Annotated in this window: 50 protein-coding genes and 1 tRNA gene (2 of these 51 only partly in view); 11 read left to right on the top strand and 40 right to left on the bottom strand. The window is 69.5% G+C overall.

Going from position 1 to position 55825, the window contains the following annotated elements; genetic code table 11:
- A protein-coding gene (locus tag ASC67_RS12405) for a VanZ family protein (protein WP_056320647.1) crosses the window boundary here: on the bottom strand, positions 1-764 show its 5' portion. It extends 343 nt beyond the left edge of the window; 764 of the gene's 1107 nt are visible here — the first part of the coding sequence; its start codon is at positions 762-764; the stop codon falls past the left edge of the window.
- 14 nt (positions 765-778) lie between these two features.
- Positions 779-1207, bottom strand: coding sequence for a CopD family protein (locus ASC67_RS12400; RefSeq protein ID WP_011827908.1), 429 nt, complete (start codon positions 1205-1207; stop codon positions 779-781).
- A gap of 236 nt (positions 1208-1443) precedes the next feature.
- Between ASC67_RS12400 and hemB the strand changes: the two genes are divergently transcribed.
- Complete coding sequence (hemB, locus tag ASC67_RS12395) at positions 1444-2475, top strand: porphobilinogen synthase (RefSeq protein WP_056320644.1); 1032 nt, start codon at positions 1444-1446, stop codon at positions 2473-2475.
- A 7-nt stretch (positions 2476-2482) separates the two neighbouring features.
- Entirely contained in the window at positions 2483-3583 is a 1101-nt protein-coding gene (locus tag ASC67_RS12390) for a magnesium transporter CorA family protein (protein WP_056320640.1), read from the top strand.
- Positions 3584-3610: 27 nt separating this feature from the next.
- Here ASC67_RS12390 and ASC67_RS12385 read toward each other — a convergent pair whose 3' ends face one another.
- From ASC67_RS12385 to tsaB, 4 genes are all read right to left on the bottom strand, one after another.
- Entirely contained in the window at positions 3611-6031 is a 2421-nt protein-coding gene (locus tag ASC67_RS12385; RefSeq protein ID WP_082535983.1) for a bifunctional diguanylate cyclase/phosphodiesterase, read from the bottom strand.
- Positions 6032-6098: 67 nt separating this feature from the next.
- Entirely contained in the window at positions 6099-6884 is a 786-nt protein-coding gene (locus ASC67_RS12380; protein WP_056320637.1) for a uracil-DNA glycosylase family protein, read from the bottom strand.
- Positions 6871-7365 (bottom strand): ribosomal protein S18-alanine N-acetyltransferase, encoded by a 495-nt coding sequence (rimI, locus tag ASC67_RS12375; RefSeq protein ID WP_056320634.1) that lies wholly within the window; start codon positions 7363-7365, stop codon positions 6871-6873. The genes ASC67_RS12380 and rimI overlap by 14 nt, the downstream gene beginning before the upstream one ends.
- On the bottom strand, positions 7362-8093 hold the full coding sequence (tsaB, locus tag ASC67_RS12370) for a tRNA (adenosine(37)-N6)-threonylcarbamoyltransferase complex dimerization subunit type 1 TsaB (protein WP_056320631.1): 732 nt from the start codon (positions 8091-8093) through the stop codon (positions 7362-7364). Before tsaB ends, rimI begins: the two co-directional genes overlap by 4 nt.
- A gap of 224 nt (positions 8094-8317) precedes the next feature.
- Here tsaB and ASC67_RS12365 point away from each other — a divergent pair, with 224 nt between their 5' ends.
- The gene (locus ASC67_RS12365; RefSeq protein ID WP_056320626.1) at positions 8318-9853 is read left to right on the top strand and encodes a D-alanyl-D-alanine carboxypeptidase/D-alanyl-D-alanine-endopeptidase; all 1536 of its coding nucleotides are present in this window, start codon (positions 8318-8320) and stop codon (positions 9851-9853) included.
- 14 nt (positions 9854-9867) lie between these two features.
- Here the strand turns inward: ASC67_RS12365 and ASC67_RS12360 are convergent, their stop codons facing one another.
- The 5 genes from ASC67_RS12360 to purE all read right to left on the bottom strand — a co-directional run bounded on the left by ASC67_RS12360 (position 9868) and on the right by purE (position 14907).
- Positions 9868-10929: an SGNH/GDSL hydrolase family protein gene (locus ASC67_RS12360; protein ID WP_082535982.1), complete on the bottom strand. Its 1062-nt coding sequence runs from the start codon at positions 10927-10929 to the stop codon at positions 9868-9870.
- A 155-nt stretch (positions 10930-11084) separates the two neighbouring features.
- Entirely contained in the window at positions 11085-12134 is a 1050-nt protein-coding gene (locus ASC67_RS12355) for an SGNH/GDSL hydrolase family protein (protein ID WP_156466748.1), read from the bottom strand.
- Positions 12135-12177: 43 nt separating this feature from the next.
- A complete protein-coding gene (locus ASC67_RS12350; protein ID WP_056320615.1) occupies positions 12178-13185 on the bottom strand; it encodes an L-threonylcarbamoyladenylate synthase in 1008 nt (335 codons plus the stop codon).
- 5 nt (positions 13186-13190) lie between these two features.
- On the bottom strand, positions 13191-14384 hold the full coding sequence (locus ASC67_RS12345; protein WP_056320609.1) for a 5-(carboxyamino)imidazole ribonucleotide synthase: 1194 nt from the start codon (positions 14382-14384) through the stop codon (positions 13191-13193).
- 43 nt (positions 14385-14427) lie between these two features.
- A complete protein-coding gene (gene purE, locus ASC67_RS12340; protein WP_056320961.1) occupies positions 14428-14907 on the bottom strand; it encodes a 5-(carboxyamino)imidazole ribonucleotide mutase in 480 nt (159 codons plus the stop codon).
- Between the two features lie 107 nt (positions 14908-15014).
- Here purE and ASC67_RS12335 point away from each other — a divergent pair, with 107 nt between their 5' ends.
- Positions 15015-15959, top strand: a complete 945-nt coding sequence (locus ASC67_RS12335; protein ID WP_056320606.1) for a tetratricopeptide repeat protein — start codon at positions 15015-15017, stop codon at positions 15957-15959.
- 41 nt (positions 15960-16000) lie between these two features.
- Here the strand turns inward: ASC67_RS12335 and ASC67_RS12330 are convergent, their stop codons facing one another.
- The 11 genes from ASC67_RS12330 to def all read right to left on the bottom strand — a co-directional run bounded on the left by ASC67_RS12330 (position 16001) and on the right by def (position 26125).
- Positions 16001-17116 (bottom strand): hypothetical protein, encoded by a 1116-nt coding sequence (locus ASC67_RS12330; protein WP_056320602.1) that lies wholly within the window; start codon positions 17114-17116, stop codon positions 16001-16003.
- Between the two features lie 31 nt (positions 17117-17147).
- Positions 17148-18050, bottom strand: coding sequence for a phosphoribosylaminoimidazolesuccinocarboxamide synthase (locus ASC67_RS12325; protein ID WP_056320600.1), 903 nt, complete (start codon positions 18048-18050; stop codon positions 17148-17150).
- A gap of 45 nt (positions 18051-18095) precedes the next feature.
- Entirely contained in the window at positions 18096-19160 is a 1065-nt protein-coding gene (fba, locus tag ASC67_RS12320) for a class II fructose-bisphosphate aldolase (protein ID WP_056320597.1), read from the bottom strand.
- A gap of 111 nt (positions 19161-19271) precedes the next feature.
- A complete protein-coding gene (gene pyk, locus ASC67_RS12315) occupies positions 19272-20702 on the bottom strand; it encodes a pyruvate kinase (RefSeq protein WP_404932875.1) in 1431 nt (476 codons plus the stop codon).
- A 62-nt stretch (positions 20703-20764) separates the two neighbouring features.
- Positions 20765-21958 carry a phosphoglycerate kinase gene (locus ASC67_RS12310; protein WP_056320590.1) on the bottom strand — a complete coding sequence of 398 codons (1194 nt, stop codon included), beginning with the start codon at positions 21956-21958 and terminating at the stop codon, positions 20765-20767.
- A 68-nt stretch (positions 21959-22026) separates the two neighbouring features.
- Positions 22027-22359: an AzlD domain-containing protein gene (locus ASC67_RS12305; RefSeq protein ID WP_056320586.1), complete on the bottom strand. Its 333-nt coding sequence runs from the start codon at positions 22357-22359 to the stop codon at positions 22027-22029.
- A complete protein-coding gene (locus tag ASC67_RS12300; protein WP_056320582.1) occupies positions 22356-23159 on the bottom strand; it encodes an AzlC family ABC transporter permease in 804 nt (267 codons plus the stop codon). Before ASC67_RS12300 ends, ASC67_RS12305 begins: the two co-directional genes overlap by 4 nt.
- Before the next feature lie 82 nt (positions 23160-23241).
- Positions 23242-23616, bottom strand: a complete 375-nt coding sequence (locus ASC67_RS12295; protein WP_056320578.1) for a hypothetical protein — start codon at positions 23614-23616, stop codon at positions 23242-23244.
- A gap of 108 nt (positions 23617-23724) precedes the next feature.
- Positions 23725-24576 carry a zinc metalloprotease HtpX gene (gene htpX, locus ASC67_RS12290; RefSeq protein WP_056320575.1) on the bottom strand — a complete coding sequence of 284 codons (852 nt, stop codon included), beginning with the start codon at positions 24574-24576 and terminating at the stop codon, positions 23725-23727.
- A gap of 78 nt (positions 24577-24654) precedes the next feature.
- Positions 24655-25602, bottom strand: coding sequence for a methionyl-tRNA formyltransferase (gene fmt, locus ASC67_RS12285; protein ID WP_056320572.1), 948 nt, complete (start codon positions 25600-25602; stop codon positions 24655-24657).
- Positions 25603-25612: 10 nt separating this feature from the next.
- The gene (def, locus tag ASC67_RS12280; RefSeq protein ID WP_056320569.1) at positions 25613-26125 is read right to left on the bottom strand and encodes a peptide deformylase; all 513 of its coding nucleotides are present in this window, start codon (positions 26123-26125) and stop codon (positions 25613-25615) included.
- 236 nt (positions 26126-26361) lie between these two features.
- Between def and ASC67_RS12275 the strand changes: the two genes are divergently transcribed.
- The 3 genes from ASC67_RS12275 to ASC67_RS12265 all read left to right on the top strand — a co-directional run bounded on the left by ASC67_RS12275 (position 26362) and on the right by ASC67_RS12265 (position 29212).
- Complete coding sequence (locus ASC67_RS12275) at positions 26362-27525, top strand: LysM peptidoglycan-binding domain-containing protein (protein ID WP_056320566.1); 1164 nt, start codon at positions 26362-26364, stop codon at positions 27523-27525.
- Positions 27526-27580: 55 nt separating this feature from the next.
- Complete coding sequence (gene dprA / locus ASC67_RS12270; RefSeq protein ID WP_056320956.1) at positions 27581-28672, top strand: DNA-processing protein DprA; 1092 nt, start codon at positions 27581-27583, stop codon at positions 28670-28672.
- Positions 28673-28759: 87 nt separating this feature from the next.
- Positions 28760-29212 carry a DUF494 family protein gene (locus ASC67_RS12265; protein ID WP_056320563.1) on the top strand — a complete coding sequence of 151 codons (453 nt, stop codon included), beginning with the start codon at positions 28760-28762 and terminating at the stop codon, positions 29210-29212.
- Positions 29213-29255: 43 nt separating this feature from the next.
- Here the strand turns inward: ASC67_RS12265 and ASC67_RS12260 are convergent, their stop codons facing one another.
- The 13 genes from ASC67_RS12260 to ASC67_RS12200 form a co-directional block, all read right to left on the bottom strand.
- Complete coding sequence (locus ASC67_RS12260; RefSeq protein ID WP_056320560.1) at positions 29256-31577, bottom strand: DUF1631 family protein; 2322 nt, start codon at positions 31575-31577, stop codon at positions 29256-29258.
- A 42-nt stretch (positions 31578-31619) separates the two neighbouring features.
- Positions 31620-32654 carry a protein translocase subunit SecF gene (gene secF, locus ASC67_RS12255; RefSeq protein ID WP_056320556.1) on the bottom strand — a complete coding sequence of 345 codons (1035 nt, stop codon included), beginning with the start codon at positions 32652-32654 and terminating at the stop codon, positions 31620-31622.
- A gap of 18 nt (positions 32655-32672) precedes the next feature.
- The gene (gene secD / locus ASC67_RS12250) at positions 32673-34553 is read right to left on the bottom strand and encodes a protein translocase subunit SecD (RefSeq protein WP_056320553.1); all 1881 of its coding nucleotides are present in this window, start codon (positions 34551-34553) and stop codon (positions 32673-32675) included.
- Positions 34554-34687: 134 nt separating this feature from the next.
- Positions 34688-35014: a preprotein translocase subunit YajC gene (yajC, locus tag ASC67_RS12245; RefSeq protein WP_011827877.1), complete on the bottom strand. Its 327-nt coding sequence runs from the start codon at positions 35012-35014 to the stop codon at positions 34688-34690.
- A gap of 207 nt (positions 35015-35221) precedes the next feature.
- A tRNA-Phe gene (locus ASC67_RS12240) sits at positions 35222-35297 on the bottom strand.
- A gap of 33 nt (positions 35298-35330) precedes the next feature.
- Positions 35331-36020, bottom strand: a complete 690-nt coding sequence (locus tag ASC67_RS12235) for a response regulator (RefSeq protein ID WP_056320550.1) — start codon at positions 36018-36020, stop codon at positions 35331-35333.
- Positions 36021-36065: 45 nt separating this feature from the next.
- Positions 36066-38405, bottom strand: coding sequence for an ATP-binding protein (locus ASC67_RS12230; protein ID WP_056320548.1), 2340 nt, complete (start codon positions 38403-38405; stop codon positions 36066-36068).
- Between the two features lie 24 nt (positions 38406-38429).
- The gene (locus tag ASC67_RS12225) at positions 38430-39044 is read right to left on the bottom strand and encodes a DUF4390 domain-containing protein (RefSeq protein ID WP_082535981.1); all 615 of its coding nucleotides are present in this window, start codon (positions 39042-39044) and stop codon (positions 38430-38432) included.
- A gap of 45 nt (positions 39045-39089) precedes the next feature.
- Positions 39090-40439 carry a 16S rRNA (cytosine(967)-C(5))-methyltransferase RsmB gene (gene rsmB, locus ASC67_RS12220; protein WP_056320545.1) on the bottom strand — a complete coding sequence of 450 codons (1350 nt, stop codon included), beginning with the start codon at positions 40437-40439 and terminating at the stop codon, positions 39090-39092.
- Between the two features lie 259 nt (positions 40440-40698).
- Positions 40699-41340 carry a LemA family protein gene (locus tag ASC67_RS12215; RefSeq protein WP_056320542.1) on the bottom strand — a complete coding sequence of 214 codons (642 nt, stop codon included), beginning with the start codon at positions 41338-41340 and terminating at the stop codon, positions 40699-40701.
- 67 nt (positions 41341-41407) lie between these two features.
- On the bottom strand, positions 41408-42115 hold the full coding sequence (gene queC, locus ASC67_RS12210; protein ID WP_056320540.1) for a 7-cyano-7-deazaguanine synthase QueC: 708 nt from the start codon (positions 42113-42115) through the stop codon (positions 41408-41410).
- A gap of 7 nt (positions 42116-42122) precedes the next feature.
- The gene (locus ASC67_RS12205; RefSeq protein ID WP_056320537.1) at positions 42123-43412 is read right to left on the bottom strand and encodes a glutamate-5-semialdehyde dehydrogenase; all 1290 of its coding nucleotides are present in this window, start codon (positions 43410-43412) and stop codon (positions 42123-42125) included.
- Positions 43413-43471: 59 nt separating this feature from the next.
- A complete protein-coding gene (locus ASC67_RS12200) occupies positions 43472-44437 on the bottom strand; it encodes an AEC family transporter (RefSeq protein WP_056320534.1) in 966 nt (321 codons plus the stop codon).
- 85 nt (positions 44438-44522) lie between these two features.
- On the opposite strand from ASC67_RS12200, the gene ASC67_RS12195 reads away from it, so the two are divergent.
- A complete protein-coding gene (locus tag ASC67_RS12195) occupies positions 44523-44960 on the top strand; it encodes a universal stress protein (RefSeq protein ID WP_056320530.1) in 438 nt (145 codons plus the stop codon).
- Positions 44961-45089: 129 nt separating this feature from the next.
- Here the strand turns inward: ASC67_RS12195 and ASC67_RS12190 are convergent, their stop codons facing one another.
- Positions 45090-45605, bottom strand: coding sequence for a hypothetical protein (locus tag ASC67_RS12190; RefSeq protein ID WP_056320526.1), 516 nt, complete (start codon positions 45603-45605; stop codon positions 45090-45092).
- Positions 45606-45646: 41 nt separating this feature from the next.
- A complete protein-coding gene (locus tag ASC67_RS12185) occupies positions 45647-48238 on the bottom strand; it encodes a DNA topoisomerase III (protein ID WP_056320947.1) in 2592 nt (863 codons plus the stop codon).
- 134 nt (positions 48239-48372) lie between these two features.
- Between ASC67_RS12185 and ASC67_RS12180 the strand changes: the two genes are divergently transcribed.
- From ASC67_RS12180 to ASC67_RS12170, 3 genes are read left to right on the top strand one after another with little or no spacing between them, the layout of a single operon-like run.
- Complete coding sequence (locus ASC67_RS12180) at positions 48373-48894, top strand: SET domain-containing protein (RefSeq protein WP_200946912.1); 522 nt, start codon at positions 48373-48375, stop codon at positions 48892-48894.
- Between the two features lie 19 nt (positions 48895-48913).
- The gene (locus ASC67_RS12175) at positions 48914-49780 is read left to right on the top strand and encodes a biotin--[acetyl-CoA-carboxylase] ligase (RefSeq protein ID WP_235566300.1); all 867 of its coding nucleotides are present in this window, start codon (positions 48914-48916) and stop codon (positions 49778-49780) included.
- Positions 49774-50478 (top strand): hypothetical protein, encoded by a 705-nt coding sequence (locus ASC67_RS12170; protein ID WP_056320524.1) that lies wholly within the window; start codon positions 49774-49776, stop codon positions 50476-50478. The genes ASC67_RS12175 and ASC67_RS12170 overlap by 7 nt, the downstream gene beginning before the upstream one ends.
- 25 nt (positions 50479-50503) lie before the next feature.
- Here the strand turns inward: ASC67_RS12170 and ASC67_RS12165 are convergent, their stop codons facing one another.
- From ASC67_RS12165 to tkt, 3 genes are all read right to left on the bottom strand, one after another.
- Positions 50504-52507 carry a S8 family serine peptidase gene (locus ASC67_RS12165; RefSeq protein WP_162245631.1) on the bottom strand — a complete coding sequence of 668 codons (2004 nt, stop codon included), beginning with the start codon at positions 52505-52507 and terminating at the stop codon, positions 50504-50506.
- 183 nt (positions 52508-52690) lie between these two features.
- Positions 52691-53707 carry a type I glyceraldehyde-3-phosphate dehydrogenase gene (gap, locus tag ASC67_RS12155; RefSeq protein WP_056320514.1) on the bottom strand — a complete coding sequence of 339 codons (1017 nt, stop codon included), beginning with the start codon at positions 53705-53707 and terminating at the stop codon, positions 52691-52693.
- 149 nt (positions 53708-53856) lie between these two features.
- Positions 53857-55825 carry the 3' portion of a transketolase gene (tkt, locus tag ASC67_RS12150; RefSeq protein WP_082535977.1) on the bottom strand. The gene runs 74 nt beyond the window's last position, so the window shows 1969 of its 2043 coding nt (coding positions 75-2043); the start codon falls outside the window, past its right edge; the stop codon is at positions 53857-53859.

Below are 55825 nucleotides of genomic sequence, written 5' to 3'. Positions count from 1 at the left end.
ATGCCCAGCAGCAGCGCCCCGACCGGCAGCAGCAGGCGGCGCGGACCGGGCCGCGTCAGCGCGTAGGCGAGCAGGCAGGGCGCCAGCAGGCCGGCCGCCACGCCCAGCAACTCGAGCCCCGGCGCCAGCGGCTCGCTGACGGTGGTGGTGGCGCCGAGCCAGCCGTCCCAGGCCGTGTCTTCCAGTCCCTCGGCGAGCAGGTCGCGCGCGCGGTCCAGCACATGGCCGAGTCCGAAGGGCAGCGGCGGCGGGAACAGCAGGCCGAAAGGCCACAACAGCAGCAGCGTCAGGCCGGCACCGCGGTCGCGCAGCAGCCAGCGCTCGCGCCAGCGCTGCCAGTGCCCGAGCAGCCCGAGCGCGTGCAGCACCAGCATCAGCACCGCGCCGAGCGCCGCGCCGGCGGTGTTCAGGCTCCAGTCGATGATCGACGGCACCCGCCGAGGCAGCAGGTGCTGCAGGGTCTCGAGCGCATAGCTCAGGCCGCTGGACATCCCGACCGCGACAGCGAACCCCAGCCAGGCCCGGGCGCCGCCGCGCAGCAGACCGCCCGCCACGAGTGCGCCGAGCGGCACGTAGGCGAGCAGGTTGCTGACCAGATCGAACTGCCCCACGCCGCGCGGCTTGGGTACCGGCAGCAGCCACCAGCGGATGTCGGTCGCCGTCGGCCATTCCCAGCCGGTGAACGGGTGCAGGCTGGCGTAGACCATCAGGCAGGCGCAGGCCGCAGCCAGAGGCCAGGCCGAACTGCTGCGCTGCGCGGCCATGCGCCCGGCCGGCCTCAGAAGGGCTTGACCACGACCAGCACGACGATCGCGGCGAACACCAGCACCGCAGCCTCGTTGAAGACGCGGAACCAGCGGTGGCTGCGGCGGTTGGCATGCTGCTCGAAGTCGCGCAGCAGCCGCTTGCACACATGGTGGTAGCCGATGGCCGCGACCACCAGCAGCAGCTTGGCATGCAGCCAGCCGTTGCCCGGCCCGCGGCCGATGCCATAGCCCAGCCACAACCACAGGCCGAGCCCGAGCGCGGGGATCATCAGCAGCGAGCTGAAGCGGTGCAGCTTGTGCGCCATCAGCAGCAGGCGCTCGCGCTCGGCGTGGCTGTCGGCCGGCACCATGGCCAGGTTCACCAGCAGCCGCGGCAGGTAGAACAGGCCGGCGAACCAGCTGGCGGCGAAGACGATGTGGAAGGCCTTGATCCAGAGCATCGGAGGATTATCGCGAGCGAACGCCGGGCAGAAAAAAGCCCCGGCAGGGCCGGGGCTTGAAAGCCTGGCGCTGTCACACGGTCAGGCTCCTGCTCAGGGAGGTGAAGCAGGGAATGAACGCCTTGCGACGTATCATTCAACGACAATTTTAGCAGCGCCGGGCCGGCGTTTTCCTGTCAGATGCGCCCCCGCACACGGGTCGCCCGGAATCCACGCTTCGTCCCTCCATCCGCCTTGTGCTCCACCACCCGGTCACGCCCGTGAGCTCCTACCCCCAACGCTTCCCCGCCACACGCGCGCGCCGCCTGCGCCGCGACGACTTCACCCGCGCGCTGGTGCGCGAGCACGCCCTCACCGCGTCGGATCTGATCCTGCCGGTGTTCGTGCTCGACGGCAGCAACCAGGTGCACGAAGTGGCCTCGATGCCCGGGGTACAGCGCCTGAGCCTGGACCGGCTGCTGCCGGTGGCCGAGGCCTGCGTGCGCGAGCGCATTCCGGTGATGGCGCTGTTCCCGGTGATCGACGCCGCGAAGAAGACCGAGGACGGCCGCGAGGCGATGAACCCCGAGGGCCTGGTGCCCACCGTCGTGCGCGAGCTCAAGCGGCGCTTTCCGGAGCTGGGCGTGCTGACCGACGTGGCGCTCGACCCCTTCACCACGCACGGCCAGGACGGCCTGCTCGACGCCACCGGCTACATCCTCAACGACGAGACGGTAGCGGTGCTGACGCAGCAGGCGCTGGTGCAGGCCGAGGCCGGCGTCGACATCGTGGCACCGAGCGACATGATGGACGGCCGCATCGGCGCGATCCGCGACGCGCTGGAGGCCCGGCGCCTGATCCATACCCGCATCATGGCCTACAGCGCCAAGTACGCGAGCGCCTTCTACGGCCCGTTCCGCGACGCGGTCGGCTCGGCCGGCAACCTGGGCAAGAGCAACAAGAAGGTCTACCAGATGGACCCGGGCAACACCGACGAGGCGCTGCGCGAGGTGGCGATGGACCTGGCCGAAGGCGCCGACATGGTGATGGTCAAGCCCGGCATGCCGTACCTCGACATCGTGCGGCGCGTGAAGGACGAGTTCCGCGTGCCCACCTTCGCCTACCAGGTGAGCGGCGAGTACGCGATGCTGAAGGCGGCCGCCGCCAACGGCTGGCTCGACGGCGAGGCGGTGATGATCGAGTCGCTGCTGGCCTTCAAGCGGGCCGGCGCCGACGGCGTGCTGAGCTACTTCGCGCTCGATGCCGCACGGGCCCTGAACGCGCGGTGACGGGTCGATGCGGATCTTCCACGTCAGCACGGACCAGTTCACCGAGCTGAGCGAGCTGCCCGACGCGCTGCCGCCCGCGGGCTACCTCTGGATCGGCAGCGCGCGGCGGGAGTTCGAGGTCGGGGTCCCGGTTCTGCAGGGCGCGCTGCAGCGCTGGACCGGCGGCCAGCTGGTCGATCTGCACGTGGCCGACCTGCTCAACAACCAGTTGCCCTCGCACTTCGACTACACCTCGTGGTACGACGTGATGGTGTTCCGCCGCCTCGCGGCGGGCAGCGGCAGCAGTGGCCTGTTCCTCGACGAGCAGCAGGGCACGCTGGCCACCGCCAAGCGCGCGCTGGAGGCGATCGACACCAGCCCGGTGGGCTTCGCGATCTTCGACCGCGTGCTGATCAGCGTGCACCCGACCGACTGCCAGGTGCGCGACTTCTTCGCGAACCGCTTGTCGCTGGCCAGCCAGGGCAGCGAAGCCCGCGCGGCCGGCGCGCGCATGCCGGCCAGTCCCGCCGACCTGATGCTGCGCATGGTCAACCACATGGTCGACAGCTACCTCGAGCTGCGCCGGCTGCTGACGCGCCAGCTCGGCTACCTGCAGCAGGAGCTGTTCCGCCCGCGCAGCCACTTCAGCGACTGGCAGGTGCTGCTCGATTCGCGCAACGCGCTGCATGCACTGGAAGACACCTGCGAGGACCAGCGCAGCGCCATCTCCGAATGGATCGACGCGCTCGACGAGTGGCCCGACGAGACCGAGCCCGTGGCCCAGCGCGAGCGCGAGCTGCTGCGCGTGCGCTCGCGCGACGTGCTCGAGCACATCGAGCGCGTGCTCAGCCATGTTCGCAGACTGGAGAGCTCGGCCGAGAGCGCGGTGCAGATGCATTTCTCGGCGCAGAGCAACCGCACCAACGAGATCATGCGGACGCTGACCGTGCTGACGGCGGTGTTCATGCCGCTGAACCTGATCACCGGTTTCTTCGGCATGAACTTCGATTTCCTGCCGCTGGTGCACAGCAGCACCGGCATCTGGGTCACGACGGTGCTGATGGCCGCGCTGGCGGTCACGCTGGTCGTGTACTTCCGCCGCAAGCGCTACCTAGAGCGCGGACGCTGACGAGGGCGTTCGGCCACGGCGGTGCGGTCAACCGCTCGCCACGCGCCCGGCCCAGGCCTCGAAGGCCTGCAGCGACAGCGACGGGCTGATCGCCTCGCCCTGCAGCTCGTCGCACTGCTCGCGCGCGAGGAAGGCCCGCTGGGCCTCGGTCTCGACGCCTTCGGCGATGACGGTGATACCGAGGCTGCGGGCCATCTGGATGATGGCCCGCGCGATGGCCACCGAGCCGCGCGCCTCGGGCAGGTCGACGACGAAGGAGCGGTCGATCTTCATCTTGTCGATCGGCAGCGACTTCAGGTGGCCGAGCGAGGAGTAGCCGGTACCGAAGTCGTCGACGGACAGGCGGATGCCCAGTGCCTTGAGCTGGGCCAGTCGCCCGCCGACCTCGGGCAGCTCGTCCATCAGCATGCGCTCGGTCAGCTCCAGCTCGAGCAGGCGCCCGGGCAGGCCGGCCGCCTGCAGCACCTGCGCGACCGTCGCGACGAAATCGGGCGCCTGGAACTGCAGCGTCGACAGGTTCACGGCCACCGGCACCGCGCACAGGCCCTCGTCGTGCCAGCGCCGCGCTGCGCGCGCCGCCTCGTGCAGCACCCAGGCGCCGATCGGCAGCATCAGGCGCTGCTGCTCTGCGAGCGGGATGAACTGGTCGGGCAGCAGCAGCCCGCGCTCGGGGTGCTGCCAGCGGATCAGCGCCTCGGCGCCGACCAGCACGCCGTCGCCGGCCCGCACCTGCGGCTGGAAGTGCAGCACGAACTCGCCGCGCTCCAGCGCCTGCGCGAGCTCGCCCTCCAGCACCAGCGCCGCATAGGCGTTGCTGGCGAGCGCCGGATCGAAGAACTGGTAGGTGGCGCGGCCGCGCGCCTTGGCGCGGTACATCGCGGTGTCGGCGTGCTTGATCAGCTCGGCCGGCGTGACGCCGTCGCCAGGAAACATCGCGATGCCGATCGACGGCGTGACGGAGATCGAGCGCCCCGCCTCGGCGTCCAGCGGCACCTCGATCGCCGCCAGCAGCTTGCGGGCGACGTCGGCCACGTCCTCCAGGCGCGGCCCGCCGCCGATCAGCACCATGAACTCGTCGCCGCCGAAGCGCGCCACCACGTCGCTGGCGCGCAGCACGGCGCCGATGCGTTGGGCCACGGTCTTCAGCAGTTCATCGCCGGCCAGGTGGCCGAGCGAATCGTTGACGCGCTTGAAGTGGTCGAGGTCGATGAACAGCAGCGCCAGCGCCTCGCGCGACTCGGTGGCCCGTGCCATCAGCTGGTCGATCTCGGCCATGAAGGCCAGGCGGTTCGGCAGTCCGGTCAGGGCATCGTGGTGCGCGAGGTGATGGATGTGCGCCTGCGCGGCATGGCGGTCGCGGATGTCGCGCACGATGGTCATGCGCAGCCGCTCATCGCCGCGCATCATGGTGCGCACGATGAACTCCACCGGGATGCGCCGGCCCGACTTGTCGATCAGCGCGCTCTCGTAGGTCGTCTCCTGGCCCGAGCTCATCACGGCGGACACCTTGCCCACCTGGTCGGGCGCGACGAAGTCGAGCGTGCGGCGCCCCAGCAATTCGTCGAGCCCGTAGCCCACCAGCGCGCCGACCGGGGCATTGGCGTCGGTGATGACGCCGTCCTTGTGGAAGACGATGCCCTCGGCGCTGGCCTGCATGAACTTGCCCAGCCGCTCTTCCGATTCGCGCACCGCCTGCTCGGCGAGCCGGTGGCGGGAGATGTCGGAGATCAGGACGAAGAAGGCGATCAGCCGGCCATCGGCCGCCCGCTGCGGCAGCAGGTGCACCTCGACCCACTGCGTGCGGCCATCGGCGCGCTCCAGCTGGCGCTCGTAGACCACGGCACGCTGCTCGAGCAGCACGGTGTCGAGCTGCGGTCGGATCCGCTGCAGGGCCGCCTCGCCGATCACCTCGGCGATCGGCAGGCCCAGGATGGACTGCTCATCCCGCCCGAAGGTCAGCGCATACGGCCGGTTCGCGAACAGGCAGCGCTGCTCCTGCGCGTCGTAGCAGGCGATCAGCGCCGGCACGCTGTCGGCCAGCAGCCGCAGCTGCTCGGCCTGGGCGCTGGCCACCCGTTCGGCCTGCCGCGTCGCCGAGACGTCGTGCAGGACGCAAACCCAGCGCCCTCGCGACGGCTGCCATTGCGCGGCGCAATCGACCCAGGCCTCGCGCCGCGTCGCGTCGTCGCCCTCCGGACTGCACAGGTGCAGCGGCAGCGACAGGTGCTCGCCCTGCGCCAGCGCGCCGAGCAGCGTGGCACGGTCCGGGTCGGCCAGCAGCCGCTGCCAGCCCGCGCCCCGGGCCGCCTCGACGCTCAGGCCGGTGAGCCGGCAGAAGGCCGCGTTGGCGTGCGATGCCCGGCCGTCGCGCGCGAGCAGCAGCACCGCGCTCGGCAGGTCGTCCCAGGAGCACGGCTCCTCGGCGGGCAACGGCGCAGCGGCGTCCATGGCCGAGGGTAGGCGCGCCGATGCAGTCGGTCGATTCGGCCGAACCCTGCGGCGGCGTGCACCGGCGTCAGGAGCTCGCGTTGCGCATCACCTCGCGCGCCAGGCACAGGTCGTCCCAGGCCTTCGCCTTGTCGGCCGGATTGCGCAGCAGGTAGGCGGGGTGGTAGGTCACGATGGCAGGCACGCCCTGGTACTGGTGGACCCGGCCCCGCAGGCGGCCGATGGACTCACTGGTCTGCAGCAGCGACTGCACCGCGAAACGGCCCATCGCGAGGATCAGTCGCGGCTGCAGCAGCGCCACCTGGCGGGCCAGGTAGGGCTCGCACTGCGCTACTTCCTCGGGCTGCGGATTGCGGTTCATCGGCGGCCGGCACTTCAGCACGTTGGCGATGTACACCTGCTGTGCGGGCTGCAGCCCCTCGCCGTTGGCCTGGCGCGTCAGGCCCAGGGCGCGCAGCATGTTGTCGAGCAACTGCCCAGCCTTGCCGACGAAGGGCTCGCCCTGGCGGTCTTCCTGTTCGCCCGGCGCCTCGCCGACCACCATCCAGTGCGCCTGCGTGTGGCCGACGCCGAACACCGTGTTCGTGCGACCGCGGCACAGCCCGCAGGCGGTGCAGCCGGCGACGGCGGTGCGCAGGTCCGCCCAGTCCATCGCCTCGACACCGCCGGGCCAGGCCCCACGTTCGGCCGCGGCGGCCCGTGGCATCGTCGGCGCAGGCTCGGCCACGCCGGACGGTGCGCGCGGGGCGTCCGCATCGGCGACCGGCGTGGCCACCGCCGGTGCCGCAGGCGATCGCCACACGCGGATGCCCATCTCCGCCAGCATCGCGGCCTGCCGTTCATCCCAGACCATGCACGGCCTCCGGAATCTGCAGGCTCATCACCACCGCGTCCTCGCGCGCCCGTCCGCGCGCCGGGTAGTAGCCGCGGCGCAGGCCCACATTGCGAAAACCGTAGCGCTCGTAAAGCCCGCGGGCATTCAGGTTCGAGATGCGCACCTCGAGCCAGAGCTGCGAGGCGCGGTGGGCCCGTGCGATCGAGCGCAGCGCATCGAGCATGTAGCGTGCATGGCCGCGCCGCTGCAGCGCCGGCGCGACGCTGAGGTTGAGCAAGTGCACTTCGTCGACGCCGAACATCGCGACGAAGTAGCCGACCACGCCGTCCTGCGGCGTGCGCAACACCTCGGCGGGGTAGCCGGCGCGCAGCGAGTCGAGGAAGTTGCCGCGCGTCCAGGGGAAGTCGTAGATCGCCTGCTCGATCACCATCACCTCGTCGAAGTCGCTCTCGACCAGCGTGCTCAGGCTGCGCGGCGGCGGCTGCAGCACGGCATTCATGACGGCACTCCGCTGCCGGCGGCCTGTGCCGCTCGCTGCGCCGTCCGCTCGGCGGTGGTCTGCGCCACCTGGTCGCGCACGTAGAGCGGCAGCGCACCGGCGGCGTCGACCTGTTCGCCGCGCGCCCATGCCGCACGGGCCAGCGTCAGCAGGGCCGTCGCCCGCGGTGCGCTGTCGGGCCAGCCGGCGGCGCGCAGGCCCGACCAGGCCTGGGCATGCGCGTTCAGCGAGTTGCCGGCCACCTGCGCCGGCGACATCTCGCCGGCGATGCGCGCGGCCAGCGCGGCGGGCGCATGCAGGGCCGGCGCTTCGAGCACGGCCCAGCCCGCCGCCGTGCGACGGTAGCGCGCGGCATAGGCCTCGCCCATGCGGGCGTCGACCGCCACCCACAGCTCGTCGGCGGCGCCCTGGCGGTGGGCGTCTTCGGCCACCGCCATCAAGGTATCGAGCATCAACACCGGCCGGTCCGCGCCGAAGGCGAGCCCTTGCGTCACCGCACAGGCCGCGCGCACGCCGGTGAAGGCGCCCGGACCGCGTCCGCAGCCGATGGCGTCGAGCTCGCGCAGGCCCAGCCCGGCCTCGGCCAGCAGCGCCATCAGGGCCGGCAGCAGGCTGGCCGAGGCGAGCGCACCCCCGGGCAGTGCACGCACCCAGCTCTGCTCGCCCCGGCACAGGCCGATGTGCAGCGTTTCGGTGGCGGTGTCGAGCACCAGCAGGCGCGGCGTCATGAGCGGGCCCCTGTAGATCGATCGCGAGGAGGATGGGTCCGGCTGGCCGACGGGTAGGCCACGCGGTGCCATGACAACAGGGCGCACGGCACGGCCGCGCGGACCCGGTCGACTCCGGTGGCCCGCGGACCAGGCAGCGGGCCGGGTCGGGAGTCCATGCCTCAGTGTAGCGGCGGCCCCGCGGCCGACAACGTCGCTGGCAAGTCGCCCGCTACCATCGGCGCATGATCCGAAGCCCGAATCTCCTGCGGCGCGGCCTCGTGGGGATGGCGGCCCTGGTCGGCAGCGCGGCGATGGCTGCGCCGAACGCCCTGCCCGCGGGCGAACTGCCTGCCGCCGTGCGGACCGCGCTGAACCGGGCGCAGTTGCCCGCCGATGCGCTGGTGGCCTACATCACCGAGCTCGGCCCGCCGCGTGGCGTGCCGCGCCTGACGCACCGCGCCCAGCAGCCGGTCAACCCGGCGTCGCTGATGAAGCTGTACACGACCGGCGCGGCGCTGGAGCTGCTGGGGCCGGCCTGGACCTGGCCGACGCCGGTGCTGACCACCGGACAGCTGGTGGACGGCGTGCTACAGGGCGACCTGATCATCCAGGGTCGCGGCGACCCGACGCTGGTGATCGAGCGGCTGTGGCTGTTGCTGCGGGAAGTGCGGCAACGCGGCATCCACGAGGTCCGCGGCGACATCGTGCTCGACGGCAGCGCTTTCGTGCTGAACGGTGCCGACGCCGGCGATCCGGCCGATTTCGACGGTGAGCGTTTCCGGCCCTACAACGTGCGGCCCGATGCGCTGCTGCTGAACCACAAGTCGATCACGCTGCGCTTCGTTCCAGAACCGTCACGCGGCGTGGCCCGCGTCAGCACCGACGTCAACCTGGCGGGCGTGCAGATCGACACCGCGGTGCCGCTGGTATCCGGCGGCTGCGGCGACTGGCGCGGCAGTCTGAAGCCGGCCTTCGACGAGCCGGGGCGCATCCGGCTGACCGGCCTCTATCCCGTGAGCTGCGGCGAGAAGACCTGGCCGGTCGCCTACGCCGAGCCGAGCAGCTACAACGTGCGGCTGATCGCCGAGTCCTGGCACGAACTCGGCGGCCAGCTCGCCGGCAGCGTGCGCAACGGGCCGACGCCCCACGGCGCGCTGCCGCTGTTCGAGGCCACGTCGCCCCCATTGGCGGCCGTGGTGCGTGACATCAACAAGTTCAGCAACAACGTGATGGCGCAGCAGCTGTTCCTGAGCCTCGGGCTGATTCCCTCCGGCGCGCTGCCGATGCCGGCTGCGGCGGCCATCCCCACCGCCGGGGATACCTCGACGCCCCCAACGCCCGCAGGCAGCACGGCCGATGCCGCGCGCGAATTGCTGCGCGCGCAGGTGCGCACCCGTGCCGGCTGCCCCGACGCCGAGTTCTCGATCGACAACGGCTCGGGCCTGTCGCGCCAGTCCCGCAGCAGCGCGCGCTGCCTGGGCGTGTGGCTGCAGGCGCTGTGGGCCAGCCCGGTGATGCCGGAGCTGATGAGTTCGCTACCGCTGACGGGGATCGACGGCACCGCGCGCCGACCGGGCCGCGACTGGGGTGCCGCGCTCGGCCGCGCCCACCTGAAGACGGGTTCGCTGCGCGATTCGATGGGCCTGGCCGGCTATGTGCTCGGGCAGTCGGGACGGCGCTACGCCTTTGTCGCCATCGTCAACCATCCGAGTGCCGGCGCGGCGCGGCCGGTGCTCGACGCCCTGGTGCAATGGGCGGCGGACGACGCCGAGCGCTGAGGGGACGACGCGGGTCAGCGCCAGCCGACAGCGCTCATGCGGTCGAGCACGTAGTTCGCGAGAAGCTGGTGGCCGAACGGCGTGGGATGCACGCCGTCGGCGAACTGGAAGTGGGACACGTCGCCGGCGATCAGCGTGGTCTCGCTGCAGCCCAGCGAACCGAGCACGAAGCCGTTCAGTGCCGTCGCCGCCAGATCGCAGGCCGGCGTCGTGACGTTCGTGACGCCGAAGGTGCCCGGATTGGCAACCTGCTCGCGACCGCGTGAATAGGCATCGACCAGCAGCACGCCCGACGCGTCGTTCAGGCCGTTGGCGAGCGACACGTTGAAGGCGATCGACATCTGCGCGATCAGGCCCTGGGTCGGGGCGGCCAGCGAGTACGCGAACGGCGTCTGGCTCACGTCGGGCAGGTTGACCACCACCACGTGGCGCGCGCCGTTGCCGACCAGCTGCGTCCTGACGTAGGCCGCCAGTTCGCCGCCGGCCGTGGCCATCGCGACCACGGCATCGGTCGGCGTGATCTGCGCCGCGCCGACCGCCGCGAGGTTCATGAACACGTCGTTGCCACCGGCCAGCACCGTGACCAGTTCACCGCCGCTGAAACGGCCGCCGACCTTGGCGAGGTGGCGCGCCACCTGGGTAGCCACCGGCACGGTGAGCTGCCCGTACTGACCGTCCGGGCTGCCGAGCAACAGCAGGGCCTTGTTGTTCGGCCCGATCGGGTTGGTGACCCGCGCGCCGCCTTGCGCATAGCCGAAACACGCGTCCTGGAAGCTGCTGGCCTGGGCCAGGCTGGCGACCGCGCCGGAAGACTCCAGACCGATCTCCGCCGCGCACGGCGGCGTCAGGCCACGGTCCTTGGCGACCAGCTCCACCCAGATGTCGCCGTCGTTGACGGTGAACTTGCCGCCGCCGCGCGCCGCCATGCCGGCGGTGCGGTAAGTGCCGACATCGCTGAGGCTGTCGCCGAACGTGACCACGCTCGAATAGCTCGGCGCATCGTTGTCGCCGCCGCCACACGCCACGAGCAACAGCGGCAGCAGCAAGGCCCCCGCACGGATTCGCAAGCTTCTCATCACAGCCTCCCCGCGGACGCTGCGCGTCCGGCCATCAAAAATAGAACGACCGTTCTATTTGGTGGGCAGACTTTAAATGCAGGCCATGCACCGACCCAGCGGAGAAACCCGGTCGTGGCTGGCGCCCCACGCCGACCTCGACCGCGAGACGGGCATCAGAACGGGTTGTTGACCGCGCGATCGATCGCGAGGCTGCCGATGAGGGACTGGCCGTTGGCGCCCAGGTGGCGATCGTCGGCCCACAGGTAGTTGGCCACGGTGGCGCCGGTCACCAGCGTGCCGGGCACCGAGGGTACGGTGGTCGTGCCGGCCGTCGGCCCGGTGCAGGAGATCGCCGTCGGCGTACTGCAAGCCGCCGCCGAGACACTGACATAGCCGTAGTTGCTGGGGTTGCGCACCAGCACGTCGATCTGCGCATCGGCCTGAACCAGACCGATCACGCGGCCGTCATTGACCAGGGCGCTGCGCATGCCGGCGTTGAAGCGCTTGGTGATGTCGGTCAGCAACGCGGCGCGTTCGCCACTGATCAGGTTCTGCGCCGCGGCGAACGGCGTGCTGCCCTGGAAGGGCAGCGTGGTCACCAGCACCCGAGCACCTTCTCGCGCCAGCGCATTGACCTGCACGCCGAGCGCCTCCCCCGCGGCCTCGCCCAGCGCCACGACCTCGGCGGCTGTCTTCGTCGGGTATTGCGCGTAGGCGTCGAGGATGTCCTGCTGACCGATCATGACCGTCGTCAGGTCCGTCGACCGGAAACCACCCGCGTCGACACGGGCCCGAGCGATCTGCGCCGACAGATCGGCCACCGACGCACCGACCTGCGCGTAGATCTTGCCGCGCGGCGTGGCTTCCGAGAAGGTGTTGCACTCGGCAAAGCCGATGCCGTAGTGAAAGCCCAGCGCCTGCGCCCAGATCGGGTAGCTGTTGCAGTCGAGCGCGCCGGTCGCCGCCCCGGCCGAGTCCACGGCCTGGGCATTCACCAGGTACTTCGCACCCGCAGCCGCGGTGATGGTGCCGCCGTTGACGTCGGTCAGGTTGCCGCCGGCGATGACACTGGACGAATCACCGAACACGATCAGCCGCTGCGGCTTGAAGTCGCTGACGCGATCGCCCCCGCCGCACGCGGCCACCACGGCGGTCAGTCCGACCAGCATCGACACCCGCAGCGCACGCGACAGTCCGCGCACGCAAGCTATCCCAACAGTCATGCTCACTCCAAATCCACAGGCGAGGGGGAGAGGGTCGGCGCGCTCAGGGCGCGGCCGCGCGTTGCAGGCGGTCCCGGACGCCCTCCCAGGCGGGACCGCTGGGCGGTTCTTCGACCCAGATCAACTGCACGCCCTCGTCGTCGAGTTCGCGCAGAACGGAAAACAACTCGTGCGCCGCAGCGGCCGGATCATCCGGCATCCGCCGCGCCGTGAGGCGCAGCGGCGGCGACACGCTGCGCGAATATACCGCCAGCCTGCTGCCACCCCGCTTCGGCAGGGCATCGGTCGGCAGTACTTCGAGCGCCGTGCGCAGCACGGCGGCCGGCATCAGTCGCAGCGTGGCGCGCGGGGCGTAGTGCGAGGCCAGCGTGCCGGACGCGCGCGGCGCGCTGCCGGCAAGCGCGTCGGCCGCGTCGAGCAAGCGTTCGCCGGCCGCCGCCTCGATGCGCTCGCGCGGCAGCACACCGGGGCGCAACAGCACCGGATGGCCGCGCGAGCAGTCGACGATGGTCGATTCGATGCCGACCTCGCAATCGCCGCCATCGAGCACCGCGAGTTCCGCATCGAACTCGCCTTCCACATGCGCCGCCCGCGTGGCGCTGACGCGGCCGAAGCGGTTGGCGCTGGGCCCAGCGACACCCGGCACACCGAGCACCGCGGCCGAGCGCAGCAGCGCCTGGGCCACCGGGTGCGCCGGGCAGCGCAGGCCGATGCTGTCCTGCCCGCCAGCGGCGGCGGCGGCCACGCCGGCGCGGCGCGCCACGATCACGGTCAGCGGCCCCGGCCAGAAAGCAGCGATCAGGCGCTGCGCCAGCGGCGGCAGTTCGGCCGCAAAGGCGTGCGCCCCGGCCGCGTCGGCCACGTGCACGATCAGCGGATGGTCGGCCGGCCGGCCCTTGGCGGCAAAGATCTTCGCGACGGCTGTGTCGTCGTCGGCCCGCGCACCGAGGCCGTAGACGGTTTCGGTGGGAAAGGCGACGAGCTGTCCGGCCGCGAGCAGCCGGGCGGCTTCGGCGACCGCCTCGGGGGCATGACCGTCGAGCCGCGGCATGTTCTTCAGAACGCCGGCAGGCCGAGCCGCTCCGCCGCCCGCAGCGCGGTCGCGCGCGCCGCCTCGGGCGTGTCGGCGGTCAGCGTCAGGTGACCCATCTTGCGGCCGCGCTGGGCGCTGCTCTTGCCGTAGAGGTGCAGGTGCGCTCCGGGCAGCGCCACCACGGCGGCCCAGTCGGGCGTGCGCTCACGACCGTCGGCGTCGAACCACAGGTCGCCGAGCAGGTTGAGCATCACCGCCGGCGAGTGCAGGCGCGGAGCGACCAGCGGCAGCCCGGTCATGCAACGCACCTGCAGCTCGAACTGCGACACATCGCAGGCATCGATGCTGTAGTGGCCGGAGTTGTGCGGCCGCGGCGCCATCTCGTTGACCACCAGCGTGCCGTCCTGCAGCACGAAGAACTCGACGCACAGCACGCCGACGTAGCCCAGCCCGTCGGCGATGCGGCCGGCCGCATCACGCGCCGCTGCGGACAGCGCCGCGGAAACGTTCGGCGCCGGGACTTGCGTCACCGCCAGGATGCCGTCGCGGTGCAGGTTCTGCTGCACCGGCAAGGAGACGAGCTCGCCGTCGGCATTGCGCGCCAGGATCACGCTGATCTCGAAGGCCAGCGGCAGCAGCTTCTCGAGCACGCAGGGGGCGCGCTTGAGCTCGTCCCAGGCGAGTGCGAGCTCGGCGCGAGTCGCCACGCGGCGCTGGCCCTTGCCGTCGTAGCCGAGCCGGGCGGTCTTCAGGATGCCCGGCAACAACGCCGCGTCGACCTCGGCCAGCTGCTCCGGCGTCTCGATCAGCGCATGCGGCGCACACGGCACACCGCACGCCTCGAAGTGCCTTTTCTCTCGCGCGCGGTCCTGGCATACCGCCACCGCCTCGGCGCCCGGCGCCGCCGGCAGGTGCGCGCCCAACGTGTAGAGCGCGCCGGCCGGCACGTTCTCGAACTCGGTGGTGATCGCCGCGCAGCGCTGCAGCATCTGCGCCAGGCCCTGCTCGTCGAGGTAGTCGGTCTGCACGTGCACGTGCGACACGAGGCCGGCCGGGCTCGCCACGTCCGGATCGAGCACGGCGGTGAAGTAGCCCAGGCGCTGAGCGGCGTGGACGAACATGCGGCCGAGCTGGCCGCCGCCCATCACGCCGAGCGTGCTGGCCTGGGCGCCGGCGGCGACGGCCGCGGGCAGGATGGTCTTGAGGTGGCTCGGCATCGGATGTGGCAGCGGGGCCGGCCGGCGCACGCCGGCCGAGTCGTCAGGAAGGGGAGTGGTTCGACAAGGCCGCGCTTTGCGCACGCGCCGCCTCGGTCTGGCGCGTGCGCCAGGCGTCGAGCTGTTCACGCAGCCGTGGGTTGTCATGCGCCAGCAGGGCCACTGCGAACAGCGCCGCATTGGCCGCGCCGGCCACGCCGATCGCGAAGGTGGCGACCGGCACACCCTTGGGCATCTGCACGATCGAGTGCAACGAATCGACGCCCTGCAGGTGCTTGCTGGGCACCGGCACGCCGAGCACCGGCACCGGCGTCTTGGCCGCCAGCATGCCGGGCAGGTGGGCCGCACCGCCGGCGCCGGCGATGATGGCGCGCAGCCCGCGACCGCGCGCGGCCTCGGCGTACGCGAACATCTCGTCGGGCATGCGGTGCGCCGACACGACCTGCGCTTCGAAGGGCACACCGAACTCGGTCAGAATATCGGCCGCATGGTGCATGACGTCCCAGTCGCTGCTGGAGCCCATCACCACGCCGATCAGGGGAATCGCTGCGTTCACAGCCGCTCCGGTTCCGGAAACCCCAAATTGTAGGCGGCGCTTGGCTTTGCGGCCGGCGACCCCAGCTGACTCAGATGATCGACATCACCCTCCAGAACTTCGAAGCCGAGCTGATCCAAGCGTCGGTGCAGACCCCCGTGCTGCTCGACATCTGGGCACCTTGGTGCGGACCGTGCAAGTCGCTCGGCCCGGTGCTGGAGAAGCTGGAGGCGGATTACGGGGGTCGCTTCGCGCTGGCCAAGCTCAACAGCGACGACCAGCCCGACATCGCCGGCCAGCTGAGCCAGGCCTTCGGCGTGCGCTCGATCCCGTTCTGCGTGATGTTCGTCGGCGGCCAGCCGGTCGACGGCTTCGTCGGCGCGCTGCCGGAGGCTCAGATCCGCAGCTTCCTCGACAAGCATGTGCCGAGCGAGGACGCGCTGGCGGCGGAAGAGGAGGCGCTGGAGGCCGAGCAGTTGGCCGCCGAGGGCGACAGCGACGCCGCGCTCGCCAAGCTGTCCGACGCCCTGGCCATCGCCCCGGGCGACGACGCCATCCGAGCCGACTACGTGAAGCGCCTGCTGGAAGCCGGCCGCATCGCCGACGCGCGACGCGTGTACGAGCCGCTGGCGCCGAAGGCCATCGTCGATGCACGCGCCAGTGCGCTGGGCCTGTGGCTCGACGCCTGCGAAGCAGCCGAGCGGGCCCGTTCGCCGGCGGTGCTGGCCGCAGCGATCGGCGCCGACAAGCGCGACTTCGCGGCGCGCTTCGAGCTGGCGCAGACCCTGCTCGCCGCCCAGCGCCCCACCGAAGCGATGGACGAACTGCTCGAGATCCTGATGCGCGACAAGGCCTGGTCCGACGAGCGCGCACGCAAGCTGTACGTCGCCATCCTCGAGTTGCTGAGCAAGCCGCCACCGAAGGCTGCCTCGCCCGCCGAGGCCAAGGGCACGCTGGAGATCGCCGGCAAGGCCACCGCCGTGGCCAGCGACCCGGTGGTCGACGGCTACCGCCGCAAGCTCAGCATGGTGTTGTTCTGAACGGCTGAACCTAAGCGGCGCGACGCCGGCCGAGGGAGCGATCAGACGAAGCTCGTGGACGCCCCGAAGGTCGAGTCCAGCACGGTGATGATCTGCGCCTTCTCGGCGACGTGGCGCTGCCAGTGCTCCTGGGCAAGACGGGCATGCCGCTCGGCGGGCTCGGCCTCGCCGAGCAGTTCGTGGACCTGCGCCAAGCGCCCGTGCGTCAGGGCCACGTCGTCGATATCGCATTCGGGTCGCAGGGCGTCCACCGCGGCCTTGGCTTGCTCGCGTGCGTGCGTCGGCTGCGCCAGCTTGGCGCGGCACCAGGCGACGTCGGCGCGCAGGCTGGACTCGAGCCGGCCCAGGCCGGTGGCCAGCGCATCGCCGAAATGCGCCTCGAACAGCACCAGCGCCTCGGCGTAGCGCGACTGCGTCATCAGCGTCTGGGCGCGCAGGATCGGCCGCAGCACGGCCAGCGCGGTGCCTCCCATGCGATCGTCGAAGTGGCTGGAAGATTCGGCCGCCGTCATCGCCTGCAGCGCCACGTCGTTCTGCTTCGCGTCGTCGGAGAACACGGCGGCCATGCGGGCCTGGTCGCTGCGCAAGGCCGCCATGTTGTGCATCAGGGCGCTGATCGTCGCCGCATCACCTTCCGCGCTGGCGTGCTGGCGTGCCTTTGCATACCAGCCCTGCGCCCTGTCGATGCGGCCACCGTAGTGGTAGGCCATCGCGATCACCAGGCAGGCGCGCGAGCGGGCCGAGTGGTGGTCGGGCGCGGCAAGCCGCAGCGCCTGAGAGGCGTTGCGGGCGACGCCGTCGATGTCGGAGTGCACGTAGTCGAGATGCGCCATCCAGGCCAGGCACACGGCCTGCAGCGGCATGCGGTTGGCCGACAGGCTCAGCGCCCGCGCCTGTTGCAGCTTGACGCGCGCCTGACCGCCCAGATCGCTGAAGTAGTCGACCATCGCATCGGCCAGGCAGATGGCGGCCGCGGTGGCCGCATCGGGTCGCGACTGGTGCCGACGGTGCAGCGGCGTCAGGGCGTTGCGCGCCTCGTCGACGCGGCCTTCGCGCGCCAGCAAGCCGACCCGCTCGGCACGCAGCACGTCGGCTTCGACCGGATCGGCCGTCTGCGCGATCGCGGCGTCGAGCTTGGCGAGCAGGCGCGAGTTCATGCGGTGCTGGCTGCTCGGTGCGGTGGGCCGCTCAGGCCGTCAGGCGTTCGAGGGCTTCGCGGTACGTCGCTGCAGTACGCGCCACCACGTCGGCCGGCAACGCCGGGGCCGGCGCCTGCTTGTTCCACGGCCGGCCGTCGACCACCACCTGCTCCAGCCAGTCGCGCACGAACTGCTTGTCGTAGCTCGGCGGGTTGATGCCCTCGGCGTAACCTTCCACCGGCCAGAAGCGCGACGAATCGGGCGTCAGCACCTCGTCCATCAACGTCAAGGTGCCGGCCTCGTCGAGGCCGAACTCGAACTTCGTGTCGGCGATGATGATGCCCTTGCCGAGGGCGAAGGCCGCCGCGCTCTCGTAGAGCGCGATCGCCACGCGTCGCACCTGCTCGGCCAGCGGGGCGCCGATGATCTCGACCATGCGCTCGAAAGGGATGTTCTCGTCGTGCTCGCCCATCTCGGCCTTGGTGGCCGGCGTGAAGATGGGCGACGGCAGCTTGCTGGCGTTCTTCAGGCCGGGCGGCAACTTCACGCCACAGACCTGGCCGTTGTGCTGGTATTCCTTCCAGCCCGAGCCCGCCAGGTAGCCACGCACCACGGCTTCCACCGGCAGCGGCTTCAAGCGCTTGACGAGCATCGAGCGGCCCGTGACCTGGGCCCGCTCCGCTGCGCTGACCACGCTTTCCGGAGCTTCCCCGGTCAGGTGATTGGGCACGATGTGGCCGAGCCGGGCGAACCAGAACAGCGCCATGCGCGTGAGCAACTCGCCCTTGCCCGGAATGGGCTCGCCCATCACCACGTCGAAGGCACTGAGCCGGTCACTCGCGACCATCAGCAGGCGGTCGCTGCCGACCGCATAGTTGTCACGCACCTTGCCGCGCGCCAGCAGGGGCAGCGATTGCAGACGGCTTTCGAGCAGCGGAGTGGTGGCGGACATCGGAGGCAGGGCGCGGTGACGACGAAGCGACGAAGCGACGAAGACTTACTGAACGACCTGGGCGAGTTCTCCCTTGGCGTACTTGGCAGCCACTACGGAGAGCGTCTCGCCCTTGATCTTGGGCGCCTGGCCTTCGCAACCGAACTCGACGTAGCGCTGCTTGCAGATGGACTTGGCCGCGGCCGTTGCCGGCTTCAGGTACTCGCGCGGGTCGAATTTGCCCGGGTTCTCGGCGAAGAACTTGCGGATCGCCGCAGTCATCGCGAGACGGATGTCAGTGTCGATGTTGATCTTGCGCACACCGAACTTGATGGCTTCCTGGATCTCCGACACCGGTACGCCGTAGGTTTCCTTCATGTCGCCGCCGTACTTGCGGATCTCGGCCAGCAGATCCTGCGGCACGCTGGAGCTGCCGTGCATCACCAGGTGGGTGTTGGGGATCCGTGCATTGATCTCCTTGATGCGCTTGATCGCCAGGATGTCGCCGGTGGGCTTGCGGGTGAACTTGTAGGCGCCGTGGCTGGTGCCGATAGCGATGGCCAGTGCGTCGAGCTGCGTCCGCTTGACGAAGTCCGCCGCCTCTTCGGGATCGGTGAGCAACTGCTCCACGGTCATCGTGGCGTCGGTGCCGTGACCGTCTTCCTTGTCGCCCTTCATCGTCTCCAGCGAGCCGAGGCAACCGAGTTCGCCTTCGACCGTCACGCCGAGCTTGTGCGCCATGTCGACGACCTTGCGGGTCACGTCGACGTTGTAGTCGTAGCTGGCGATGGTCTTGCCGTCCGCCTGCAGCGAGCCGTCCATCATCACCGAGCTGAAGCCCAGGTCGATGGCGCCCTGGCAGACGTCGGGGCTCTGGCCGTGGTCCTGGTGCATCACCAGCGGGATGTGCGGCCAGGTCTCGATCGCCGCCTGGATCAGGTGCTTGATGAAGTTCTCGCCGGCGTACTTGCGCGCACCGGCGCTGGCCTGAAGGATCACCGGCGCGCCGACTTCGTGGGCGGCGCTCATCACCGCCTGCACCTGCTCGAGGTTGTTGACGTTGAAGGCCGGGATGCCATAGCCCTGCTCGGCGGCATGATCGAGCAGCTGGCGCATGGAAACGAGGGGCATGGGGATCTCCGAAAGTCGACAGCGAAAGGAGCGGCAGGCCGGACGGCGAGCCCGCGGAACCCTGATTTTAGGCGCCCGACCGCCGCCGGAGACGGTCCGCGACCCCCTTGCTCAGGCGACCCGACAAACCTTGAGCATGTTGGTGCCGCCCGGGTACCCCATCGGCTCGCCGCAGGTGATGGCGTAGGTGTCGCCCGGCTTGAGCACACCGCCGTCCACCAGCAGCGCTTCTGCCTTGGCGAGGGCCTCGTCGCGATCGGTGTACGACGGCATCAGCAGCGGACGCACGTTGCGATACAGCGTCATCTTGCGCTGGCTGGTCGGTTGCGAGGTCAGCGCGAAGATCGGCACGTGGATCTTGTGGCGGCTCATCCACAGCGCCGTCGAGCCCGACTCCGTCAGCGCGACGATCGCCTTGCAGCCCAGGTGGTGGGCGGTGAACAGCGCGCCCATCGCGATGCTCTGGTCGATGCGGCCGAAGCGCTTGTTGGTGAAGTCGGCGTCGAGCGCCACGTCCTCGGCCCGTTCGGCCGCCAGTGCGATGGCGGCCATCTGTTCGATGGTCTCGACCGGGTATTTGCCGGCCGCGGTCTCGGCGCTGAGCATCACCGCGTCGGTGCCGTCGAGCACGGCATTCGCGACGTCGCTCACCTCGGCGCGCGTCGGCACCGGGTTGACGATCATCGACTCCATCATCTGGGTCGCGGTGATCACCACCTTGTCGAGCTCTCGGGCCAGCTTGATCATCTTCTTCTGCAGCGCCGGCACCGCGGCGTTGCCGACCTCGACGGCAAGGTCACCGCGCGCCACCATGATGCCGTCGCTGGCCTTGAGGATCTGCTCGAGCACGGGGATGGCCTCGCTGCGCTCGATCTTCGCGATCAGCGCCGGCTTGTGGCGCCACGGCTCGCCGGCCACGTTGGCCAGCTGCCGGGCCATTTCCATGTCGGTCGCGTTCTTGGGGAAGCTGACCGCGAGGTATTCGCACTGGAAGCTCATCGCGGTCTTGATGTCCTCCATGTCCTTCGCGGTCAGCGCCGGCGCCGTGAGGCCGCCGCCCTGCTTGTTGATACCCTTGTTGTTGGACAGCTCGCCGCCGATCTTCACGACGGTGTGCACCGCCTCACCGAGCACCTTGTCGACGGTCAGCACGATCAGGCCATCGTTGAGCAGCAGCGTGTCGCCCGGCTTCACGTCGCGCGGCAGCGACTTGTAGTCCAGGCCGACCGCCTGCAGGTCGCCCGGCTCGCTGCGGGCGGCGTCCAGCACGAAGGCCGCGCCCGGCTCCAGCATCACCTTGCCCTGCGCGAACTTGCCGACACGGATCTTCGGCCCCTGCAGGTCGGCCATGATCGCGACCTCCTTGCCGGCGCGCTGGGCTACCTCGCGTACCAGAGCGGCGCGGGCGATGTGGTCCTGCGCGCTGCCGTGCGAGAAGTTCAGCCGGACCACATCGACGCCGGCCGTGATCATGCGTTCGAGCACGTCGGGCGTGGACGAGGCGGGGCCGAGGGTGGCAACGATCTTGGTGGCGCGGTGCATGGTCATGTGAAGAGGATTCCGATGAAGCGAGGGGCGCCGCAGCGCCCCGTATCGTCTGCCGCTCAGCCGGCGGCCCGTTGCTGGAGGATCTCGAAGGCCGGCAGGGTCCTGCCCTCCAGCACCTCGAGGAAGGCACCGCCCCCGGTGGAGATGTAACCGATGTCCTTCTCGATGCCGTACTTGGCGATCGCCGCCAGCGTGTCGCCGCCGCCGGCGATGCTGAAGGCGGGTGAATGGGCGATCGCTGCGGCCAGCGTGCGCGTGCCGCCGGCGAACTGGTCGTACTCGAACACGCCCATCGGCCCGTTCCAGACCACGGTGCCCGCACGCGCGATGATGCCGGCCAGCTCGGCCGCGGTGCGCGGGCCGATGTCGAGGATCAGGTCGTCGGGCCGCACCTCGGTGGCGGTCACCTTGTTGGCCCGTGCGATAGCCGAGAACTCGTCCGCCACCACCACGTCGATCGGGATCGGCACTGCGGCGCCGCGCGCCTTCATCATGTCGATGATGGCGCGCGCCTCGTCCACCAGATCGGGCTCGGCCAGCGACTTGCCGATCGACAGGCCGACTGCCAGCATGAAGGTGTTGGCGATGCCGCCGCCGACGATCAACTGATCGACGTTGGCCGCCAGCGACTTCAGGATCGACAGCTTGGTGCTGACCTTCGAGCCGGCAACGATGGCCACCAGCGGGCGCTTCGGGCTCTTCAGGGCCTTGGTGATGGCGTCGATCTCGGCGGCCAGCAGCGGGCCGGCACAGGCCACCTTGGCGAACTGCGCGATGCCATAGGTCGAAGCCTCGGCGCGGTGCGCGGTGCCGAAGGCGTCGTGCACGAAGATGTCGCACAGCGCGGCCATCTTCCTGGCCAGCGTTTCGTCGTTCTTCTTCTCGCCCTTGTTGACGCGGCAGTTCTCGAGCAGCACCAGTTCACCCGGCGCGACCTCGACGCCGTCGGTCCAGTCCCGCAGCAGCGGCACCTTGCGACCCAGCAACTCGGCCATCCGGCGCGCGACCGGCGCCAGGGAGTCTTCGGCCTTGAACTCGCCCTCGGTCGGTCGGCCCAGGTGCGAGGTCACCATCACGGCCGCACCGGCCGCCAGCGCCATTTCGATGCAGGGGATCGACGCGCGGATGCGGGTGTCCTCGGTGATGCGCCCGGCGTCGTCCTGCGGCACGTTCAAGTCGGCCCGGATGAACACGCGCTGACCGGCGACGCGGCCTTGCTGAATGAGATCGGAGAACCGCAGAACCTTCAAAGACTGACTCCTCGGACGATGGGGAAGCGAATGGAATGGCGAATGGCGCGCGTTCCGGTCGTCGTGGACTACCAGCCCAGCACCAGACGCAAGGGCAGCAGCACGGCCATGCCGGTGATGATGGTGCCCAGGATGCCTCGGCGCCAGAAGAAATATGCGGTCGCAGCCACGGCCGCATAGACCCGTGCGTCATGCCAGGGCTCGGCGATCAGCTGGCCCTGGCTCATGGCGATCTCCGGCACCACGACCGCGGCCAGTGCGGCGAGCGGCGCATAGCGCAGGCCGCGCTTGACCCAGTCGGGCAGCGCCAGTTCACGGTCGGACAGGAAGAAGAACGAGCGTGTGACCACGGTGATGACCGTCAGCCCGGCGATCGTCAGCAGGAACTCACCGGCGCTCATGCGGCGCACTCCTTGTCGCGCGCATGGGCGTCGAGCCGGCGCGTGCCGGGGCGCTCCAGCCAGGCGCGCAGACGGCGACCGGCGTCGTCACCACCATCGATCATCAGACCGATGCAGACGGCCGCGGCGATCGCCACGACGATGTAGAGCTTGAGGGGCAGCGCGAAGGCCGCCACGGCCGCCGCGCCCGCCACCACGGCCGCGAACAGCGTGGCACGATCGGACACCAGCGAGTACGTCAGGCCGAGCAGCGCCAGCGTACCGGCGAAACCCAGGCCCCACTGCGTGGGCACGACATCGGCGAGCAGGATGCCCAGCACCGAGGGAATCTGCCAGGCAAGGTAGTTCGCGCTGACCGAACCCCAGAAGTACTCGATCTGCCCCTCCGGCACGTCGCCCTCGGTCGGGGGTTCTGCGTAGCGCCGCATGAACAGTACATAGTTGAGATCGCCCGAGAAGTAGCCCAGCATCAGGCGCTGCCTCAAAGGAAAACGCATGAAATAGGGACGCCACTGGGCGCTGAAGATCACGAAACGCAGGTTGACGCAGAAGGCCGTGGCCCAGATCACCCAGACCGGAGCGCTCAGGGCGATCAGCGGGATGGTGGCGAGCTGCGCGCTGCCGGCGAACACCGTAAAGGTCATCAGCAGGGCGAGCGGTACCGACAGACCGCCCTTGACCATCGCGACGCCCGTCACCAGCCCCCAGGCCGCGATGCCCAGCGAGACACCGGCCATTTCGCCCAAGCCGGAGCGATAGGCCGGATGACGCAGCACGGAACGCATCGGGGGCATCGACATGGACACGATTGTCCCACCGGTCGGGCGGCCTCACCGCCCGTCATCGGCCACCACTCGCGTGACGTAAAGCGCCGATGACGCTTCAGGACGTATGCGACTTGCGTTTGTCCGCCTTGGGTTCAGCCGGGATCGGCGCCACCGCCTCGGTCTTTGCGACCTCGGATTCGACCGGCTTGCTGCCGGGCCGCTGTATCTGGGGCGCCACAGCCTCGAGCTTGTTCTCGCGCATGTACTCGTCCATCTCGCGCCAGCCGGCGAAGACGGCAGCCCGCTGGGCCTTGGCATTGAGCGCGTAGCAATCCTCGATGGCACGCCCGGCATGCCGGCAGGCGCTGCCGATCGCCTTGCCGTCGGCCTCCTTCAGCGCGGCCGTCTTTTCGGCGGCTTCGGTGCCGAGCAGATCGCAACCGGCGAGCAGCGCCAGAGCGATCAGAGGAAGGAGGCGGAGGGACGTCATGATGGATGCAGACAGGCTTCGCAGGCTTATCGGTCACGCCGACCGTCACTTGAGTCCACCAACGAAAAAGGCCCCGCCGCAGCGGGTCCCCTCACGCCAGCCCTGGCGTCAGACCCGCTGGGGGATCATGGCCATCAGCTTGGCGACGCGCTCCTCGGTCGCCGGGTGGGTGCTGAAAAGTCCGCGCAGCCCGCCGCCGGACAGCGGATTCATGATCATCATCTGCGCCGTCTCCGGATGACGCTCGGCCGCCTCCAGCGGGATCCCCTGGGCGTAGCGCTGGATCTTCTGCAGCGCGCTGGCCAGGGCCTGCGGATCGCCGGAGATCTCGGCGCCGCCCCGGTCGGCCTCGAACTCGCGGGCCCGGCTGATCGCCATCTGGATCAGGCTGGCAGCCAGCGGCGCCAGCAACATCACGAGGATGCCGGCGATCGGGTTGGCCGGCCGCCCGTCGCTGCTGCGGCCGCCGAAGAACATCGCGAAATTGGCCAGCATCGAGATGGCGCCAGCCATCGTCGCGCTGACGGTGCTGATCAGGATGTCGCGGTGCTTCACGTGCGCGAGCTCGTGTGCCATCACCCCGCGAAGCTCGCGCTCGGACAGCACGCGCAGGATGCCGGTGGTGGCGGCCACCGCAGCGTTCTGCGGGTTGCGGCCGGTCGCGAAGGCGTTCGGAGCGTCCTCGTTGATCAGGTACACCTTGGGCATCGGCAGCTCCGCCTTCGCGGCGAGCTCCCTCACCATGGTGTAGAACTGTGGCGCGGAGGACGCGTCGACCTCCTGCGCGTTGTACATCTTCAGCACCATCTTGTCGCTGAACCAGTAGCTGAAGAAGTTCATGCCGAGCGCGACCACCAGCGCGATCGCCATGCCTTGCTGGCCGCCCAGCACAGAGCCGATGGCCATGAACAGCGCCGTGATGGCGGCCATCAGCACGGCGGTCTTCATCAGATTGAACATGTTTCCAGCTCCTGCGCCGAGTTGGCGCTCACGCATAGATGCGGGACGACTCCGGGAGTTCAATCCCCGCGCGGTCCATCAAAGTGTTGTGCCTGCGCACAAAATCGGCCGGCCGGCCAGGAAGTCCCGCGCACCGATGCGCCGCCCGCCCGGGCGTTGCAGTTGTTGCAGGTCCAGCGCCGCGTCACCGCACGCGACCCGCAGCAGCCCCTCGGCGGCGATCAGTACAGTCCCTGGCGCAGCTTGTCCGGGGGCAACGGTGGCCCGCCACAGTTTCACCGTCTCGCCGGCGTGCTGGAAACTGGCGCCGGGGAAGGGGTCGAAGGCCCGCACGCGGCGCTCGATCTCTGCGGCCTGTCGAGACCAGTCGATCGAGGCCTCCACCTTCTCGATCTTGTGGGCGTACGTCACCCCTTCGGCCGGTTGCGGCAGCCGCACCAGGCCACCGCAGGCGGCGGCCTCGAGCGCTTCGACGATCAGTCGACCGCCGAGCGTCGCCAGGCGGTCGTGGAGCGTCGCCGTGCTGTCGTCGGACCGGATGGCCTCGCGCTCGGTGAGCAGCATGTCGCCGGTATCCAGGCCCTCGTCCATCTGCATGATGGTGATACCGGTCTCCGCATCTCCAGCCTCGATCGCCCGGTGGATCGGCGCCGCCCCACGCCAGCGCGGCAGCAAGGACGCATGGATGTTCAGGCAACCTCGCGCCGGCAGCTGCAGCACCCAGGGCGGCAGGATCAGACCGTAGGCGGCCACCACCATGGCGTCGAGCTGTGCCGCCGCGAGTGCGTCGCGCGCCGCGCGAGCGTCTTCCGGGTATTTGCCATCTAGGCGCAGGCTGCGCGGCTGCACGACCGCAAGGCCGCGTTCCACGGCCAGCGCCTTGACGGCCGAGGCCTGCAGCTTCAGCCCCCGCCCCGCAGGACGATCAGGCTGCGTCAGCACCAGCGGAACGTCGAACCCGGCATCCAGCAGCAGCTTCAGCGCAACACGCGCGAACTCGGGCGTGCCGGCAAATGCGATGCGCACGCAGTCCGCCTCAGTCTCGCGCCTCGTCGCGCGTCTTCTTGAGCATTTTGCTCTTGATGCGGTTGCGCTTGAGCGGAGAAAGGTACTCGACGAAGACCTTGCCCATCAGGTGATCCATCTCGTGCTGGACACACACCGACAGCAGTTCCTCGGCATCGAACTGGTAGGCCTGCCCGTCCCGCCCCAACGCCCGGACCGTCACGTTCGCATGGCGAGGCACCTTGTCGTAGATCTGCGGCACCGAAAGGCAGCCTTCGTCCCCCACGACCATCTCGTCGCTGACCCGCAGCAACTCCGGGTTGATCAGTATCCGGGGCTCGTTGCGATCGTCGGAGACGTCGATGACGATCACGCGCTCGTGCACGTCGACCTGCGTTGCGGCCAGGCCGACCCCCTGGGCCTCGTACATGGTCTCCAGCATGTCGTCGACGAGCTGGCGGATGCGCTCGTCGACTTCCGTCACCGGTTTGGCCACGGTGTGAAGACGGGGATCGGGATAACGCAGGATGTCGAGCAGCGGCATGGCGGAGTAACGAAATGCTTCGGGACGGTGTGGACCACAAGCAACGAGCGGGCGTGAAGGGCTACCGATGGCTGGGCCCGCGCGCCAGGAGGTTTCATTGCGGCATCAAGGGTTTATGGGCAGAATCTTCGAAACGAAGTGAGGATTTTCGCCCAACCGGCAAGGTCGGGCTCAAGCCTCGCAAAGACCACAGGGCGCCGGGGAGCTTGGAGCCGGCCGTCCACGGAGAGAGCTCGATGACACGAATTGCCCCCGCTGCACGCCGACCCCTCGGTGTGGTTGCCACTGCTCTCTTGACCGCCTTGGCGGCCGGCGCCTCGATGACCGCCGCCGCCGCGGAGCCCAATTTCCCCATCACCGCCCAACAGCGGAGCACGGCCCAGCAGGTAGCCCAGGCCGGCGTGCCGCTCTCTGAACTGGCGCCCAACGCGCCGGACACCTACACCGTCAAGCGCGGCGACACGTTGTGGGACATCTCCGGTGTGTTCCTGAAGCGGCAATGGCGCTGGCCCGAGCTGTGGGGCATGAATCTCGACCAGATCCGCAACCCGCACCTGATCTATCCCGGGCAGCAACTGCTTCTCGAGAAGGACGGCGACCGTGCCCGTCTGCGTGTGGCGGGTGGCCCCAACGGCACGCTGAAGCTGTCGCCGAGGGTCCGCGACGCCGGGGCCTCAGACGGCCCGATTGCCTCCGTCCCGCTGAAGTTCATCGAGGGTTTCCTCAATGACGCGGTGATCTTCGACAGCGACGAACTCGATCGTGCGCCGCGCATCGTCGCGGCGCAGGAAGGACGTGTGCTGCTCGGCAAGGGGGATGCCGCCTACGTCCGGGGCGACCTGACCAATGTGCGCGAATGGCGCGTGTTCCAGCAGCCCAGGGAACTGCGCGACCCCGACACCAACGCCATCCTTGGCTATGAAGGCACCTACGTCGCCACGGCCGAGTACGAGAAGGAAGGCGGCACGAACAGCCAGGGTGAGATCGTCCCTGCCACGTTCCGCATCACGTCCGCCAAGCTGGAGGCCAACGTGGCGAACCGCCTGGCTCCGGCGCAGGTCAAGGATTACACGCCCTACGTGCCGCGGCCGCCCGCAGCGCCCATCAGCGGGCGCATCGTGTCGGTCTACGGCGAAGCTCTGAACGCGGGCCAGAACCAGATCGTCTCGCTGAACAAGGGTGCGCGTGACGGCGTGGAGCGCGGCCACGTCCTGGCGCTGTGGCGCGCCGGGGCCCTGGAGCGCGATCTCACGCAGGCCGGCCCGGCCCAGAAGATCCGCCTACCCGACGAACGCCACGGTCTGCTGTTCGTGTTCCGCGTGTTCGATCGCATGTCCTATGCGCTCATCCTGAACGTCAACGACCCGGTCACCCGCGGTGATCGCTTCACCGAGCCCTGAAGTTCGCCGTCCGGGCCCAGGCGCTCGCTGAGAGCCGTCGCGCCCGCCGGCCATGATCGAACGCGACGACCTCGCGGCATGGCTGCGGCTGCTCGAAACGCCCTCGATCGGACGTGAAACGGCGCGCCGCCTGCTCGCGGCTTTCGGCGCACCCCAGGCCGTCTTCGACGCCCCGGCCGCAGCCCTGCGAGAACTACTGACGGCGGAGCAGGCCGCGGCGTTGGGCTCATCGCCCCCCGCGCTCGACGCGCTGATCGAAACCACGTGGCAGTGGATCGGTGCCGAGGATCAGCGCCACGTGGTGGCCCTCGGCGACCCGGCCTACCCCCGTTCCCTGCTAGAAACCGCCGACCCGCCGCTGGTGATCCATGCGGTCGGCCGCATCGAGTTGCTGAATGCTGCCAGCGTGGCGGTGGTCGGCAGCCGCAATCCGACGCCGCAGGGGGCCGAGAACGCGCGCGCCTTTGCGACCGCCCTGAGCCACGCCAGCCTGACCGTCGTGTCCGGGTTGGCCCTCGGGATCGACGGCGCAGCGCACGAAGGCGCACTGGCAGGCCCAGGGTCGACGATCGCGGTGATCGGCACCGGGCTCGATCGCGTCTATCCGAAACGGCACCTGAAACTGGCCCACCGCATTGCCCGGGAAGGCTTGATGGTGAGCGAGTACACGCTGGGAACCCCACCGATTGCTGCGCACTTCCCGTTGCGCAACCGCCTGATTGCCGGCCTGACCCGCGGCACGCTGGTGGTCGAAGCCGCATTGCAGTCGGGCTCGCTGATCACCGCGAGGCTTGCACTCGAGGCCGGCCGGGACGTCTTTGCGATCCCCGGGTCGATCCACGCGCCCCAGTCACGCGGCTGCCATGCACTGATCAAGCAAGGCGCCAAACTGGTTGACAGTGCCGCGGACATTCTCGAGGAACTGCGACTCGAAACGCTCGACACCCCCTCGCCAGCCGTGTCAACCCAGGCCGCGGACGACCCGGTGCTGACCGCCCTCGGCCACGATCCGGTCACTCTCGACGCGTTGAGCGCCCGGATCGGTTGGTCTCCTGCCGAATTGAGCGCTCGCTTACTGGCGCTCGAATTGAACGGCAAGGTGGTTCGCCTGCCGGGTCACCTATTCCAGCGCCTCGTACAGGTCTGAGGCGCAGGCGCGTTGAACGCCTCTTGCCGCACGCCGGCGAATGCCCGCAGCGACTTTCGTTCGACGACCCCTGTGGTATCTTGTCGCATGTTCGACGTGCTCGTGTATCTCTACGAAAACTACTGGCAGCCCGACGCGTGCCCCGACCACCGGCAACTGTCTCGCAAGCTCTCTGCGGTGGGCTTCGAGAACGAGGAGATCGAGGACGCGCTGAGCTGGCTGGCAGGGTTGGCGACAGCAGCCGAGTCACACAGCGGCGAGCAGAGCGCCCACGCATTGCGCGTCTATTCGCCGGTCGAGCAGGAGCACCTGGGCGAGGCCTCGATCGGCTTTGTCAGCTTTCTCGAATCAGCCGGCGTGCTGCGTGCGCCGATGCGGGAGATGGTCATTGACCGCGCGATGGCCATTCCGGCCGGCCCGCTGGCCGTCGAAGACCTGAAGATCATCGTGCTGATGGTGTTCTGGAGCTTGGGCGAAGAGCCCGACGCGCTGATCCTCGACGAATTGTTCGTCGATGACGTGGATCGCCTGATCCACTGACGAACCAGAGCGGCCGCGTCGCGCCGCTCCACGCACCGAACCCTCAGTTCAGCAACCGCTGCGGATCGGCGTCGAGCTTGGCCAGCGCGCTGCGAGTCGCGCGCACCGTGAGCGCCTCGTCCTGCGCAGGAACCAGCAGGCCGGCCTGCAGGAAGGACGCCAGCCGGTGCTGCTGGAACAGCGTGCCACGGCCCTGCTGGGAGACGAACAGGCTCAGTTGCTTTCGCATGCCGTGCCAGGCCAGCTGCACCGACTCGATGCGACCGCGGTGCTCGAGCATGTACCAGCCCCCCACTTGCAGTTCGCGCGCCCAGGCGATCATGGCCGGCGTTGGCATCGAACCGCCCTCGGTGACGATCTGCAGTTCGGTGCTTTCATGACCCGACAGGTCCATCACGATGGACTCGTCGATCTGCATGTCGTCGGCGTCGGGCAGCATCTCCTCGAGATCCTCGAGTCGTGCCATCAGTTCCTCGAGCCGCTCGGCGGGAATCGCCGCCGCCTTGGCGGTGAAGGCGGCCGCCAGCGAGTCGTTCAGCGCCTGGATGTGCTCGTCCTGCTTCTCTGGGGCGAGGCCCGCCTCCGCCATGCCTTCGCGCAGCGTCTTCAGCAGCGGCGGGAGGCGGCGGATCACGTCGGCGCGTTCTTCGCGCGACACCTTCGCTCCCGCCGACCAGATCAGATCGGCTGCGGCGCGCTTCATGACCTTGGTGGAGTCGCTGGCGGCCCCCGACTTCAGCGCCATCGTGGCCAGCACATCGGCCCAGACGTGGAACAGGAAGTTGCGCACCCCTTCCTGCACCGGCACCTCGTTGAGCATCTTGCGCAGTTCGATGGTGTACTGGATCGCCATCGTCTCGCGCTGCTCAACCTGCTGCGCCAGCGACACGCCCTTGCGCGTCGCCTCGTTCTCGGTCTTGAAGTAGTGCTCCAGGAAGCGCTCGAACTCGGTCAGCACGGTCTGGAACACGCGGCGCCCGGTGTCGGGGTAGGCTTCCACGACCTGCACCACGCGCTTGATCTCCTTGTCGAGCGCATCGCCGGCTGCCCGTGAGCTGATGTCGAAGCCCATCACGCAGGCGCCCATGCGGTCGATCAGCTTGCGCGCCGGATGGTCGGTGGTGGCGAAGAAATCGGGCTCGCTGACCGCCACGCGAAGCACGGGCATCTGCAGCCGCGCGAACCACACGCGGACCACGGCCGGAATCTTCTCTTCGGTCAGGATGCTCTGGAACAGCAGCGCCACGATCTCGATGGTGGCGCGCTCGACCGGGGTGCTGGCGGCTTCCTTGAGCGCCTGCTTGCGCTGCTGCAGCTCCTGCAGCAGCGCCGGGGTGCTGATCGCGGCACGGTCGTCGCGTCCGGTGGTGGCGAGCTGACGCTGGATGCCGCTCTGCGCTTCCGCGATCGCCCGCTTGAAGCCGGTCGAGGGTTGCATCTCCGCGGTGTCGGCGAACGACGGCACCTGCCGGCCCACCAGCTTGTTCAGCCGGCCCAGCACCGCTTCCGCATGCCCTGCGGTGCGCGCCAGATTGCTCATGCGCGTCATCAGCCGGGTTTCCTCGCCAACGCCGGACCCGCGAGTCGACGTCGTCGTGCCGGCGATGACGACATTGGCGCGCCGCAGGCCGCCCTGCGCCTCCGCCATGTCGCCGAAGCCGGTCGTCACGGGGATCGACGCGACATGCGCGCCGGTCGAGCGCCGGATCAGAGGCCGCAGGTCGATCTCGGGACGCACGCCCTCACCCAGCAGCCAGCGATTGGTCTCGTGGTACGACTCCTCGACCATCTCGCCGAAGGCCGCGTGGATCACCTTCTGCACGGTCCGCCAGTTCTCCAGCGACAGACCGGCCGCGCGCCAGCTGTCGATCACGATGCGAGCCACCACGTGCGGCCGCAGTGCGTCGCCACTGTCGAGTTCCTCGCGCCGCTCCAGGCTGGACATGCGAGCCCGCAGGTCCGTGAACTCCCAAGAGGCCTTGTCCATCATGGCCAGCGCCAATCGAGAGCTGAGGATTTCCACCTCGATGGTGTCATCGTCGACCAGTTGCAGCGTGTCGCGGCCGCTGCCCATGCTGGACGCCGCCGCCGCTCCGAGCGACGTCCGGCCACCCGAGGTGCTGATGCGCGGCATGGCGCCCAGGCTGTCGATCAGCGCCTGTTGCCACTGAGGTGCCGGCCGGGTCAGATCGATGGCCGCGTTCATGCGCTTGTGCGCCAGCTGCGGTTCGGCCTTCTCGTTTGCCAGTCGGTGGGCGCCGTCGAGCACCCCTTGCACCGCGGTCGGCACCGCGAGCAGCAGCGACTCCATGTACACCCGCCGCGCTTGAGCGGCCAGGGCGGATGGGGCAGCTGGGATGGCCATGGAGGATAGGGGCTGACGACGATTAGACAGGCTGTTTCAACTCTACACCACGGCCCCTGCATTCGGATCGTCGGGATCGCCGCCCTTGACGCCTCCCGACTTCATCAGATCCTCCCGCTTGACGCCCAGCCACATCGCAATGGCCGCGGCGACGAACACCGAAGAATAGATGCCGAACAGGATGCCGATCGTCAGCGCGATCGCGAAGTAGTGCAGCGTCGCACCGCCGAACAGCAGCATCGACAACACCATCATCTGTGTCGATCCGTGCGTGATGATGGTGCGGCTCATCGTCGAGGTGATCGCATGGTCGATCACCTGGTGGGTGTTCATCTTGCGGTAGCGGCGGAAAGCCTCGCGGATCCGATCGAAGATGACCACCGACTCGTTGACCGAATAGCCCAGCACCGCCAGCACGGCCGCCAGCACCGACAGCGAGAACTCCCACTGGAAGAAGGCGAAGAAGCCCAGGATGATGATCACGTCGTGCAGGTTGGCGACGATCGCCGCGACCGCGAACTTCCATTCGAAGCGGATCGCGAGATAGATCATGATGCCAATGACGACGAAGCCGAGCGCCATCGCGCCGTCGGTCGCCAGCTCCTTGCCGACCTGCGGCCCGACGAACTCGCTGCGCTTGAGCATCACCGGCTGCGCGCCGCCGGCGTCACAGACCTGCGCGCTGACCGACTCGCCCTTGTCGGTGACCGATTGCGACTGTGTGACCTGGCCACCTTCGGCCGCGCACAGCGCGCCGAACACGCGGCCCACCACCTCCTGCTGCTTGACGTCGCCACGCAACGGCAGGCGCACCAGCACGTCGCGCGAAGTGCCGAAGTTCTGCACCTGCACCTCGCCGAAGCCCAGCGCCTCGACGGCGCTGCGTACCTTGGGCACATCGGCCGTCTGGGCGTACTCGACCTCGAGCACCGTGCCGCCGGTGAACTCGATCGACAGGTGCAGGCCGCGCGTCACGAGGAAGAACACGGCGGCAGCAAAGGTCAGGAAGGACACGACGTTGAAGATCAACGCGTGCTTCATGAACGGGATGTCGCGCTTGATGCGGAAGAACTCCATGAACCCGTCTCCTTCTTCTCAAGCCTGGGCTGCCGGCGGCGCGGCGCCATCCGGGCGCCACACCTGACCGATCGACACGCCCTTGAGCTTCTTGCGCCGCCCGTACCAGAGGTTCACCAGGCCGCGCGAGAACAGCACCGCGGAGAACATCGACGTCAGGATGCCCAGGCAATGCACGACCGCGAAGCCGCGCACCGGACCGGAGCCGAAGGCCAGCAGCGCGATGCCTGCGATCAGCGTGGTGATGTTCGAGTCGAGGATCGTGGCCCAGGCACGTTCGTAGCCGGTGTGGATCGCGGCTTGCGGCGAAGCGCCGGAGCGCAACTCCTCGCGCACCCGCTCGTTGATCAGCACGTTGGCGTCGATCGCCATGCCCAGCGTCAGCGCGATCGCCGCGATGCCGGGCAGCGTCAGCGTGGCTTGCAGCATCGACAGCACCGCCACCAGCAGCAGCAGGTTCACCGCCAGCGCGATGGTCGAGAACACCCCGAACAGCAGGTAGTAGGCGCACATGAACGCCGCGATGGCGGCAAAGCCGTAGATCACGCTGTTGAAACCCTTGTCGATGTTCTCGGCACCGAGGCTCGGGCCGATGGTCCGCTCCTCGACGATCTCCATCGGCGCCGCCAGCGAGCCGGCCCGCAGCAGCAGCGCGGTGTCGCTCGCCTCCTGCGACGTCATGCGGCCCGAGATCTGGAAGCGTGAGCCGAGTTCACCGCGGATCACCGGCGCCGTCACGACCTCGCCCTTGCCCTTCTCGAACAGCAGGATCGCCATGCGCTTGCCGACGTTGTCGCGCGAGATGTCGCGCATGATGCGCGCGCCCTTGGCGTCCACCGTCAGGTGCACGGCGGGCTCCTGCGTCTGGCCATCGAAGCCGGGTTGTGCGTCGGTCAGGCTGTCGCCGGTGAGGATCACCTGGCGCTTGACGATCAGCGCCGCGCCGCCGCGCTCGACATAGCGCTCGGTCCCGAACGGCACCGGCCCGGCGCCGGTCGCCGCCGCAGCCGCCTCGGTGCTGTCGTCCACCATGCGCAGCTCGAGCGTGGCCGTGCGGCCGATGATGTCCTTCGCCTTGGCCGTGTCCTGCACGCCAGGCAACTGCACCACCACGCGGTCGGCGCCCTGCTGCTGGATCACCGGCTCGGCCACGCCGAGCTCGTTGATCCGGTTGTGCAGCGTCGTGATGTTCTGCTTGATGGCCTGATCCTGCACGCGGCGCGCCGCCTCGGGCTTCAGGCTGCCGATCAGCGTGAACTCGCTGTCACGGCCCGCTTCGGCCCACTGCAGATCGGGCAGCGGCTCGGTCAGAGCCGCCCGTGCAGCGCTGCGCGTCGCGGAGTCGCGGAAAGCGATCGTCACCGCATTGCCTTCGCGCGCGATGCCGGCATGGCGGATGTTCTTGTCGCGCAGCAGGCTGCGGATGTCGCCGGTCAGCGCGTCGGCACGCTTGGTCAGCGCCGCCTTCATGTCGACCTGCATCAGGAAGTGCACCCCGCCGCGCAAGTCGAGGCCGAGGTACATCGGCAACGCATGCAGCGAACTCAGCCAGGTGGGCGAACGTGACAGCAGGTTCAGCGCAACGATGTAGCCCGGATCGGCCGGATCCGGGTTCAAGGCCTTGGCGATGGCGTCCTTGGCCTTGATCTGCACATCGGTGTCGCGGAAGCGTGCCTTGATCGACGCGCCGTCGAGTTGCACGAAATCGGCCTGCAGGCCGGCCGCCTGCAAGGCCTGCTGGACGCGTGGCACCACCGTCGCGTCGACCTTCAGCGTCGCCTTGCCACTCGACACCTGCACGGCAGGCGCCTCGCCGAAGAAGTTGGGCAGGGTGTAGACCAGCCCGACCAGCAACGCGATCGCCAGGATCGCGTACTTCCACCATGGGTAGCGGTTCATTGCAGCATCCTCGGGGGAGGCCCCCCGTCCTGGCACCGTGAGACACGGCGCCCTTGTTTGCACGAAAGGCCGCGACACCCAGCGGTGACCGCGGCCTTCGGGCCTCGCGCCGCACGCGGCGCGATCGCCTGCGTCTACTTCAGCGTGCCCTTGGGCAGCACCTGCACCACGGCAGAACGCTGCACCTGCAGTTCCACACCGCTGGCGACCTCGACGTGCAGGTAGGTGTCACCGATCTTCGCCACCTTGCCGAGCACGCCACCGGCGGTCACGACCTCGTCGCCCTTGGCCAGCGCATCGACCATCGCCTTGTGCTCCTTCTGGCGCTTCATCTGCGGGCGGATCATCACGAAATACAGCACCACGAACATCAGCACGAGCGGCAGCATCGTGAGCAGGCTCGACTCCCCACCGGCGGCGGCGGCCGGAGCGGCCTGGGCAAAAGCTTCGGAAATGAACACTGTCTCGTCCTTGAATTGGTTGCACCAACGACAGCGCGCATTGTAGTGCGCGCTCCCTCTCGGGCCGGTTGGAGCAGGCGCCGCCCGGAAGGTTCTGTACCTGGCAAGAACCGGGGCCGGTCAGGCTCGTCGCACCGGCGTCCTCGGGATGCCTGCCGGCAGGCCCCCTGAAATGCAAACGGCCCCGCACAGGGGCCGTTTCGGATTTGGTGGCTCGGGGCGGAATCGAACCACCGACACGCGGATTTTCAATCCGCTGCTCTACCAACTGAGCTACCGAGCCAAGGGGCCGCAGTGTAGCAGCACCGCCGGCGGCTCAGGCGGCCGCACCCTTCTTGCCGCGGCTGAGGTCGACACCGAGCTGCTTGAGCTTGCGGTACAGGTGGGTGCGCTCGAGGCCCGTCTTCTCGGCCACGCGCGTCATGCTGCCGTTCTCGCGCGCGAGGTGGAATTCGAAGTAGGCCTTCTCGAAGGCATCGCGCGCTTCGCGCAGCGGCCGGTCGAGCTCGAAGCTCTGTTCGGGCTGCAGGCCCAGGGCCACCGGCTGCGCGCCGGACAGCCCGCCGTGCTGCGAGTCGATGGCCAGCACATCGCCGCGCTCGCCGGGGCGCAGCGGCGTCACGGTGGCCACCGGCCGCGCGGCCGGCTTGGCCAGGCCCTGCTCGACGGCCCGCAGCAGCTTCTGCAGCGTGATGGGCTTCTCGAGGAAGGCCATCGCACCGAACTTGATCGCCTCGACGGCGGTGTCGATCGTGCCGTGGCCCGACATCATGATCACCGGCATCGTCAGCAGGTTGCAGCTGCCCCATTCCTTGAGCAGCGTGACGCCATCGACGTCCGGCATCCAGATGTCGAGCAACACCAGGTCGGGCCGTGTACGCTCCCTCGACGCCCGGGCCTCAGCGGCGTTCTCGGCCAGTTCGACGCTGTGGCCCTCGTCGCTCAGGATGTCCGACAGCAGTGCGCGGATGCCGAGTTCGTCGTCTACAACAAGGATGGTCGCCATGGGGTCCCGGTGCGTGGCACATGCCGTGTCGGCGTGGCCTGAAGGCTAACCCTGAGGGGGCAGCCATTTCGAAAATGATAGCGAAACTTGTGCCCCCCCGACAGACGGTGCGTCGTCCGCGGCCGCCGCGTCGCCCGCGAGGTTGGCCAGGCGCACGCGCGCACCATGTTCGTCGGCGATCTTCTTGACCACCGCAAGACCCAGTCCGGTGCCCTTGGTCTTGGTCGTCACATAGGGCTCGAAGGCACGCTTGAGCATGCGCTCGCTGAAGCCCGGGCCGTTGTCGGCGACGACCAGCCGCACCGCGCGCCACTCGCCGCGCTCGTTGAGCGCCCCCTCGGTGCGCAGCCGCACCTGGCCGTCGGGCCGCTCGGCCACCGCGTCCAGAGCGTTCTGCACCAGGTTGTGCACCACCTGCCGCAGCTGCGTGGCATCGCCCTGGATCCGCGGCAGGCCCTCGGCCAGCTCGACGCGCAGGCGACCCGACTCCTGCACCTCGGCATACAGGCCCAGTACCTCGGCCACCAGCGCGTTGAGGTCCAGCGGCGCCAGCTGGGCGGCCGGCAGGCGGGCGTAGTCGCGGAATTCGTTGACCAGCTGCTTCATCGCCTGCACCTGGGTGACGATGGTGCTCACCGACTTGGCCAGCATCTGCTGATCCGGCACTTCCAGCTTGGCTTCGAGCCGGTGCTGGATGCGCTCGGCCGACAACTGGATCGGCGTGAGCGGGTTCTTGATCTCGTGCGCGAGCCGGCGCGCCACCTCGCCCCAGGCCTCGGCGCGCTGGGCCGAGACGAGCTCGGTGATGTCGTCGAACACCACCAGCCGCGCCGCGCCGCCCTGCCCGCCGGCCGGCAGCGGCGCGCCGCGCACCAACAGGGTCAGCGGATCGCGGTCGGACGCCGTCGCGAGTTCGAAGGAGTCCTGCCAGTGGTCGCGGTCGCCGAGCTCGGAGCCGCTCTCGATCTGGTCGAAGCGCCGGGCCAGCGCCGCGTCGAAGCCTTCGAGGCCGGGCACCTCGGCCAGCCCGCGCCCGAGATAGGCCGACAACGGCACGCGCAGGATGCGGGTCGCACCGGCGTTCACGCTGTCGATGCAACGGTCGCGGTCGAACACGATCACGCCGGCACTCATGTTGTCGAGGATGGCCTGCAGCTTGCCGCGCGCCGTCTCGAGCTCGGCCACGCTCTGTTCGACCAGCCCGCGGGCGTCGGCGAGTTGCTGGGTCATGTCGGCGAACGAACGCGTCAACCCGCCGAGCTCGTCGCCCGAGGCGAACACCGGCTTCGGGCTCAGGTCGCCGCGCGCCACCTCGCGCACGCCGTCGGCCAGCAGCAGCAGCGGACGCGCCAGCCGGTTGCCGAAGGTCACCGCCAGCAGCATCGCGCCGAACACTGCGAGGATCAGCGTCAGCGTGAGCGTGCCGATGTACATCTTGCGCAGGCCCTCGCGCGCCAGCGAGCGCTGCTGGTACTCGCGGTAGGCGCTCTGCACCGCCAGCGCGTTGGCCGCCAGCGTGGCCGGCAGCAACTGGCTCACCACCAGGTAGCGGTCCTCGCGGCTGAGCGAGAAGCCGGTGGCCGGAATCAGGGCGATGACGCGCACGCGCGGCTGGGGCGGCGGCGGGTCGGCGACCGAGACGCCGGGGATGCGCGTGGCGGCGCCATCGTCGTCCAGCCCCTCGATCTGCGTGGTCACGCGCGCGGTGCGCGCCTGCCGCAGCAAGGCCAGGCCGGGCCGCTCGGGTGCCAGCACCGCGGCGGCGCCGGCGCTCGACAGCACCTGGCCGGCCGCCCCGAGCACCGCCACGTCCTGCGCCGTGAGCTGCTCGCGCAGTCGCTCCAGGGCCAGCGGCTGCTGACGCTCGGGCGCTTCACCGAGCCGCTCGGCCGCGACGCGCGTCTTGCCAGCGAGATCGTTGACCAGCGTATCGAGCGTGCCACGCCCCAGGTTCAGGCCGGCCTCCAGCGCACCCTCGACACGCACGTCGAACCAGCTCTCGATGCTGCGTGACACGAACTGGTAGCTCACCGTGTAGACCAGCGCCCCGGGCACCACCGCCACCACGCCGAAGATCGCCGCCAGCCGCAGCAGCAGCCGCGAGCCGAAGCGGCCGCGCAGCACCCGCGCGGCCAGCCGCACCGCGCCGACCGCGATCACACCGACCAGCACGGTCGCGATCACGACGTTGACCCATAGCAGCGCGTTGTAATACCGCTCGTAGAACTCGCGGTTGTTGGTGGCGATCGCCAGCAGGAAGGTCAGCACCAGCGCCGCCGCCGTGGTGGCAGCCAGCGCGACGACCCAGACGCCGCGCGACACGCGGCGGTCCGGGTGCCGCGTGAGCAGCAGCGCCAGACGGCGGCGCAGGCGTTCGGGGGTCATTGCCGAGGTGTGCGCGTTCGCGGCTCAGCGCGGCTGCGCCTCGGGCACGGCCAGCCGGCGCTCGACCTCGAGCGCCCATTCGGCCTGGCCGCCGAAGCTGATCTGCAGGGGCCGCGGCAGCTGCGAGGTGTCGAGCCGCAGGCTGAACTCGAGGTACTGGCCGTTGCCGTCGTCCAGGTCGCCGGCCTCAGCGAGCTTCCAGCGGGTGGCGCGCTGCACCACCCACAGGGCGTCGGACAGCGAGTCGTAGCTCTGGCTCAGGCTGCCGAAATTGACGCGGTAGCGCCGCGTCAGCGGCTGCCAGGTGATGCGCCAGGTGCGGGTGGCACGTGCTACGCGCTTGTCGCGCCAGTACCAGCGCGATCGGAGCACCTCGGCCTCGGCCACGAAATGCAGCGGCACCCCCTTCTGCAGCGCGTCCTCGACCGCATGGGGCAGCACGACGCTGGCGGTATAGCCGAGCAGCAGGCCCTCGTCACCGCGCGTCAGGTCCAGCGCGCTGAGCTCGATGCCGTCGGCGTGCGCCAGCGACGCGCCGACCGCCAGCCAGATCACCAGCGCCAGCCAGACTGCGGGCAGCCACCCGGCCGACCGTCCTGCGGCAGGCTGAAACCAGCGTCGAACCGGGGCGGTGAACACGGCAGCAGGTCGGAGTTCGGGATGATGGGTAGGTCGCGGTGTGGCTCAGGACGAACGCTTGTCGAGCAGCGCGTAATAGAAGCCGTCCGTCGAGGGCTGTGGCGGCCCCTCGCTCCCCTGATCGGGATTGTCGGCCACCGGCAGCAGGTAGTCGGGTGAAGGCCGCTCGATGGCGTCGGGTGCGCGTTGCAAAAAAGCGTCGATCTGATGCACGCCTTCGGCCTTGAAGACCGAGCAGGTGGCGTAGAGCAGGCGCCCGCCGGGCCGGAGCACCGGCCACAGCGCGTCGAGGAGCCCCGCCTGGGTCGACGCCAGCGCCTCGATGTCCGAGGCGCGGCGCAGCCAGCGAACGTCGGGATGGCGCCGCACGATGCCCGAGGCGCTGCAGGGGGCGTCGAGCAGGATGGCGTCGAACGGCCGGCCGTCCCACCAGGACGCCACGTCGCGCGCGTCGGCGGCCTGCGTGTGCGCACGCAGGCCGAGGCGCTGCAAGGTCTCCCTCACCTTCACCAGCCGCTGCGCGTCGGCGTCCAGGGCCAGCAGGTCCAGATCGGCGAGTTCCAGCAGGTGGGCCGTCTTGCCGCCGGGCGCCGCACAGGCGTCGAGCACCCGAGCGCCAGGCGGCAGGCCGGTGCCCAGCAGCAACGGCGCCGCCTGCTGGGCCGCGAGGTCCTGCACCGACACGGCACCCTCGGTGAAGCCCGGCAACAAGGACACGGCGCAAGGTACGGCGAGCTCGATGGCCTGGCCATCCGCCGCGCCGGGCCGGGTCACGGCGCGGGCGGCGATGCCGGCCTGCGCCAGACGTTGCAGGTAGCTCGCACGGTCCTGCTGCCGTGCATTGACGCGCAGCGTCATCGGCGCACGCCGGTCGTTGGCGCGCAGCAGGTCGGCCCAGTGCTGCGGCCAGTCACGCTGAAGCGTCTCGATCCACCAGCGCGGATGGTTCCACTTCGCGACCGGGTCCTTTGCGGTGGCGGCGACCAGCGCCGGCTGCTCCCGCAGGTAGCGTCGCAGCACCGCGTTGACGAAGCCCGCCTGCGCCCGGGCCCGCAGCTTGGCCGCCTCGACCGCCTGGCTCACCAGCGTGTGCGGCGCGTAGGGCGGCGCCTCGGCCGTGTCGGCATCCTGGTGAGCCAGCGCGAACGCACTGAGCAGCAAGGCATCGACCCAGGCCGGTGGCGCCTTCGGCACGAGCCGGCGGCGCAGCGCCTGGGCAAGGCCCAGGCCGCGCAGCACGCGAAACGCCAGCGCCTGCGCGCCCGGCCGGGGCAGCGCCGGCACGGCCGCCAGTGCATCGTTCAACGAACGCCCGGCGCACACCGCGGCCACCGCGTCGGCGGTGTGCGCCAGCAGCGTGGCCAGCGGGAGGGAGGACGGGGGGGGAGCGTTCACGGCCGCGCAGTGTAGGCGGCCGCCGCCGGCCGAGCGGCCTCGTGCGCCGCGCGATGGCGTCAGGCCCAGCCCGGCTCGGTGTAGCGCGCCGCGAGGCCCGCCGGCAGCGGAACGTCCAGCAGCGTGGCCGCAAGCCGCAGCGCGTCGCCGAGCAGTTAGGGCAACGTCACCCAGCGCAGCGATCGAGCGGACTCACCTCACCGTCGGCCCCCATCAGGCGGCGCGCGGTTTCCACCAGGGCCGGCCGGCTCATCGACTCTCAGACGCGGTCGCCGAACGACGACGCGATCTGGGAGTCCGGTCCACGGTCGGGCGTGGCGGCCTGCAGCGCCGCCGCCGGCCGGAAACCGAACAGGCTGGCGATCAGCCGCGTCGGCAGTTCGTGCACCGCCGCATTGAAATCGGTGACGGCGTCCTTGAAGACACGCCTCGTGAAGGCGATCTGCGCGTCGGTCTCCTGCAGATCATTCATCAAGGTCTCCACGCGCTCCACGGTCGCCATCATGTCGAAACGGTCGGCGCGGGCTTCGATCAGCACGCGCAGTGGCCGCAGCGCCCCTTCGAGCACCTGCTCGGCGAGCCCGAGGCTCTGGATCGCACCGGCGCTGGTGGGTCGCCCTTGCGCGTGGTCGGCCGCGGCCTGCGCCTGCCGGGTCGCGGCCACCACGGTCTGCAGCATCGCGGCGCCGACCGCGTCACCCATCGCCGGCCGCGCCTCGTCGCTGGCCAGCAGTTCGGTGAGCTCGAAGGCGAGCGCCTGGCGACGACGCAGCTGGACGTCGATCGGCCCCCAGCTCGCGCCGACCGCGCTGCGCAGGCGCACCAGGCGGTTGTAGGCTCCCACGCCCCAGAACAGCAGAAGGGCCAACAGCGCGACGAGGACCGTGCGCGTCGTGCTCATCGGGAAAGGGGGGCCGCCAACATGGCTGCCGACTCTACGCCAGCGGTCGCGGCGACCGCGGCGTGCCTCAGGCGCTGGCGCACCAGGCCTCGTAGCCCTTGCGCCGCAACTCGCAGGCCGGGCAGGCATTGCAGCCGTAGCCCCAGGCATGGCGCACGCTGCGGTCGCCGAGGTAGCAGCTGTGGGTGTGCTCGAGGATCAACTCGTTCAAGGCCGAGCCGCCCAGGCGATCGGTCAACGCCCAGGTCTGCGCCTTGTCGAGCCACATCAGCGGCGTCTCGATCGTCATCGGCGTGGCCATGCCCAGGCTCAGCGCGACCTGCAGCGCCTTGAGGGTGTTGTCGCGGCAGTCGGGGTAGCCGGAGTAGTCGGTCTCGCACATGCCGCCGACCAGCACGCTGAGGTTGCGCCGGTAGGCCACGGTGGCCGCGAAGCCGAGGAACAGCAGGTTGCGACCCGGCACGAAGGTGCTCGGCAGGCCGTTGGCCTGCATCTCGATCTCGCGGGCCGAGGTCAGCGCGGTGTCGGAGATCTGGCCGAGCAGACCGAGGTCGAGAACGTGGTCGTTGGCCAGCCGGCCGGCCCACAGCGGGAACGAACGCGCGATGGCCTCGCGCACCGGCATGCGGCATTCGAGTTCGACGACGTGCCGCTGGCCGTAGTCGAAGCCGATGGTCTCCACGTGCGCGTGGTGCTCCAGCGCCCAGGCCAGGCAGGCGGTCGAGTCCTGACCGCCGGAGAACAGGACGAGTGCGCCGCGCGGATCGAGGCTCATGTGCCGATCAGGTGCGGACCTCGCCCTGCCCGAACACCACCCACTTCATCGAGGTCAGGCCCTCGAGGCCCACCGGCCCGCGGGCGTGGAACTTGTCGGTGCTGATGCCGATCTCGGCGCCCAGGCCGAACTCGAAGCCGTCGGCGAAACGCGTGCTGGCATTGACCATCACGCTGGCCGAATCGACCTCGCGCAGGAAGCGCATCGCGTTCGGGTGGTTCGTGGTCAGGATCGCGTCGGTGTGATGCGAGCCGTAGCGGTTGATGCGCGCAATCGCCTCGTCGAGCGAATCGACCAGCTTGATGCTGATCACCGGCGCGAGGTATTCCTCGGCCCAGTCGGCCTCGGTCGCGTCGACCAGCTTCGCGCCAGGCACGGCCGCCAGCAGCGCCTTGGCGCGCGGGCCGCAGCGCATCTCCACGCCCTTGGCCGCGAACACCGCGCCGATGCGCGGCAGGAAGGCCGCCGCGACATCGCGGTGCACCAGCAGCGATTCGGCCGCATTGCAGGGGCTGTACTTCTGGGTCTTGGCGTTGTCGGTCACGCGCACCGCCAGGTCGAGGTCGGCGCTGGCGTCGACGTACACATGGCAGTTGCCGTCCAGGTGCTTGATGACCGGCACCGTGGCCTCGGCGGCGATGCGCTCGATCAGGCCCTTGCCGCCGCGCGGGATGATCACGTCGACGTACTGCGGCATGGCGATCAGCCGGCCGACTGCGGCGCGGTCGGTGGTGGGCACCAGCTGCACGGCATCGCCCGGCAGCCCGGCCTCGGCCAGCGCGCGCGCCACCAGCGCCATCAGCGCGGTGTTCGAATGCAGCGCCTCGGACCCGCCGCGCAGGATCGCGGCGTTGCCGCTCTTGATGGCCAGCGAGGCGGCGTCGATCGTCACGTTCGGCCGGCTCTCGTAGACCATGCCGAACACGCCCAGCGGCACGCGCATCTGGCCGACGGTGATGCCGCTCGGGCGCCGGCGCAGGTTCGTCATCTCGCCGATCGGGTCGGGCAGCACGGCGACCTGCTCGCAGCCTTCGGCCATCAGCGCGATCACCTTGTCGGTGAGGCGCAGGCGGTCGACCATCGGCGCGGCCAGGCCGGCGCGGGTGGCCGCGTCGAGGTCGCGCTCGTTCTCCGCGGCCAGCTGCGCAGCCCCGGCCCGGATCTCGCGCGCCAGCGCCAGCAGCGCCGCGTTCTTCGCCGCCGTCGACGCGGCGGCCATCGCGGTCGACGCGCTGCGCGCCGCGCTGCCCAGGCGGTCCATCAGCGCGATCACGGGGGTGGCGTCGGGAGCGTTCATGGCCGGATTGTCGCAAAGCAGGGCCGGCCCTGCCGAGCGGCGGGCCTCGGCTTTTCAGCTCAGCTCAACCACTGCGTCAGCAGCAGCCACAGCGGCGCGGTCGCGGCGAAGGCCAGCGTCGAGATCACGATCGCCGCGGTCGCCTCGGCCTCGCCGCTGCGGTAGCGCTGCGCGAACATCAGCGCGTTCGAGCCGGTCGGCATCGCCGCGGCCATGACGATCACCGCCAGCGGCAGCCCGCGCAGGCCCATGCCGTAGCCGACCGCGAGCACCAGCGCCGGCTGCACCAGCAGCTTGGCCGCCGCCAGCATCAGCGCCGGGCCCGCCGCGCCGCGCAGGCCGTAGTGACCGAGCGACAGGCCGATCGCCACCAGGCACAGCGGCACGACCGCGGTGCCCAGCATCTGCAGCACCTCGTCGATCGGGCCGGGGATCGGCGCGCCGGTCAGGTTCCAGGCCATGCCGGCCAGCACCGGCAACACGATCGGGTGGATGACGGTGTTGCGCACGGTCAGCAGCAGCGTGCGCGACAGCGACGGCGACTGGCCGGCATCGCGCGCGATCGCATGGGCCAGGTCGCGCTCGACCAGCAGCGTCAGCACCGTGAGCAGGATCAGCGCGTGCAGGCTGACGATCGACAGGTGCAGCTGCAGGCCGACCTCGCCGAACAGCGCGGCGGCCATCGGGATGCCGAGCTGGGCGTTGTTGCCGAACGAGGCGGTGATGGCGCGCACCGCGGGCTGCGCGGCAGCGGTGTCACGGCGGCGACGCTGCTGCAGGTAGACGACCAGCATCCAGGCCACCACGGGCACGAAGAAGGCGCCCAGCGCCTGCCAGGGCAAGGTGCCCAGGTCGATGCGTGCGGTGGCCCGGAACAGCAGCGCCGGCGCGAACACGTAGAACGCCGCATTCGAGAGGATGCGCGCCGCCTCGCCGCCGGCGAACGGCTTGCAGCGCCCCGCCGCCCAGCCGATGCCGATCGTCACGAAGATCGCCAGGAGCTTGAGGAAGATCAACGGAGACATGGATCGAGTATCCAGGAGATGCGGAAGCGGTCGCGCATCGCTCCATCGTGAACTAATCTTTCAAGGCACAGCCAAGGAGGTTGCCATGTTCAAGCATCTGCTATTGCCGACCGATGGATCCAGCCCTTCCGAGGCAACGACCCGCAAAGCCCTGCAGTTCGCCAAGGAACAGCAGGCACGCATCACTGCGATCCACGTCGTGCCGACCTTCCACACGCTGACCTACCGCACCACGATGCTCGAGGACACCCGCGAGGAGTTCGTGGCCGAATGCAAGGCTCAGGCGCGCAAGTTCCTGGCCGAGGTGGAGCGCGCGGCACAGGAAATCGGGGTGCCCTGTCACAGCCTGGTCGTCACGCACGATCATCCCTACGAGGCGATCAACGACACGGCGGCGCAGTCCGGCTGCGACCTGATCGTGATGGCTTCGCACGGCCGCCGCGGCCTCAAGGCCCTGCTGCTGGGCAGCGAGACCCAGAAGGTGCTGACGCACGCCGCGATCCCGGTGTTGGTGCTGCGCTGAGGGCACGTTGCGTTCACGTCCCCCGGCGCGGGCCGGAGGATGCTTAGAACCGCCGCATCCCAACGACTGCACTGAGCCGAAGCGCTCCAGCGACTTGATAGGGTTGAACGCGCATTGGTATGAGCCGACTCATTGATAAGTCGGCGAGATCGTGCTGTTGATACGAACGGATCCGCGCAACTGTGGAGAGGTCACCGTTTCGCAGCGTTGCTCGAAGTCGGCGGCGAAGCGGTTCAACCGACCGGTGGAGTCGTAACCGATCTCCAGGACGACGAATGCGCCGAACACCTCATTGCAGCCACGGCCATCGCCATAGAAATCCACGCCGTTGTGCCCGTTGCGGAACGCGGCACGCCAAGCGTCGGCATACGTTCCCGGCACCAAGGCTTCACCGTTCGGGGAAGCCAGATCAATCGACCACCGGTGCGAAAGGTCAGGCGCCTCGAAGGTGGCGTGGAAGTATCCCGCCGAGTAGGTGGTCGACACCGTGCTGTCGACATCGCTGTACTTCGCTGACTGGCCCTGGGAGATGTAATCGCCGGTGGCGCCTCGAAATGAGATCGTGGTACGCGGTGGTTGGTCATCCCCGCCGCCGCCGCCGCATCCAGCCACAAACAACGTCGCGACCAGGCAAAGCACCTTCATTGCGCTCCCATGACGCGCCTGCGCCGTACAAGCCGTTGACGTCATGATTTGGTGCCGGCGCGAACCCCGGACTTCTTGGCGGGCACCTTGGCCACCCGCGGCTCGAACTCGAATCCGACCTTGCCTTCCTTGGCATCCCAGGCGAGGCGGGCCTTGAACTTGCGCCGCGTCTTGTTCGACACGAAGTTCTCCAGCAGTTCGGTCTTGCCTTCCTGCAGCAGCCGGGTCATCTGCTCGCGCGCCACCGGCTGCTGCAGGATGATCTTGCCGCTCTTGAAATCGCAGGTGACGTGCGCGCCGACTGCGTGCTCGCAGACGTAGCTGCTGCCGTGCTCGTAGACATTCCCCTTGCACTTGGGGCAGGCCCCCAGGCTCTGCTGCGCCGAGAAGTCGACCGGCGTGCCGTCGCCCTCGCCCTTCTTGGCATCGTCGCCGAAGTCGAACTCGAGCTTCCAGTTCGCGATTTCGTCGTCGTAGGCCAGCTTGAGTTCGGCGGTGAAGGGCCAGCCGGCCTTGGAGCGGAAGCCCTCGAGCGGGCCGATCTTCTTGTGCGCGATGAAGGCCTCCACCTCGTCGAGCTCGAAGCTGCGCCCGCCGGGGATCTTGCTGATGCTGAAGCCGCAGCCCTCGGCGTCGCCTGATTTCCCGGCGCAGGTGAAGCGCCGGTAGTTCTCCTTCACGACGCCGCCGCATTTCGGGCAGGGCGTCTTCAGCGTCGCGTAGTCGCCGGGGATGGTGTCGCGATCGTACTCCTTGGCCTTGGCGACGATCTTCTGCGTCATCGCGGCGATCTCGCGCATGAAGGCGTCGCGGCTGAGCTTGCCCTTCTCCATCTCGGCGAGCTGGTACTCCCAGTTGCCGGTCAGCTCGGGCTGGGTCAGCTCCTCCACCTGCAGGCCGCGCAGCAGCGTCATCAGCTGGAAGGCCTTGGCGGTGGGGATGAGTTCGCGCCCGTCGCGGTGCATGTACTTCTCGAGAATCAGGCCTTCGATGGTCTGCGCGCGCGTCGCCGGCGTGCCCAGGCCCTTCTCCTGCATCGCCTCGCGCAGCTCGTCGTCGTCGATCAGCTTGCCGGCGCTCTCCATCGCCGACAGCAGCGTGGCCTCGGTGTAGCGTGCCGGCGGCTTGGTCTTCAGCGCATTGACGTCGACGCTCTCGGTGCGCACCACCTCGCCGGGCTCGACCGGCACCAGCGTGGCGTCGGCGTCTTCCACGTCGCGGCCGTAGACGGCCAGCCAGCCCGGCTTGACCATCACCTTGCCGTTGGTCTGGAACCGGTGTTCCGAGGCGCCCGCCTTGACGGTGGAGATGCGCGTCGTGACCAGGAACTCGGCCGGCGGATAGAACACCGCGAGGAAGCGCTTGACCACCAGGTCGTAGAGCTTGGCCTCGATGTCGGTCAGGCTCTTGGGCGCCTGCAAGGTCGGGATGATCGCGAAGTGGTCCGAGACCTTGGCGTTGTCGAAGATGCGCTTGTTGGGCTTGACGTAGCCTTCCTTCACCGCCTTGCGGGCGTGCGCCGACAGCGCCTTCAGCGGACCGGGCAGGTCCTCGGTGGCGAGCATCTCCATCGTCTGCTTCACGACGCTCACGTAGTCTTCCGGCAGCGCCTTGCTGTCGGTCCGTGGGTAGGTCAGCACCTTGTGTTTCTCGTACAGCGCCTGAGCGATCGACAGCGTGGTCTTGGCCGAGAAGCCGAAGCGCGAATTGGCCTCGCGCTGCAGCAGCGTCAGGTCGTAGAGCTGCGGGCTGCTCTGGGTGCTGGGCTTGGATTCCTCGCTGACGGTGGCCGGCTGGCCGCGCACCGCCTGCGCGATCGCCTGTGCATCGGCCTCGTTCCAGAGCCGGTCGGCGCGGCGCTCGGCATCGTCGTTCTTCCTCCATGCCGGATCGAACCACTTGCCCTCGTACGAACCAGCCTTGGCGTCGAAGCTCGCCTTGATCTCCCAGTAGTCGCGCGCCACGTGCTTGCGGATCTTCTCCTCGCGCTCGACCACGATGCTGAGCGTGGGCGTCTGCACCCGGCCGACGGTGGTGAGGAAGAAGCCGCCGTCGCGCGAGTTGAAGGCCGTCATCGCCCGCGTGCCGTTGATGCCGACCAGCCAGTCGGCCTCGCTGCGGCTGCGGGCGGCGTCGGCCAGGCCGCGCAGTTCGGCGTCGGAGCGCAGGCGCTCGAAGCCGTCGCGGATCGCCTGCGGCGTCATGCTCTGCAGCCACAGACGGCGCACCGGCTTGTCGATCGGCTTCTTCTCGGTGCCTGCGTACTGCACGATCAGGCGGAAGATCAGCTCGCCCTCGCGTCCGGCGTCGCAGGCGTTGATGAGTTCAGTGACATCCTTGCGCTTGACCTGCTTGACCACCGCGTTGAGCCGGCTCTTGGCCTTGTCGATCGGCGCGAGGTCGAAGTGCGGCGGGATCACCGGCAGGTGCGCGAAGCTCCACTTGCCGCGCTTCACGTCGTACTCCTCGGGCGCCTTGATCTCGACCAGGTGGCCGACCGCCGAGGTGACGACGTAGTGCTCGTTCTCGAAGTGATCGTCGTGCTTCTCGAACTTGCCGCTCGTGGGCGTCAGGGCCCGCACGATGTCTTGTGCGACGGAAGGTTTCTCGGCGATGACCAGTGCTTTGCTCATGTTCTCGATGTCGTTGTCGCCCGATTGCAGCGCCGTCCCGCGCGCCAACGCGGCGGGGCGTCCCTACAATCCGGGCTCTCGCGCGCACGCGCTCACGCGCGCGCACCCATGATTCAATGTAGCCAAACTCGAACATGACGCAATCGACGCGCCGCAAGACCGCCCCCGCCCCCCGGGCCACCCGACCGACGGCGCCCCCCGCGAGCCGCGACGGCCGGCGCATCCAGGTGCGGCGCTCCGGGGTGCATGGCAAAGGCGTCTTCGCGTTGCGACCGCTGGCCAAGGGCGAGACACTGATCGAGTACACCGGCGAGGTGATCGACTGGCCCGAGGCGCTGCGCCGCCATCCTCACGACCCCGCCGACCCGCACCATACCTTCTACTTCAGCATCGACGAAGACCACGTGATCGACGCCAAGGTCGGCGGCAATGCGGCACGCTGGATCAACCACGCCTGCACCCCCAACTGCGAGGCCGACGAGACGGACGGCCGCGTGTTCATCAAGACGCTGCGCGCCGTCAAGACCGGCGAGGAGCTGTTCTACGATTACGGCCTGGTGATCGACGAGCGCTACACCCCCAAGCTGAAGAAGCAGTACGAGTGCCGTTGCGGGCACAAGGCCTGCCGCGGCACCATGCTCGCGCCCAAGCGCTGACCCCGTGCCCGACGCTGCCGTGCCCCCGCTACGCCGCGCCGTCGACGCGCAGGGCACCGGCATCGCGCCGCTGCGCTGGCCGCTCGAGGCGCTGTGGGCCCAGCTCGAACCGCTGAGGCCGGGCCTCAGCGTCGAAGCGCTGGTCGAGACCGACTCCACCAGCACGCGCCTGCTGGAGCGGGCCCGCAGCGGTGACGGTGCGCCCTGCCTGCTGGTGGCGGAGCGACAGACGGCCGGCCGCGGGCGGCTCGGCCGCACGTGGTTCTCCGATACCACCACCGCCTCCTCGTCGACGGCCGACGGCCTGGGTTCGCTGACCTTCTCGCTCGGCCTGACACTGGCCCCCGCGGACTGGTCGGGCCTGTCGCTCGCGGTCGGCGTGGCGCTCGCCGAGGCCTTGCACCCCGGCGTTCGGCTGAAGTGGCCGAACGACCTGTGGCTCATCGACGAAGCGGCTCCCGGCGCGCCGGGACGCAAGCTCGGCGGCGTGCTGATCGAGACCGCCGCGCTGCCCGACGGCGGCCGATACGCCGTGATCGGCGTCGGCCTGAACCTGGCGCGCCCCGACGCGCGGCCCGAGATCACCCAGGCCACCGCCGGCTGGCGCGAGATCGAGCCGCTGGCACGCGCCCCGGAAATGCTGGCGCGTCTGGCACCGCCGCTGCTCATCGCCCTGGGGGTCTTCGAACAACGGGGTTTCGAGGCCTTCGCGACGCGCTTCGCCGCGCGCGACGCGCTGGCCGGCAGGCCGGTCCAGACCACGTCCACCGACGCCGAACGCGGCGTGGCCGAGGGCGTCGACGCGCGCGGCGCACTGCGCGTGCGGACCGACGGCGGCGAGCTGCGCCTGATCGACAGCGGCGAAGTGAGCGTGCGGCCATGCTGAGAGCGCTGGTGCTGCTGCTGCTGCTGGCCAATGCGGGCTTCTGGGTCTGGCGGCAGGGTTGGCTCGCGCCGCTGCACAGCGCCATCGGCGCCCGCCCCGAGGGCGAGCGGGAGCCCGAACGCCTGGCGATGCAGGTCGATCCCGACCGCCTCCGCCTGATCCCGGCCGAAGCGGCCTCGGCGCCGGCCGTGCTTCCGGCGAGCGCGGCCGCGTCGGCCGCGGCCCTGACCAGTGCGCCCGCGACGGCCTGCCTCGAGGCGGGCCCCTACAGCGCGGCCGAGCTGACGGTCGCCGAGGCGGCCGTCAAGGCCGCGCTGCCCGACGTCGGCTGGTCCGAGCGCGAACTCACGACGACCTGGTGGGTCGCGATGGGCCCGTTCGCCGAAACCGAGCAGTTGCAGAAGAAGCGCGACGAACTGAAGCGACGCAGCATCGCCCCCGAGCTGGCCAATGCCTCGCCCGGCAGCGCACCGCTCCTGGTGATCAGCCGCCACGACAGCCGGGCCGGTGCGGAGAGCGAACTGACGACGCTGCTGGATCGCGGCGTGCGCACCGCCCGCGTGGTCAACGCCAGCGTGCCGCTGCGCCTGCTGCGAGTGGCGCAGGCCAGCGAGGCGCAGCAGGCGGCGCTGGCAGCACTGCCTGCGGACCAACTGCGCGGCAAGGCGTTCGTGCCTTGCCCGGTCGAGACGCTCTAGGCAGGGATCGTCCCGAGCCTGTCGCTCAGACGGCGGACCGTGGGCGCCGCTGCAGATGGCGCGCAGCGATCACTGCGACCAGCAGCGCTCCCAGGTAGCCCAGGCCCAGCGCGCCGCCACCACCCCCTCCACCGCCGCCCGACGATGCGGCCGCCACGGTCACGCGCCGAGACACTGTCGACTGCGTGGGGGGGTTGTTGTCATCGGTCACCGTGACCGCGACGGTGAAGGTGCCCGAGCCGCTCGGCGTGACGACACAGTTGGTCGAGCACCCGGCGACACTGCCGCTGACGATGCCACCGCCATCGACCAGGCTCCAGCTGAGGCTGCTGAGGTTGCGGCCGTTGATCAGACGGAACACGTCGGCGGTCAAGGAAACGTCTTGCCCAGCCCTTGGCGTCGGTGTGTTGACAACGATATCGGCGATCAGGCCCGCAGCCGCGGACCGCACGGCCGCATATGCATCAAGCATGCCCGCACCGCAGGTGGCGGTGGTGCAATCGCATTCGTCCTGGTCGATGGGATCGCCGTTGCCGTCGAAGCGCGGTGCCGTACAGGCGGGCGCACTGCTGGTCGGGAAGCGCCGAGAACCACCCTGGATCAGGCTACGGATCTCGTCCGGCGTGAGCGTCGGCTGCACCGCAAGCATCAGAGCGGCCACACCCGACACCAAGGGTGCCGAGAAGCTGGTACCGACGGTGATGTTGTTCGTCCCGTCGGTGTAGGTCGACGATGCCGGCCCCTGTGCCCCTGAGTCGGTCGTGGTGAGCAAAGGATAGAGGCAAGGCCCGAAGCCGTTGACGCAGTTGCCTGCGGGAGCACTGATCGAGACCGCCGACCCAAGATCGGAAAAACCGACCTTGGTTCCGGAGTGACGCAGGCCCCCGACGGCCATCACGCCGCTGCAATTGCCCGGCGCACCAACTGCATGACCATTTGTGTTGCCCGCCGCTGCCACCACCAGTGCCCCGGCGGCCACCACGTCATCGACCGCGTCCTGGTATTCGCCGCAAGCGCCCACGGTGCCCAGGCTGAGGTTGAGTACCCGCGCCGGATTCGGGTTGGCCGCAACGTTGGGCACGACCAGCCCGGCTGCCCAGCGCATGCCGATCACCACATCCGATACGTAGCCGCCGCACTTGCCGAGCACACGGACAGGCAGGACGCGGGTATTCCAGCCTGCCCCGGCCATACCCACGCCATTGTTCGTGAGCGCGCCCAAGATGCCGGAGACCTGCGTGCCATGCCACGAACTCGGGGCGCCGTTGTAGTTGCCCAGCGAATCCGGCGTGGTGCAGTGATAGAAATCTCCGCCCAACGAGTTGTCTTCCTGCTGCGTGATCCAGTCGCCCGGATCACTGGCATTGCTGTCGCGCCCGGTCCCATCGTTCGATTCCGGCAGCGTGCTGACGAAGTCGTAGCCGGCCAGCAACTTGCCTGCGAGGTCGGGGTGGTCGAAACGCACCCCCGTATCCAGCACGGCTACCACCACGCCGGCGCTGCCTTGCGTGATGTCCCAGGCCCGCGTGGCATCGATCGCCGAAAGCGAAGGGGCGGCAGACGTGCGCAGGTACCACTGCCCTACGGCAGGGCCGTCGGCGCCGCCGAGCGTATGCAACGGATCGTTCGGCACGGCCAGCGGCCTCACCCGACGATCGACCACCGCGTATTCCACGTCCGGATCCGTGCCGAGCCGCCGCGCCAATGTCTCCGAATCGATGCCTCGCGCCAGCACGACCTGGGTACGTTCGGTGATTGCCCGATGAGCGCGCAGCGCGACGCCACGACGCTGTGCCACCGCATCCATGCGAGCTGCGAGCCGCTGCACCGCCGCCCCCCGACCGACATCGGCAACGCCGACCCGGCCGCTGCTGGAGCCGCGAACTGCGTCATCACGGTACTTGACGATCACCCGCGCCGACGGCACGTCGTCTGCCGCGCCAGCGGCGGCCACCGCGGTGCCCACGACCATCGGCTGAACGACAAACAGCGCGACGAGTGCCGCGAGAACACGGGCAGCGGCTTGCATTGAGTGCATCGGGGATATCGAAAAAACGATGAACGGAGTGTAGGGGCGCGACCGCACCGAGCTTGACATCTCACGCTCGGTATCGGCCTGCGTTGACAGAGCTTTACCCGATGGTGCAACGCCAGCCCACGAAAAAGGCCCCGTAGGGCCTTTGTCCGGCGGCAGACCTGCGAAGCGCCGTGATTACTTGGCAGCCATCAGCGCTACCGTGGTGTCCAGCATGCGATTGCTGAAGCCCCACTCGTTGTCGTACCAGCTCAGCACCTTGACGAGCTTGCCGTCCGGCGAGACGCGGGTCTGCGTCGCGTCGAAGGTGCTGGACGCCGGGTCGTGGTTGAAGTCCACGCTGACCAGCGGTGCGGTGTTGTAGGCCAGGATGCCCTTGAGCTCGCCTTCGGATGCGGCCTTCAGCACGGCGTTGACTTCCTCGAGCGTGGTCGCGCGCTTGGCGGTGAAGGTCAGGTCGACCACCGACACGTTGATGGTCGGCACGCGGATCGCGAAGCCGTCGAGCTTGCCGTTCAGCTCGGGCAGCACCAGGCCCACCGCGGCGGCGGCGCCGGTCTTGGTCGGGATCATCGACTGCGTGGCGCTGCGCGCGCGGCGCAGGTCCTCGTGGTACACATCCGTCAGCACTTGGTCGTTGGTGTAGGCGTGGATGGTGGTCATCAGGCCCGACTCGAGGCCGATCTTCTCGTGCAGCGGCTTGACCAGCGGCGCCAGGCAGTTGGTGGTGCAGCTGGCGTTGCTGATCACGGTGTCGGTGGCCTTCAGCACGCCATGGTTGACGCCGTAGACAATGGTCGCGTCCACGTCCTTGCCACCCGGCGCCGAGATGATGACCTTCTTGGCGCCGCCCTTCAGGTGCGCCGAGGCCTTCTCCTTGGTGGTGAAGAAGCCGGTGCACTCCATCACGACGTCCACGCCCAGTTCGCCCCAGGGCAGCTCGGCCGGGTTGCGGTTGGCCAGCACGCGGATCTTGTCGCCGTTGATCACCATGTAGTCGCCATCGACGCTGACCGTGCCCGGGAACTTGCCGTGCGCGGTGTCGTACTGGGTCAGGTGGGCGTTGGTCTTCGGGTCGCCCAGGTCGTTGATCGCGACGATCTGGATGTCATGCTTCTTGCCGCCCTCGTAGTGGGCGCGGAGCACGTTGCGGCCGATGCGGCCGTAGCCATTGATGGCAACTTTGATGGTCATGGTGTGGGTCTTCCTCAGCTTCGGTTCAATCCGGATTCATTCAGGCGAGCATTCGACGACAAAACGCGCCGCGACACCGCACCCGCCCCGGCATCCGGCCGCGCTCCCCGCGGCAGATGTCACGGAGCTTCGCAGCGACGGGCGGGCCCTCACTTCTTCAGCACCCGGCGCACGGTCGCGGTCACGTTCTCGGCCGTGAAGCCGAAGTGCTTGAACAGCGCGCTGGCGGGGGCCGATTCGCCGTAGGTGTCGAGGCCGACCGCCGCCGCGCAGCCGTACTTCCACCAGCCGTCGGTGACGCCAGCTTCCACCGCGACACGCGGCAGCCCGTCGGGCAGCACGCGGCGCTTGTAGGCCAGGTCCTGGCGATCGAAGGTGGTGCTGCTGGGCATCGACACCACGCGCACCGCAATGCCGGCGGCGGCGAGCTGCTGCTGCGCATGCAGCGCGAGCTGCACCTCGGAGCCGGTGGCGATGAGCACCGCCTGCGCCTTCTTCTTCAGGCCGACCTCGGCCGGCTCGGCCAGCACGTAGGCGCCGCGCGCCACCTCGTCGAGCCCGGCCTTCGGCAGGTAGGGCAGGTTCTGGCGCGACAGCAGCAGCGCGGTCGGACGGTCGGCGTTCAGCAGGGCCTTGGTCCACGCGATGGTGGTCTCGGCGGTGTCGGCGGGGCGCCAGACGTCCAGGTTCGGGATCAGCCGCAGGCTCGCGGCGTGCTCGACGCTCTGGTGCGTCGGGCCGTCCTCGCCGAGGCCGATGCTGTCGTGCGTGAAGACGTGGATCACGCGTTGCTTCATCAGCGCAGCCATGCGGATGGCGTTGCGCGAGTAGTCGCTGAAGGTCAGGAAGGTACCGCCGTAGGGAATGAAGCCACCGTGCAGCGCGATGCCGTTCATCACCGCCGCCATGCCGAACTCGCGCACGCCGTAGTTGATGTGGCGGCCCCCGTTCGATGCGCCGGCCGCGTCGAAGCGCAGCGCTGGCGTGCTCTTGGTGTTGGTGAGGTTCGAGCCGGTGAGGTCGGCGCTGCCGCCCAGCAGTTCGGGCAATGCGGCGGTGAAGGCCTCCAGCGCGAGCTGGCTGGCCTTGCGGCTGGCGACCGTCTCGGCCTTGGCGTGCGCGGCGATCGCGGCGTCCACCGCGATCTGCGCGAAATTCTCCGGCAGCGCGCCCGCCATCCGGCGTTCGAACTCGGCCGCAGCGGCAGGATGGTCGGCGCGGTAGGCCTCGAAGCGGCCTTCCCAGTCGGCCTGCAGGTTGGCACCGGCGTCCTTGGCGTCCCAGTCGTTGTAGGCCTCGGCCGGGATCTCGAACGGCGCATGCGGCCAGCCGAGCGCGGCCCGTGTGAGCGCGATCTCCTCGGCGCCGAGCGGCTCGCCGTGCGCCTTGGCGGTGTTGGCGCGGTTCGGTGAACCCTTGCCGATCGCGGTCTTGCAGACGATGAAGCTGGGTTGGCCGGTGCTGCGTTTCGCTTGCGTGATCGCCGCATCGACCGCATCCACGTCGTGGCCGTCGATCGGCCCGATGACGTTCCAGCCATAGGCCGCAAAACGCTTCGCGGTGTCGTCCACGAACCACGGCGCCACCTGGCCGTCGATGCTGATGCCGTTGTCGTCGTACAGCGCGATCAGCTTGTCGAGCTTCCAGGCGCCCGCCAGCGCGCTGGCCTCGTGGCTGATGCCCTCCATCAGGCAGCCGTCGCCGAGGAAGACGTAGGTGTGGTGGTCGACGATGGCATGGCCGTCGCGGTTGAACTCGGTCGCCAGCAGCTTCTCGGCCAGCGCCATGCCGACCGCATTGCTGAGGCCCTGGCCCAGCGGGCCGGTGGTCGTCTCGACGCCGGGCGTGATGCCGACCTCGGGGTGGCCGGGCGTCTTGCTGTGCAACTGGCGGAAGTTGCGCAGTTCCTCGAGCGGCAGCGCATAGCCGGTCAGGTGCAGCAGCGCATAGATCAGCATCGAACCGTGGCCGTTGCTCAGCACGAAGCGATCGCGGTCGGCCCAGGCCGGGTTGGCCGGGTTGTGGCGCAGGTGCCGGCCCCACAGCGCGACCGCGATGTCGGCCATGCCCATCGGCGCGCCGGGGTGGCCGGAGTTGGCCTGCTGCACCGCGTCCATC

The sequence above is a fragment of the Methylibium sp. Root1272 genome, assembly GCF_001425905.1.
GTDB lineage: Bacteria > Pseudomonadota > Gammaproteobacteria > Burkholderiales > Burkholderiaceae_C > Methylibium.
This window is presented reverse-complemented; position numbering and strand designations above follow the sequence as displayed.

What these genes read in the sequence shown, in the direction of transcription:
- ASC67_RS12400 (WP_011827908.1), bottom strand. Translation starts at nt 1,207, where the DNA reads ATGCTCTGGATCAAGGCCTTCCACATCGTCTTCGCCGCCAGCTGGTTC.
- ASC67_RS12390 (WP_056320640.1), top strand. Translation starts at nt 2,483, where the DNA reads ATGCGGATCTTCCACGTCAGCACGGACCAGTTCACCGAGCTGAGCGAG.
- ASC67_RS12385 (WP_082535983.1), bottom strand. Translation starts at nt 6,031, where the DNA reads ATGGACGCCGCTGCGCCGTTGCCCGCCGAGGAGCCGTGCTCCTGGGAC.
- ASC67_RS12380 (WP_056320637.1), bottom strand. Translation starts at nt 6,884, where the DNA reads ATGGTCTGGGATGAACGGCAGGCCGCGATGCTGGCGGAGATGGGCATC.
- rimI (WP_056320634.1), bottom strand. Translation starts at nt 7,365, where the DNA reads ATGAATGCCGTGCTGCAGCCGCCGCCGCGCAGCCTGAGCACGCTGGTC.
- tsaB (WP_056320631.1), bottom strand. Translation starts at nt 8,093, where the DNA reads ATGACGCCGCGCCTGCTGGTGCTCGACACCGCCACCGAAACGCTGCAC.
- ASC67_RS12365 (WP_056320626.1), top strand. Translation starts at nt 8,318, where the DNA reads ATGATCCGAAGCCCGAATCTCCTGCGGCGCGGCCTCGTGGGGATGGCG.
- ASC67_RS12360 (WP_082535982.1), bottom strand. Translation starts at nt 10,929, where the DNA reads ATGAGAAGCTTGCGAATCCGTGCGGGGGCCTTGCTGCTGCCGCTGTTG.
- ASC67_RS12355 (WP_156466748.1), bottom strand. Translation starts at nt 12,134, where the DNA reads ATGACTGTTGGGATAGCTTGCGTGCGCGGACTGTCGCGTGCGCTGCGG.
- ASC67_RS12350 (WP_056320615.1), bottom strand. Translation starts at nt 13,185, where the DNA reads ATGCCGCGGCTCGACGGTCATGCCCCCGAGGCGGTCGCCGAAGCCGCC.
- ASC67_RS12345 (WP_056320609.1), bottom strand. Translation starts at nt 14,384, where the DNA reads ATGCCGAGCCACCTCAAGACCATCCTGCCCGCGGCCGTCGCCGCCGGC.
- purE (WP_056320961.1), bottom strand. Translation starts at nt 14,907, where the DNA reads ATGGGCTCCAGCAGCGACTGGGACGTCATGCACCATGCGGCCGATATT.
- ASC67_RS12335 (WP_056320606.1), top strand. Translation starts at nt 15,015, where the DNA reads ATGATCGACATCACCCTCCAGAACTTCGAAGCCGAGCTGATCCAAGCG.
- ASC67_RS12330 (WP_056320602.1), bottom strand. Translation starts at nt 17,116, where the DNA reads ATGAACTCGCGCCTGCTCGCCAAGCTCGACGCCGCGATCGCGCAGACG.
- ASC67_RS12325 (WP_056320600.1), bottom strand. Translation starts at nt 18,050, where the DNA reads ATGTCCGCCACCACTCCGCTGCTCGAAAGCCGTCTGCAATCGCTGCCC.
- fba (WP_056320597.1), bottom strand. Translation starts at nt 19,160, where the DNA reads ATGCCCCTCGTTTCCATGCGCCAGCTGCTCGATCATGCCGCCGAGCAG.
- pyk (WP_404932875.1), bottom strand. Translation starts at nt 20,702, where the DNA reads ATGCACCGCGCCACCAAGATCGTTGCCACCCTCGGCCCCGCCTCGTCC.
- ASC67_RS12305 (WP_056320586.1), bottom strand. Translation starts at nt 22,359, where the DNA reads ATGAGCGCCGGTGAGTTCCTGCTGACGATCGCCGGGCTGACGGTCATC.
- ASC67_RS12300 (WP_056320582.1), bottom strand. Translation starts at nt 23,159, where the DNA reads ATGTCGATGCCCCCGATGCGTTCCGTGCTGCGTCATCCGGCCTATCGC.
- ASC67_RS12295 (WP_056320578.1), bottom strand. Translation starts at nt 23,616, where the DNA reads ATGACGTCCCTCCGCCTCCTTCCTCTGATCGCTCTGGCGCTGCTCGCC.
- htpX (WP_056320575.1), bottom strand. Translation starts at nt 24,576, where the DNA reads ATGTTCAATCTGATGAAGACCGCCGTGCTGATGGCCGCCATCACGGCG.
- def (WP_056320569.1), bottom strand. Translation starts at nt 26,125, where the DNA reads ATGCCGCTGCTCGACATCCTGCGTTATCCCGATCCCCGTCTTCACACC.
- ASC67_RS12275 (WP_056320566.1), top strand. Translation starts at nt 26,362, where the DNA reads ATGACACGAATTGCCCCCGCTGCACGCCGACCCCTCGGTGTGGTTGCC.
- ASC67_RS12265 (WP_056320563.1), top strand. Translation starts at nt 28,760, where the DNA reads ATGTTCGACGTGCTCGTGTATCTCTACGAAAACTACTGGCAGCCCGAC.
- ASC67_RS12260 (WP_056320560.1), bottom strand. Translation starts at nt 31,577, where the DNA reads ATGGCCATCCCAGCTGCCCCATCCGCCCTGGCCGCTCAAGCGCGGCGG.
- secF (WP_056320556.1), bottom strand. Translation starts at nt 32,654, where the DNA reads ATGGAGTTCTTCCGCATCAAGCGCGACATCCCGTTCATGAAGCACGCG.
- secD (WP_056320553.1), bottom strand. Translation starts at nt 34,553, where the DNA reads ATGAACCGCTACCCATGGTGGAAGTACGCGATCCTGGCGATCGCGTTG.
- ASC67_RS12235 (WP_056320550.1), bottom strand. Translation starts at nt 36,020, where the DNA reads ATGGCGACCATCCTTGTTGTAGACGACGAACTCGGCATCCGCGCACTG.
- ASC67_RS12230 (WP_056320548.1), bottom strand. Translation starts at nt 38,405, where the DNA reads ATGACCCCCGAACGCCTGCGCCGCCGTCTGGCGCTGCTGCTCACGCGG.
- ASC67_RS12215 (WP_056320542.1), bottom strand. Translation starts at nt 41,340, where the DNA reads ATGAGCACGACGCGCACGGTCCTCGTCGCGCTGTTGGCCCTTCTGCTG.
- queC (WP_056320540.1), bottom strand. Translation starts at nt 42,115, where the DNA reads ATGAGCCTCGATCCGCGCGGCGCACTCGTCCTGTTCTCCGGCGGTCAG.
- ASC67_RS12205 (WP_056320537.1), bottom strand. Translation starts at nt 43,412, where the DNA reads ATGAACGCTCCCGACGCCACCCCCGTGATCGCGCTGATGGACCGCCTG.
- ASC67_RS12200 (WP_056320534.1), bottom strand. Translation starts at nt 44,437, where the DNA reads ATGTCTCCGTTGATCTTCCTCAAGCTCCTGGCGATCTTCGTGACGATC.
- ASC67_RS12195 (WP_056320530.1), top strand. Translation starts at nt 44,523, where the DNA reads ATGTTCAAGCATCTGCTATTGCCGACCGATGGATCCAGCCCTTCCGAG.
- ASC67_RS12190 (WP_056320526.1), bottom strand. Translation starts at nt 45,605, where the DNA reads ATGAAGGTGCTTTGCCTGGTCGCGACGTTGTTTGTGGCTGGATGCGGC.
- ASC67_RS12185 (WP_056320947.1), bottom strand. Translation starts at nt 48,238, where the DNA reads ATGAGCAAAGCACTGGTCATCGCCGAGAAACCTTCCGTCGCACAAGAC.
- ASC67_RS12180 (WP_200946912.1), top strand. Translation starts at nt 48,373, where the DNA reads ATGACGCAATCGACGCGCCGCAAGACCGCCCCCGCCCCCCGGGCCACC.
- ASC67_RS12170 (WP_056320524.1), top strand. Translation starts at nt 49,774, where the DNA reads ATGCTGAGAGCGCTGGTGCTGCTGCTGCTGCTGGCCAATGCGGGCTTC.
- ASC67_RS12165 (WP_162245631.1), bottom strand. Translation starts at nt 52,507, where the DNA reads ATGCAAGCCGCTGCCCGTGTTCTCGCGGCACTCGTCGCGCTGTTTGTC.
- gap (WP_056320514.1), bottom strand. Translation starts at nt 53,707, where the DNA reads ATGACCATCAAAGTTGCCATCAATGGCTACGGCCGCATCGGCCGCAAC.